The sequence below is a fragment of the Pseudomonas protegens genome (assembly GCF_003363755.1).
Classification (GTDB): domain Bacteria; phylum Pseudomonadota; class Gammaproteobacteria; order Pseudomonadales; family Pseudomonadaceae; genus Aquipseudomonas; species Aquipseudomonas danubii.
In genome coordinates this window covers 5,686,326-5,743,996 of the sequence record NZ_CP031396.1, presented here as the reverse complement: position 1 = coordinate 5,743,996, position 57,671 = coordinate 5,686,326, and the positions used below count along the sequence as shown (strand labels likewise).

52 protein-coding genes (2 of these 52 cut by a window edge) are annotated in these 57,671 nt (G+C 60.4%); 25 read left to right on the top strand and 27 right to left on the bottom strand.

Translation table 11 applies throughout. The features are described from left to right. Positions 1-613: the 3' portion of an MFS transporter gene (locus DWF74_RS26055; RefSeq protein ID WP_115582489.1), read on the top strand. It extends 545 nt beyond the left edge of the window; 613 of the gene's 1,158 nt are visible here — the last part of the coding sequence; the start codon falls outside the window, past its left edge; its stop codon occupies positions 611-613. Positions 614-707: 94 nt separating this feature from the next. Continuing rightward, positions 708-1,289, top strand: coding sequence for an SH3 domain-containing protein (locus tag DWF74_RS26050; protein ID WP_115581978.1), 582 nt, complete (start codon positions 708-710; stop codon positions 1,287-1,289). Positions 1,290-1,351: 62 nt separating this feature from the next. On the opposite strand, the gene DWF74_RS26045 is transcribed toward DWF74_RS26050, so the two are convergent. From DWF74_RS26045 to DWF74_RS26025, 5 genes are all read right to left on the bottom strand, one after another. Beyond that, the gene (locus DWF74_RS26045; RefSeq protein ID WP_102863693.1) at positions 1,352-2,893 is read right to left on the bottom strand and encodes a nucleobase:cation symporter-2 family protein; all 1,542 of its coding nucleotides are present in this window, start codon (positions 2,891-2,893) and stop codon (positions 1,352-1,354) included. A gap of 319 nt (positions 2,894-3,212) precedes the next feature. Beyond that, positions 3,213-4,034, bottom strand: coding sequence for a hypothetical protein (locus DWF74_RS26040; RefSeq protein ID WP_102863695.1), 822 nt, complete (start codon positions 4,032-4,034; stop codon positions 3,213-3,215). A 117-nt stretch (positions 4,035-4,151) separates the two neighbouring features. Continuing rightward, positions 4,152-4,976, bottom strand: a complete 825-nt coding sequence (locus DWF74_RS26035) for an arylamine N-acetyltransferase family protein (RefSeq protein ID WP_115581977.1) — start codon at positions 4,974-4,976, stop codon at positions 4,152-4,154. A 372-nt stretch (positions 4,977-5,348) separates the two neighbouring features. Then, a complete protein-coding gene (locus tag DWF74_RS26030; RefSeq protein WP_102863697.1) occupies positions 5,349-6,920 on the bottom strand; it encodes a sensor domain-containing diguanylate cyclase in 1,572 nt (523 codons plus the stop codon). A 184-nt stretch (positions 6,921-7,104) separates the two neighbouring features. Further along, positions 7,105-7,965 (bottom strand): LysR family transcriptional regulator, encoded by an 861-nt coding sequence (locus DWF74_RS26025; RefSeq protein WP_115581976.1) that lies wholly within the window; start codon positions 7,963-7,965, stop codon positions 7,105-7,107. A gap of 99 nt (positions 7,966-8,064) precedes the next feature. Between DWF74_RS26025 and DWF74_RS26020 the strand changes: the two genes are divergently transcribed. From DWF74_RS26020 to tal, 10 genes are all read left to right on the top strand, one after another. Then, positions 8,065-8,715 (top strand): FMN-dependent NADH-azoreductase, encoded by a 651-nt coding sequence (locus DWF74_RS26020; RefSeq protein WP_115581975.1) that lies wholly within the window; start codon positions 8,065-8,067, stop codon positions 8,713-8,715. Between the two features lie 278 nt (positions 8,716-8,993). Next, a complete protein-coding gene (locus DWF74_RS26015; RefSeq protein ID WP_102864095.1) occupies positions 8,994-9,809 on the top strand; it encodes an ABC transporter permease in 816 nt (271 codons plus the stop codon). Beyond that, on the top strand, positions 9,799-11,073 hold the full coding sequence (locus tag DWF74_RS26010) for an ABC transporter ATP-binding protein (RefSeq protein WP_102863700.1): 1,275 nt from the start codon (positions 9,799-9,801) through the stop codon (positions 11,071-11,073). Before DWF74_RS26015 ends, DWF74_RS26010 begins: the two co-directional genes overlap by 11 nt. Continuing rightward, entirely contained in the window at positions 11,070-12,446 is a 1,377-nt protein-coding gene (locus DWF74_RS26005; RefSeq protein ID WP_115581974.1) for a polysaccharide pyruvyl transferase family protein, read from the top strand. Before DWF74_RS26010 ends, DWF74_RS26005 begins: the two co-directional genes overlap by 4 nt. Positions 12,447-12,451: 5 nt before the next feature. Beyond that, positions 12,452-13,144, top strand: a complete 693-nt coding sequence (locus tag DWF74_RS26000) for a 2OG-Fe(II) oxygenase family protein (RefSeq protein ID WP_102863702.1) — start codon at positions 12,452-12,454, stop codon at positions 13,142-13,144. A gap of 158 nt (positions 13,145-13,302) precedes the next feature. Next, entirely contained in the window at positions 13,303-15,276 is a 1,974-nt protein-coding gene (locus DWF74_RS25995; protein ID WP_240321963.1) for a glycosyltransferase, read from the top strand. Beyond that, positions 15,273-16,373: a hypothetical protein gene (locus DWF74_RS25990; protein ID WP_115581972.1), complete on the top strand. Its 1,101-nt coding sequence runs from the start codon at positions 15,273-15,275 to the stop codon at positions 16,371-16,373. Before DWF74_RS25995 ends, DWF74_RS25990 begins: the two co-directional genes overlap by 4 nt. After that, complete coding sequence (locus DWF74_RS25985) at positions 16,357-17,256, top strand: glycosyltransferase family 2 protein (protein WP_102863705.1); 900 nt, start codon at positions 16,357-16,359, stop codon at positions 17,254-17,256. Before DWF74_RS25990 ends, DWF74_RS25985 begins: the two co-directional genes overlap by 17 nt. Positions 17,257-17,399: 143 nt before the next feature. Beyond that, entirely contained in the window at positions 17,400-18,401 is a 1,002-nt protein-coding gene (gene dusA, locus DWF74_RS25980; RefSeq protein ID WP_115581971.1) for a tRNA dihydrouridine(20/20a) synthase DusA, read from the top strand. A gap of 178 nt (positions 18,402-18,579) precedes the next feature. Further along, a complete protein-coding gene (gene tal, locus DWF74_RS25975) occupies positions 18,580-19,506 on the top strand; it encodes a transaldolase (RefSeq protein WP_102863751.1) in 927 nt (308 codons plus the stop codon). A 72-nt stretch (positions 19,507-19,578) separates the two neighbouring features. On the opposite strand, the gene rssC is transcribed toward tal, so the two are convergent. After that, the gene (rssC, locus tag DWF74_RS25970) at positions 19,579-20,061 is read right to left on the bottom strand and encodes an anti-sigma factor antagonist RssC (protein ID WP_102863752.1); all 483 of its coding nucleotides are present in this window, start codon (positions 20,059-20,061) and stop codon (positions 19,579-19,581) included. Beyond that, positions 20,061-21,242 carry a two-component system response regulator RssB gene (gene rssB, locus DWF74_RS25965; protein WP_102864100.1) on the bottom strand — a complete coding sequence of 394 codons (1,182 nt, stop codon included), beginning with the start codon at positions 21,240-21,242 and terminating at the stop codon, positions 20,061-20,063. Before rssB ends, rssC begins: the two co-directional genes overlap by 1 nt. Before the next feature lie 275 nt (positions 21,243-21,517). On the opposite strand from rssB, the gene DWF74_RS25960 reads away from it, so the two are divergent. Further along, positions 21,518-21,817 (top strand): PilZ domain-containing protein, encoded by a 300-nt coding sequence (locus tag DWF74_RS25960; RefSeq protein ID WP_115581970.1) that lies wholly within the window; start codon positions 21,518-21,520, stop codon positions 21,815-21,817. A 66-nt stretch (positions 21,818-21,883) separates the two neighbouring features. Here DWF74_RS25960 and DWF74_RS25955 read toward each other — a convergent pair whose 3' ends face one another. Continuing rightward, positions 21,884-22,570, bottom strand: coding sequence for an MlaA family lipoprotein (locus DWF74_RS25955; protein WP_102863754.1), 687 nt, complete (start codon positions 22,568-22,570; stop codon positions 21,884-21,886). Between the two features lie 204 nt (positions 22,571-22,774). Here DWF74_RS25955 and DWF74_RS25950 point away from each other — a divergent pair, with 204 nt between their 5' ends. Both DWF74_RS25950 and DWF74_RS25945 read left to right on the top strand, forming a co-directional pair. Then, positions 22,775-23,395, top strand: a complete 621-nt coding sequence (locus DWF74_RS25950; protein ID WP_102863755.1) for a phosphatase — start codon at positions 22,775-22,777, stop codon at positions 23,393-23,395. Between the two features lie 122 nt (positions 23,396-23,517). Further along, positions 23,518-23,781 carry a DUF4404 family protein gene (locus tag DWF74_RS25945; protein ID WP_102863756.1) on the top strand — a complete coding sequence of 88 codons (264 nt, stop codon included), beginning with the start codon at positions 23,518-23,520 and terminating at the stop codon, positions 23,779-23,781. A 60-nt stretch (positions 23,782-23,841) separates the two neighbouring features. On the opposite strand, the gene queF is transcribed toward DWF74_RS25945, so the two are convergent. Together queF and DWF74_RS25935 are read right to left on the bottom strand one after the other, a co-directional pair. Continuing rightward, complete coding sequence (queF, locus tag DWF74_RS25940) at positions 23,842-24,672, bottom strand: NADPH-dependent 7-cyano-7-deazaguanine reductase QueF (RefSeq protein WP_102863757.1); 831 nt, start codon at positions 24,670-24,672, stop codon at positions 23,842-23,844. 68 nt (positions 24,673-24,740) lie between these two features. Next, the gene (locus DWF74_RS25935) at positions 24,741-25,292 is read right to left on the bottom strand and encodes a cupredoxin domain-containing protein (protein ID WP_115581969.1); all 552 of its coding nucleotides are present in this window, start codon (positions 25,290-25,292) and stop codon (positions 24,741-24,743) included. A 157-nt stretch (positions 25,293-25,449) separates the two neighbouring features. Between DWF74_RS25935 and DWF74_RS25930 the strand changes: the two genes are divergently transcribed. Then, a complete protein-coding gene (locus DWF74_RS25930) occupies positions 25,450-26,130 on the top strand; it encodes a heavy metal response regulator transcription factor (RefSeq protein WP_102863759.1) in 681 nt (226 codons plus the stop codon). After that, on the top strand, positions 26,130-27,491 hold the full coding sequence (locus DWF74_RS25925; protein WP_115581968.1) for a heavy metal sensor histidine kinase: 1,362 nt from the start codon (positions 26,130-26,132) through the stop codon (positions 27,489-27,491). Before DWF74_RS25930 ends, DWF74_RS25925 begins: the two co-directional genes overlap by 1 nt. A gap of 70 nt (positions 27,492-27,561) precedes the next feature. On the opposite strand, the gene DWF74_RS25920 is transcribed toward DWF74_RS25925, so the two are convergent. From DWF74_RS25920 to DWF74_RS25910, 3 genes are all read right to left on the bottom strand, one after another. Continuing rightward, entirely contained in the window at positions 27,562-28,806 is a 1,245-nt protein-coding gene (locus DWF74_RS25920) for a lipoprotein-releasing ABC transporter permease subunit (protein ID WP_115581967.1), read from the bottom strand. 71 nt (positions 28,807-28,877) lie between these two features. Beyond that, positions 28,878-29,561, bottom strand: coding sequence for a lipoprotein-releasing ABC transporter ATP-binding protein LolD (gene lolD, locus DWF74_RS25915; RefSeq protein ID WP_162884123.1), 684 nt, complete (start codon positions 29,559-29,561; stop codon positions 28,878-28,880). A gap of 7 nt (positions 29,562-29,568) precedes the next feature. Next, a complete protein-coding gene (locus tag DWF74_RS25910; RefSeq protein WP_102863763.1) occupies positions 29,569-30,819 on the bottom strand; it encodes a lipoprotein-releasing ABC transporter permease subunit in 1,251 nt (416 codons plus the stop codon). 94 nt (positions 30,820-30,913) lie between these two features. On the opposite strand from DWF74_RS25910, the gene DWF74_RS25905 reads away from it, so the two are divergent. Together DWF74_RS25905 and DWF74_RS25900 are read left to right on the top strand one after the other, a co-directional pair. Then, a complete protein-coding gene (locus DWF74_RS25905) occupies positions 30,914-31,501 on the top strand; it encodes a PilZ domain-containing protein (protein WP_102863764.1) in 588 nt (195 codons plus the stop codon). A gap of 50 nt (positions 31,502-31,551) precedes the next feature. Further along, a complete protein-coding gene (locus DWF74_RS25900) occupies positions 31,552-32,274 on the top strand; it encodes a glycerophosphodiester phosphodiesterase (protein WP_016967735.1) in 723 nt (240 codons plus the stop codon). 42 nt (positions 32,275-32,316) lie between these two features. On the opposite strand, the gene sthA is transcribed toward DWF74_RS25900, so the two are convergent. Together sthA and DWF74_RS25890 are read right to left on the bottom strand one after the other, a co-directional pair. Next, positions 32,317-33,711 carry a Si-specific NAD(P)(+) transhydrogenase gene (gene sthA / locus DWF74_RS25895; protein ID WP_016967736.1) on the bottom strand — a complete coding sequence of 465 codons (1,395 nt, stop codon included), beginning with the start codon at positions 33,709-33,711 and terminating at the stop codon, positions 32,317-32,319. 201 nt (positions 33,712-33,912) lie between these two features. Further along, positions 33,913-34,890: an FAD:protein FMN transferase gene (locus DWF74_RS25890; RefSeq protein ID WP_115581966.1), complete on the bottom strand. Its 978-nt coding sequence runs from the start codon at positions 34,888-34,890 to the stop codon at positions 33,913-33,915. A gap of 322 nt (positions 34,891-35,212) precedes the next feature. Here DWF74_RS25890 and DWF74_RS25885 point away from each other — a divergent pair, with 322 nt between their 5' ends. Further along, positions 35,213-36,505, top strand: coding sequence for an MFS transporter (locus tag DWF74_RS25885; protein WP_115581965.1), 1,293 nt, complete (start codon positions 35,213-35,215; stop codon positions 36,503-36,505). 110 nt (positions 36,506-36,615) lie between these two features. On the opposite strand, the gene DWF74_RS25880 is transcribed toward DWF74_RS25885, so the two are convergent. After that, complete coding sequence (locus DWF74_RS25880; RefSeq protein ID WP_102863767.1) at positions 36,616-38,079, bottom strand: glyceraldehyde-3-phosphate dehydrogenase; 1,464 nt, start codon at positions 38,077-38,079, stop codon at positions 36,616-36,618. Between the two features lie 354 nt (positions 38,080-38,433). Here DWF74_RS25880 and mfd point away from each other — a divergent pair, with 354 nt between their 5' ends. From mfd to DWF74_RS25865, 3 genes are read left to right on the top strand one after another with little or no spacing between them, the layout of a single operon-like run. After that, positions 38,434-41,883, top strand: a complete 3,450-nt coding sequence (mfd, locus tag DWF74_RS25875) for a transcription-repair coupling factor (RefSeq protein ID WP_115581964.1) — start codon at positions 38,434-38,436, stop codon at positions 41,881-41,883. Between the two features lie 10 nt (positions 41,884-41,893). Next, complete coding sequence (locus tag DWF74_RS25870; RefSeq protein ID WP_115581963.1) at positions 41,894-42,460, top strand: CsiV family protein; 567 nt, start codon at positions 41,894-41,896, stop codon at positions 42,458-42,460. Positions 42,461-42,471: 11 nt separating this feature from the next. Continuing rightward, on the top strand, positions 42,472-45,162 hold the full coding sequence (locus DWF74_RS25865) for a DEAD/DEAH box helicase (RefSeq protein WP_115581962.1): 2,691 nt from the start codon (positions 42,472-42,474) through the stop codon (positions 45,160-45,162). Between the two features lie 50 nt (positions 45,163-45,212). On the opposite strand, the gene nagZ is transcribed toward DWF74_RS25865, so the two are convergent. After that, positions 45,213-46,223 carry a beta-N-acetylhexosaminidase gene (nagZ, locus tag DWF74_RS25860; RefSeq protein WP_115581961.1) on the bottom strand — a complete coding sequence of 337 codons (1,011 nt, stop codon included), beginning with the start codon at positions 46,221-46,223 and terminating at the stop codon, positions 45,213-45,215. A 187-nt stretch (positions 46,224-46,410) separates the two neighbouring features. Continuing rightward, the gene (locus tag DWF74_RS25855; RefSeq protein WP_016967101.1) at positions 46,411-47,118 is read right to left on the bottom strand and encodes a TetR/AcrR family transcriptional regulator; all 708 of its coding nucleotides are present in this window, start codon (positions 47,116-47,118) and stop codon (positions 46,411-46,413) included. Between the two features lie 251 nt (positions 47,119-47,369). Between DWF74_RS25855 and lexA the strand changes: the two genes are divergently transcribed. Further along, complete coding sequence (gene lexA, locus DWF74_RS25850; RefSeq protein WP_102863772.1) at positions 47,370-47,975, top strand: transcriptional repressor LexA; 606 nt, start codon at positions 47,370-47,372, stop codon at positions 47,973-47,975. A 10-nt stretch (positions 47,976-47,985) separates the two neighbouring features. Further along, positions 47,986-48,459 carry an SOS-induced cell division inhibitor SulA gene (gene sulA, locus DWF74_RS25845; RefSeq protein WP_102863773.1) on the top strand — a complete coding sequence of 158 codons (474 nt, stop codon included), beginning with the start codon at positions 47,986-47,988 and terminating at the stop codon, positions 48,457-48,459. Positions 48,460-48,565: 106 nt separating this feature from the next. On the opposite strand, the gene DWF74_RS25840 is transcribed toward sulA, so the two are convergent. From DWF74_RS25840 to fadB, 9 genes are all read right to left on the bottom strand, one after another. Then, positions 48,566-48,799: a hypothetical protein gene (locus DWF74_RS25840; RefSeq protein ID WP_102864101.1), complete on the bottom strand. Its 234-nt coding sequence runs from the start codon at positions 48,797-48,799 to the stop codon at positions 48,566-48,568. A 158-nt stretch (positions 48,800-48,957) separates the two neighbouring features. Beyond that, positions 48,958-49,515 carry a LemA family protein gene (locus DWF74_RS25835; protein WP_115581960.1) on the bottom strand — a complete coding sequence of 186 codons (558 nt, stop codon included), beginning with the start codon at positions 49,513-49,515 and terminating at the stop codon, positions 48,958-48,960. Between the two features lie 3 nt (positions 49,516-49,518). Then, complete coding sequence (locus tag DWF74_RS25830; RefSeq protein WP_115581959.1) at positions 49,519-50,535, bottom strand: hypothetical protein; 1,017 nt, start codon at positions 50,533-50,535, stop codon at positions 49,519-49,521. Beyond that, positions 50,535-51,578 (bottom strand): hypothetical protein, encoded by a 1,044-nt coding sequence (locus DWF74_RS25825; RefSeq protein ID WP_115581958.1) that lies wholly within the window; start codon positions 51,576-51,578, stop codon positions 50,535-50,537. Before DWF74_RS25825 ends, DWF74_RS25830 begins: the two co-directional genes overlap by 1 nt. A 50-nt stretch (positions 51,579-51,628) precedes the next feature. Continuing rightward, positions 51,629-52,153, bottom strand: a complete 525-nt coding sequence (locus DWF74_RS25820) for a DUF6586 family protein (RefSeq protein ID WP_102863777.1) — start codon at positions 52,151-52,153, stop codon at positions 51,629-51,631. A 165-nt stretch (positions 52,154-52,318) separates the two neighbouring features. Further along, on the bottom strand, positions 52,319-54,931 hold the full coding sequence (topA, locus tag DWF74_RS25815) for a type I DNA topoisomerase (protein ID WP_102863778.1): 2,613 nt from the start codon (positions 54,929-54,931) through the stop codon (positions 52,319-52,321). Positions 54,932-55,045: 114 nt separating this feature from the next. Continuing rightward, entirely contained in the window at positions 55,046-55,282 is a 237-nt protein-coding gene (locus DWF74_RS25810; RefSeq protein WP_019093731.1) for a DUF1653 domain-containing protein, read from the bottom strand. A gap of 99 nt (positions 55,283-55,381) precedes the next feature. Continuing rightward, a complete protein-coding gene (gene fadA / locus DWF74_RS25805; RefSeq protein ID WP_102863779.1) occupies positions 55,382-56,557 on the bottom strand; it encodes an acetyl-CoA C-acyltransferase FadA in 1,176 nt (391 codons plus the stop codon). 28 nt (positions 56,558-56,585) lie between these two features. Next, positions 56,586-57,671 carry the 3' portion of a fatty acid oxidation complex subunit alpha FadB gene (fadB, locus tag DWF74_RS25800; protein WP_102863780.1) on the bottom strand. 1,062 nt of this gene lie beyond the right edge of the window, so only the last 1,086 of its 2,148 coding nucleotides appear in the window; the start codon falls outside the window, past its right edge — the gene reads right to left on this strand; its stop codon occupies positions 56,586-56,588.

Genomic DNA, 57,671 nt, shown 5'->3' with positions numbered 1-57,671 from the left:
CTCCCCAAGTCCTCACGAGGAAAGCCGGACCTTCTCGGTGCTGGGCTTTATCCGCATCGCCCCGGCGTTGTGTGTGGGCATACTGTTCTTCGCCTTCTTCGACAGCGTCGTGCTGTCGCTGTTTCCGGTGTACGCGGCCACTCATGGCTACAGCATCAAACTGGCGGCACTGATGGTGACCATCATTCTCCTGGGAGATACGGCGTTCCAGTTCCCCCTGGGCTGGCTCTCGGACAAGCTGGGGCGCCCGGGGATCTACCTCGGCTGCGGCATCATCGCTCTGCTGATCGGCCTGTGCCTGCCACTGTTGATGCAATCCCCCGGTCTGCTCTGGCCGAGCCTGGTCATCCTCGGCGCGGCGGCGGGCGGCATCTACACCCTGGCGATCGTGCTGATCGGGCAATCCTTCAGCGGAGCGGATCTGGTGACCGCCAATGCCAGCGCCGGTCTGCTCTGGGGCATCGGCAGCCTGCTGGGACCACTGCTCAGTGGCGCCGCCATGAGCGGCGGCAGCTATGGTTTGCCCCTGACCCTGTCGGCGGCCGCCGCCGTGGTGGTGGTAATGGCTCTGTCCCTGGTGCGCCAGGGGCAGTTCAGCAAGGTCACGGAGTAAGTCACGCTGCTCAAAGGGCGGCCTGGAAACATTCACAGGCCGCCTCTTTGTCATTACCATCGCGCCATCCGAATCCCCTGATGAAAACTGTGCAATGAACCGACCTCTGTGCCTCCTGTCCCTGTGGGGGCTGTTGTCTCTGTTACCGCTACAGGCCCTGGCCGCCTCCACGGTGGATTGCGCCACCCTGAGCGACAACGCCTCTCTGGAAGCCGGCGAGTACCGCCCGCCCCTGGAAGCCAAGGTCATAGGCCAAGGACGGTTGCACTTTCACAGTGGGCCGAATGCCGCCTGCGTGAACCAGAAGCTCTATGTGATTCCGGGCGACGGCCTGACCGTGTACGCCTCCAGCGACGGCGGCTGGGCCCAAGTCATGTACATCGCCAAAAACGGTGAGGACTACAGTGGCTGGGTCGAGGAAAAACGCCTGCAACTGGGCGGTCACTACGGCGGCCCACAGCTGCCGGCCGAGGTCACGGCCTTTATCCAGCGTCACGAAGATTGCCAGCACTTTGCCGGCGAGGAGGCGTATGACGAGGAGCGTCGGGCCGAACTGGAGAAAGCCGTTAACGACGTCTGTATCGGCCATGATCGCCAGCTCGCAACCTTGCGCGGGCAGTACAAGGACAACCCCGAAGCCCTGCAAGCCCTGGAGCCCCTGGACAACCTCGAATAATGACTCACCCATAAAAAACGGCGCCTTCAGGGCGCCGTTTTTTAATGTCGCAATGATTGCACTCAGTGCGTGGTTTGCGCACTGCCTCGAGCATGGCTCGGTGCCGAGCCGTCCCCAAGCGGATTCGACGACTGTCCCGAAACCTCAGCTACCAGCGGCACTTCATTGCCTTCGGCATCGTGCAGCTTGCCACCGCTGAAGTAGTCCCCCTCACGCAGCACGGCAATGTCCTGGAAGCGCAGGCTGCGCTCGGTGCCAGCGACGAACACCGACTGCTGGTCCGAGTTGCCGGCGGTGAAATGGTTGAACGCCAGGTTCAGCAGGATCGCCATGATCGCCGACGAGCTGATGCCCGAGTGGAAGATCGTCGCAAACCAGCTGGGGAAGTGGTCGTAGAAACTCGGCGCAGCGATCGGGATCATGCCGAAGCCGATGGAGGTCGCAACGATGATCAGGTTCATGTTGTTGCGGTAGTCGACCTTGGACAGGGTACGAATGCCACTGGCCGCCACGGTGCCAAACAGCACGATACCGGCACCGCCCAATACCGAGGTGGGCACCGCCGCAATCACCCGCCCCATGAAGGGCAGCAGGCCGAGGACTACCAGAAACACGCCGCCGGTAGCCACTACAAAACGGCTCTTGATCCCGGTGACCGCCACCAGCCCGACGTTCTGGGCAAACGCACTCTGAGTGAAGGAACCGAAGATCGGCGCGATCATGCTCGACAGCATATCGGCACGCAGCCCATCCCCCAGGCGCTTGGAGTCGACCTTGGTGTGGATGATTTCACCCACCGCGAGGATGTCCGCCGAGGTTTCCACCAGGGTCACCATGACCACGATGCACATCGACAGGATCGCTGCGACATGGAAAGTCGGCATCCCGAAGTGGAACGGCGTGGGCAGGCCAAACATCGGCCCCTGAGTGACACCGGAAAAATCCGCCATGCCCAGGAACACCGCGATCACCGTACCGATGACCATGGCAAGGAGAATCGACAGCCGGGAAATCGCCGCGCTGCCGATCTTGCTCAGCAGCAGCACCAGCACCAGGGTGAGGGCCGCCAGACCGATGTTCGACATGCTGCCGAAATCCGCCGCCCGGCTATTGCCGCCCATCGCCCAGCGCGCCGCCACAGGCATCAGCGTCAAGCCGATGGTGGTGATGACAATGCCGGTGACCAGCGGGGGAAAGAACTTGGTAATGCGAGAGAACACCGGCGTAATCAGCAGACCGATCAGCGAAGCTGCAATCACCGCCCCCAGAATTGACTGGAAGCCGCCCTCGCCGCTGCTGGTGACAATCGCCACCATGGTCGATACGCCCGCAAAGGACACCCCTTGAACCAACGGCAGCTTGCAGCCGAAAAACGGCACGCCGAGCGTTTGCAGCAAGGTTGCCAGCCCCCCTGCAAACAACGAAGCGGCGATCAGCAGGCCGATCTCCGCTGGCGACAGACCGGCCGCCTGGCCGACGATCAGTGGCACCGCAACGATACCGCCATACATGGTCAGAACGTGTTGCAGGCCATAAGCCATATTCGCGGCAATACCCAAATTTTCATCTTCGGGACGTTGCTGTGAAACCTGGGGCGTATTCATGGTGTGGGGTTCCCTGTTTTTGTTATGCGCACACTGTATGCAACAACAAAGACAACTGTCCATAGGATTGTATACAGTTTATCGGTCAATCTTCGGGCACTTCCCCCTGCTGATTCACCGATAAAAAGCCCCGCTCAGGTCGTACGGATCACCCTTTTCCAGCCTGAATGGCCGCCCCAGAGCCACCGCCCCACATCGGGCCGGCAGGACCTGTGCAGCCAGCCGACATCCTCTTCCCCAACTCCACCCGCTGAAACACAACGCAAAAAAAGGCCGATCCATTGGCTGGATCGACCCTCGCCGCACACAAAAAGACCAATCAGTTGGACGGTACGCGGATCTTGTACACATTGGGTGCGACACGAATCCACTGATCGCTGACCAGCGGATAGACCCGGGTCCGCGCCGACAAACGCAACAGCTGCGAGTTGATGTTGGCCAGGGTCTTCACGTTGCCGTCACGCTGATAGCTGAGCATGTTGTCGCGCACATTGATGATGGTGTTCCAGGTGTCCTTGTTATTGATGATGTACTGGGCATTGGTTTCGAATTGCTCACCCGGATCATCATTGCGACCGTTCGGACCGAGAAACAGGTTCCAGGGCATCCAGGTGTAGAAGCCATGAAAGGTGTCCCAACCCAGGGGCCGTGGCGGCACGCCCGCATTGGCCCGCACCACGCCCCGACCGATCTCCTCGAGCAACGTCTTGGCCTGGTCATAATCCGCCGCCACCGGCGCAGTGACGTTGACTCGATTGTCCTGGCCATAGCTGAGGAAACGTGCGCCAAAGCCGTCCCAGAAACCCTTCAGCTCCTTCAAGTGCCCACGCTGCACCACGGACATGTAGAAATCCCGCAATTGGTTGTAGGCAATGATGTGGTGTCGACTCACCGGCACCGTGAACGCCGGCCCGACTCCGGACGTCTTGAGATCGGCACTGTAGTTGTCGGACGGTGGATAGGGCGACCCGGCCCGCGCGTCCATGCTCAGGTTGTAGTTGCCGTCGGGGTTGGGGACCGCGAAGCTGCTGGTGGAACACAGGCTGACCACTGCCAGCAGCGCAGCGAACAGCCCCTGCTTGAAACGCCTCAGCGGTGTTGCGGTACTGCCGGACACCGTGGATCGATGTATTTTCTGCATGATTCTCTCCATAGAAAATTGCCGGTTTGCCGGTGGATTCTATGGAGCGCCAGCTTGGGATTTTAATCGGGAAGTGCTTCCGTATTCGGCTCCCGCTCCCGGTACGACAGGTGGTGATCAGGTCTCCAGCAAGCGCTCGAGCACTCGCGACAGCTCGGGATGCTCCGGCAGACGCAAGGCAAACTCGTCCCGCAACAACTGCATCAGCTCCCCCGCATTAGTGATCTGCCGCCGCTCGCTGGGCTGCCCCACGCGATGCAAAGCGTAGCTGCCGTTGTTCAGGGTTCGGCGCACCCCCGGCCCTATCAGCGCCACCTTCAACTGACCGAGGAAAGGCGAGTCACGGTGAGTCGAGACGTACCAGTTGCCCATTTCGTAGTCCACGTCGCCCTGTATCTGCAGATCAAAGACGTACAGGGCCCGCCACTCATCCATGACCTTGGCGCGCAGGGTGTAGCTACCGTCTCGCTCGGTAATGCGATAGGGCTCGTGGGGTGTTGCCTGCTCTGCTTCGGTATCGAGCAGCAAGGGCGCAGTGGGCACCATGCCGCCGAAGCCGACATCGGCGATGTAGCGCTGCCCGTCCAGGTGCAACAGCGTCAACCTGTGACTGCGCGCGGTGAGCGCATCCTCCGGCCCGCCCATGACCACCCGCCCGGTAATGCCACGCGCCTCATAGCCCAGATGCTGCAACAGCACCAGGAACGTCTGATTGAGTTCATAGCAATAGCCACCGCGCCCCTCTTGCAGAATCTTGCGTTCCACCGTGCCCAGGTCGATGGGCACCGGCAGGCGCAACAAGGTAGAAAGGCTTTCGAAGGCAAACTCGCAGACATGTCGCCATTGCAGTTCTCGCAGGGTTTCCAGGGTCGGCGGCGGCGCGCTGTGGTAACCCAGTCGGCGCAAATAGAGGTCAATGTTCATCAGGTGCGGCTGGCTCATGCACAAATCCTTGAAATGAGTGTCGCGCAGGGCTCCGGAGATGCTTGTGCCGATCCGCTTGTCCAGCGCCGGTCCCTGCCAGGTCAACGATAGGTATAAGCCAGAAACGGGGCATTCCAACAATCGATTCGGCTGATATTTTTTATCGCATTGGCCCGGGATTGGCTCTTGCCAAGAGCTGACGGTGATTCTGTAGTAACCACCGCCCCAGTGGCCTCGCCCAGGCGCGGCGAGCGTCCTGCCTGTGGCTCAAAAATCATTCGGCACGGGCCTTCTACCGAGCCCAGGGATATGACGCCGCAGGCACCACCACCTATGAGCTTGGTGGCAATACCTGCACCAATCAGATCTTCTGCAAAGCCTGACAATGACTCAACGGTCGGAGCGCTGCAGCAGATCCTCGGCGCTCTCCACCGCCAGGGCCATCACCCGATTGCGCCCCGTGGCCTTGGCCTGATATAGCGCTGCATCCGCCCGTTCTATGAAGACTTCGATGCTGTCGCGCCCCGTAGGGACGAAGGAGTAACAGCCCAGACTGATGGTCACGCGCCCCACTGGAGAACCGGAATGGCTGATGTTGCGCTCCATGACGCTCTGGCGAATCTGCTCGGCCATGGCCAGGGCACCGTGGATATCGGTATCGGGTAGCAGCACCGCGAACTCTTCCCCGCCATAACGCACGGCCAGGTCGGTCTTGCGATGACAACACCCTTTCAGGGCCTGGGCCACCTCTGCCAGACAATGATCGCCGGCCACATGGCCGTAGGTATCGTTGTAACGCTTGAAGTAATCGATGTCGGCGATGATCAGGCTCAGCGGCGTGCTCTGCCGCGCCCCGCGACCGAACTCGATCTCCAGGGAACGTTCGAACAGCCGCCGATTGCCCAAACCGGTCAGACTGTCATGGGTGGCAATCACCTCCAAAGCCTCCTGGGCCTTGCGCAGATCGGTTTCGATCCGCTCGTTGTTGCGCACCTGGCTCACAAACACCCAGCCGAACAGCCCCACTCCCAGCAGCACCAGGGCGACGATGGCCGTGGATTGATAGGCCGAGGCGTACCAGCCCTTGAGAATCGAGTCCTTGGAGTTGGCCGCCGCCACCACCAGCGGATACGCCTGCAACTGGCGATAGCCATACAAGCGCGTCACCCCATCCACGATCGAGGTGATCATGGCGTTGCCGGAGGTGGCCTCAGGCAGGTACTTGCTGAAAATCTCGCCACGGGACAAGGAGGCCCCCACCTGCCGCTCCTCGAATGGCCGCCGCGCGATCAGGGTGCCATCGGACAGGGCGAGAAACATCACGCCCTGCTCATCGATATTGAAGCTTTTGAAGAATTGATCGAAGTAAGCCAGCTTGATGCCGGCCATCAGCACGCCCTGAAAGTTCCCGTTCTGGTCATTGATCCGCCGCGAAATGGGAATGATCCACTCGCCGTTGGCGCGACTGCGAATCGCCGGACTGATATGGGCCTGCAGCGAAGCGTTCTGCTGGTGGAACCTGAAGTAGTCACGATCTGCCACGTCCTTGCCATGAGGCGAATCGTTAAAGGAACTGACCACCCACTGGCCTTGCTTGTCATAGAGAAACACTCCGCTGAGTTGCACCAGGGCCTGTACCCGCCGAGCAAAGATCTGTTGCAGACGCAGCCGCTGCACGGGCCCCTCGCCGATGGCCTGGATCCACTCGGAAAGGCTCATCAGCACCAGGTCGGCCTCCATGAAGGTGTCCTCCGCCTGCTGGGCAATAGCCCGAGTCAGGTTAGTGGAGTTGACCTCTGCCTGCGCCAGGTCATGGCGCCAGGACTGCTCTAGCTGGAGGTAGAGCAAACCGCACAGGCACAGGAACACCGTGGCGATAAAGGCCACCGCGGCCTTGAGCAGCGGCAAGCGTTTCAAGGTGCCACCCGGGGCGTGTTGAGCGTCGTAAATGGGGACAGGCAAAAGGGGCGTCCTGACGGGAAAAGCCTGAACTACGCGGCAGATCCCTGGTTGTTTTCGAGACCGGTTCACTGACCAGTATCCTGTAAAACATCGGCTCCATGGCGTTCAAACACAGGCCAGGGGCCGCTCGCAACCGCATCCGATCTAGCCCCTTGCAGGGGTTATCGGCCGCAGAGGACGATGCCTAAAGCGCGGATCGTCGGCTGGAACAATATTCGACGATGACCTGAGTCAGTGCCGCCACAACGGCCGGGTCCGCGTCGGACGCAGTAAACAGCCGGAACTGGGCCTGAGGCAACTCCGGCAAACCGTATTCCGCCCCCAGTGCACACAGCCCTGCTCCCAACTGACTGACCGCCATGGGCGCCACGGCGAAGCCCGACAGCACTGCGGCACGCAAGGCCCCATTGCTGCTGCAGAGCATGGCCGTACGCTGGGCGATGCCGGCTTTGGCCAACCGCCCCAGGGCCACCGCCCGATAAGGACAAGGCTCAGGAAACAGCGCCAGGGGCAAAGGCTCGGGCAAGGGTGACACTGATTGTGGCAGCCCGGCCCAGACCAGAGGTTCGGACCAGAGCAACTGGCCTGGCGCTGCTGTTTCGCACAAGGACCCCACCACCAGCTGCAAACTGCCCTGAGCCAGAAGATCCAGGAGGGTACCGGGGATGCTCACCTGCACATCGAGCTGGATACCCGGGAACTGCCCGGCAAAATCCAGTAGCGCGCGCAACAGGCGGGGCTCGGCAAAATCCTCCGCCAATCCAATCCCCACACGCCCATGGAACGGCACCCGGGTCAACTCGGTCCAGGCGTCGCGATTCAACGCCAGAATGGCTCGGGCGTAGGCCATCAGCCGCTCGCCATCGGCTGTCAGTTGCTGTGAGCGGGTGGTGCGTTGCAGCAGCGGCTTGCCGACCTGCTGTTCCAGGCGCCGCAGATGGCCGCTGACCGCCGACTGGGTCAAATGCAGTTTTTGTGCTGCACGACTGAACCCCTGTTCATCGACAACAGCGACAAAGGTACGAAGCAGCAAGGCATCGAACATATTTCATATCGCCATCAATAAGCCTTAGATCGACAATTTATATTTATAAATTAGCTATGTTGCAATAGCGGTCATCCCTATCCACCAAGAGATTCGTTCATGACCCGGCTCCTGCACATCCAATGCTCGCCTCGCTTACGTCGCTCCGCCTCCCTGGAAATCGCCCGCAGTTTTATCCAGCGCTATCAACAACAGGTTCCCGACACTCAAGTCAGCACCCTGGACCTTTGGAGCCTGGAACTGCCGGAGCTCGATCAGACAGCAATGGACGCCAAGTACGCCCGACTCGGTGGCCAGCCGTTGAACGCTAGCGAACAAAGCGCGTGGGACCGACTCCAGGAACTCGCCGCGCCCCTGCATCAGGCCGACCTGTTGGTGCTCTCCGTGCCGCTGTGGAATTTCAGCATTCCCTACAAGCTCAAGCATTTCATTGACCTGGTATCACACCAGGGAATCCTCTTCAGCTTCGACCCCGAGCACGGGCTGCAGGGCCTGTTGCGCAACAAGACAGCGGTGGTGAGCTACGCCCGCGGCCTGGATTTTTCAGCCCAGTCGAACACTCCGGCCCAAGCGTTCGATTTCCAGAAACCCTACATCGAGGCTTGGCTGAACTTCATCGGCATTGCCGACCAGCATTCGCTGGTGGTGGAGAAAACCATTCTCGGGCCTGACATCGACCAGGTCTCCCGGCAAGCGACCGCGCGCCAGGCACACGGCCTGGCCGAGCAACTGGCAGCCCGCCGTCCCTAATACTCGAAAAAAACCGGTGGAGCGACTGACAGTTTCCGCCGGTCTGCAACCTTCCACAGTTCCCCAGGCGAAACTCCCACCGCCTCGCCCCCTTTTATCAACAGGCCTGCACTGATCGGCACGAATCATCAAAAAGCTCACAAAAACGCCGTCGGCCCATGCATTTTTGGTCTATACACAACTCATAAAATTCTTCGATACAAACCACCGTCCCGCTCCTCAGTACTTTCAGGTCGTGCGTATGGCGGTGTTGGAAGTTGATCACCAAGGAGTGGATGTTGATTGGGGGTAACACGCTTAACCGTTTCATGTTCAGGCCCTGGCGCCATCGGGAACTGCTATTGGCGCTAATCGAGCGTGAAATCACAGGCCGCTATCGCGGATCGATCGCCGGCCTGCTCTGGTCCTTCCTCAACCCCCTGCTCATGCTGCTGGTATACACCTTCGTTTTCAGCGTGGTGTTCAAGGTGCGCTGGGACACCGGCAGCGACTCGAAAAGCCAATTCGCCTTGCTGGTATTCACCGGCATGATGGTCTTCAACCTGTTTTCAGAATGCATCAGCCGTGCCCCGGGCCTGATCCCGAGCAACGCCAACTACGTGAAGAAAGTCGTGTTCCCCCTGGACCTCCTGCCCGGCGTGATACTCGGGGCCGTGCTGTTCCATACCCTGGTGAGTTTCATCGTCTGGCTGATCTTTCATCTACTGGTCTTCGGCCTGCCACCGTTCACCACCTTGCTGTTTCCCCTGGTACTGCTGCCGCTGGTGCTGTTCACGCTTGGGCTGTCATGGTTCCTGGCGTCCCTGGGGGTCTACCTGCGGGACATCGGCCAGGTCATTGGAGTGCTAATGTCGGCCCTGATGCTGCTGTCCGCAGTGTTCTATCCCGTGAGCGCGCTGCCGACTGCCTATCAGCACTGGCTCTATCTGAATCCCCTGACCCTGGTCATCGAGTCATCCCGCGACGTGCTGATCTGGGGCGTCGTCCCCGATATCAGCCTATGGCTGGGCCAACTGGTGGGTGCCAGCGCTGTGGCTTTTCTCGGACACGCGTGGTTCGAGAAGACCCGCCAGGGGTTTGCCGATGTGCTCTGATCCTGTGATCAAGACCCAGGGCTTGGGCAAGTGCTATCAGATCTACGACCAGCCTCGGGATCGCTTGCTGCAATTGCTGCTGCCTCGCGGTAAACCGCGCTATCGCGAGTTCTGGGCACTGAAAGAGGTCTCCCTGGAGATTCGCAAAGGCGAAGCCCTGGGCATCATCGGGCGCAACGGCAGCGGCAAATCGACCTTGCTGCAACTGATTTGCGGCACCACGGGTGCCTCTTGCGGCAGCCTGACCCGCCACGGCCGGATCGCTGCCTTGCTGGAGCTGGGTTCGGGATTCAATCCGCAGTTCACCGGCCGCGAGAACGTCTACCTGAACGGTGCGGTGCTGGGGCTCAAGCGCGCGGAAATCGAAGCGCGCTTCGACGAAATCGCCGCGTTCGCCAATATCGGTGAGTTCATCGACCAGCCCACCAGGACCTATTCCAGCGGCATGCTGGTACGCCTGGCCTTTGCCGTCTCGGTATGCGTGGAGCCGGACATCCTGATTGTCGATGAAGCCCTGGCCGTGGGCGACGCTTCCTTTCAGTTCAAGTGCCTGGAGCGACTCGATCGCCTGACACGACAAGGCATGACCCTGCTGTTCGTGTCTCACGACATGAGCCTGATCAAGCGCTTCTGCAACCGCGCCCTGTATCTGCGTAACGGCGAAATCCGCGCCAGCGGCGCGCCGGAAGCGATGGCCGAGCTCTACCTGCTGGACATGCGCGACGAACAGCGGCGCTGGGCCAGCGCCGGAGCCATCCAGGTCACGGTCAAGACAGCGCTCAACCCGGAACACGGCATGGCTTTTGGCACCGATGAAGGACGCATCACTTCGGCGGTCTTCAGCAACACCGGAGCGCTGTACTCGAGCTTTGTCCATGGTGACAGCATCGAGATCGCCATCGACACGCTCGTCAGCGACGCCGTCAGCCGCCCCAACATCAGCCTGACCATCCAGGAGGCCAGGCTGCTGGTGATCAGCGGAGTCAATGCGTCCCTGCAAAGCGGCGCATCCGAGAATGGCTGGCGCCGCGCTTCGATCCGCCTGCAGTTCGCGGCCAACCTGGCTGCCGGGCGCTACCACATCACCCTCAAGCTGATGGATGGCGAGACCGAAGAAACCTCACAACTGATTGAAAAGCAGGTCGCCCTGCTGGCCTTCGACATTCTGCCGGGCAACAAGCATTTCCTGGGAATCGTTGATTTGCACATCAAGCCCGTCACCCGTGAAGGACAAACAACCAGGGCGACCGAGGAACACTCATGAAGGACAAGGAGTGGCAGGTAGCGATCTTCGGTACCTTTGACGTGGCCAACTACGGCGATCTGCTGTTTCCCCTGATCGCCGCCGCCGAGTTGCAGGCGCGCCTGGGCACTGTGCACCTGCATGCCTTCTCCTATAACACCCGCACGACGCCACAATGGCCCTACAACGTCACCTCGGTCAGCGAACTGCCCCGGCTGATCGAGACCCTGGACGGGGTACTGATTGGAGGCGGTTTCATCATCCGCTTCGACAAACAGGTGGCCCCGGGGTATTACCCGCCAGACCCGCAGATCCACCATCCCACGGGTTATTGGCTATCCCCCGCACTGATTGCCCTGCAGCATGACGTACCGCTGATCTGGAATGCCCCGGGCATGCACTGCAACAACGTACCGACCTGGGCAGTCCCTCTGGTCAAACTGGCCCTGGAGCTGAGCCCCCACGTGCAAGTACGGGACACCTTGTCTCAAGACACACTGTCGGCGCTGAGCGATGAGGCCCGAGTCGAGGTGCTGCCGGACACCGCATTCGGCCTGCCCAACCTGATCGACCTGCAGCAGCCCTCCGTGGAATACCGCCAACTCTGTGAACAGGCCGGACTGAACAGGCCCTACCTGGTGGTGCATGCGATTGCCGGCCTGGAGGGGTTCCTACAACTGTGGAAAACCCACAACCCGCTCTTTGCAAGGTGGCAGCTGCTGTTGCTGCCCATCGGCCCGGTACTGGGAGATCACGAATCGATTCTTGGCGACGACCTGCCAAGGGCCGTACGCCTGCCTACCTGGCCAGCACCGCTGCTGCTGGCCGAGATCCTCGGCCACGCCCAAGGCGTGATCGGCCACAGTTACCACCTGGCGATTACCGCCCTGGCCTTCGGTGTCCCCCTCTTCAGCTCGGCCCGCCTGGACCTGGGCAAGTACACCGCCCTGCGGGACTACGAGGGAATCCACCCCCTGCACGCTGTGCAAGAGATAGATCCCCAGTGGTTCCTGGAGCGCCTTGTACGGCGAGCCCCCTGCGCCCGACTGGTCGATGCCCGAGAGCAATTGCAGCGCCATTGGGATCGAGTGGCCGAACTCATCAGCCAGGGCCGCCGCCCCACCCGCCAGTCAATCGACCGACTCTGGCAAGCACTGCCTGGACTACTGGAAGAAACCCGCCTGGACTGGCGTGAGGAATGCCTGGAAAAACAGGCTGAGCTGGAGGCACTGCTTAAGCAAATGGAGCAACTGAAACAACAACAGCGCCAGCAACAGGAACTCATGGGACACGCCTGCGGCGAACTCGACCGGGTGTATCGCTCCAGCTCCTTTCGCATCACTGCGCCACTGCGTTCCCTTCGACGCCGTTTCAACCATCTACTGGGAAGATGAACAGGATGCTAGATCTGACGAGGCTCACCAAACAGCCACTGCACAATCAACCTTTCCGCTGGGGCCAGATCGATGGCCTGTACACAGCGCAAGACGCCGCGGCGTTGGCAGCGACCTACCCCCATGACGCCTTCAAGCGAGTGTATGGATATGGCGGAGAAAAAGACTATGAGTACCAGGCGCGACAATTGGTGGAAATGGGGACTGGGCGCATCGTCCACCCTGAAGGCCTGAGCCCCGCATGGCTGGCACTGGCGACAGAACTGAGCTCTGCGGCCTATCGCCTGGCGATGTCGACACTGACCGACCTGGACCTGCGCACAGCCCCCATGGAAATCAATGTATTCCACTACGGGCCGCAGGCCTGCCTGGGTCCTCATCCCGACCTCAGCGACAAGCTGGTGACCCATATCCTGTATTTCAACGAATCCTGGAACATCAAAGAGGGTGGCTGCCTGAACATCCTCGGCTCTGCAGATCCAACGGATGTGGTAGCGGTGATCCCACCCCTGGTCGGTAACTCTGCCGTCCTGGTGCGTGCCGAACATTCATGGCACGCCGTATCACAGGTAGTGGACAACTGCCGGACCTCACGCCGCAGCATGACCGTAACCTTCTACCGTCCCGGCTCTCTGAGTTCGATGTGGCCAGCCGCAGACCAGACTCCTCTGCATGACTATGAAGGGCCTCATGGCTAAAGCGCACGCAAACCTGATTGGCAACGTTATCGCCCCAAAGGAAACCGGGAATGCCACGGCCTGACCCCAAAGCACTACTCAGGCAACTGCGCAACACCTATCGGAGACTGCCACTGCCCAATCCTCTGCGCGTCCTATTGGGTCGAATCTATCGCCAAATGACATCAGTACGACGAGCCCTGCACCGCGACGTAATAGCCGACAGTCTGTTTCAACCTCCACTTTGCAACTTGCAGGAGCCGCTGGCGAATGCGCCCGACTACGTATTCTGGGGCGTCATCGACTGGGATTTTCGACACCAGCGCCCGCAACAGCTGGCCGAGCAGTTGAGCCTTGGCGGACGCCGTGTGTTCTACATCTCGGCCGCTCTGGAGGATGACCCTCGCGACGGTTTTACACTGCGCCCTCTTGATGAAACGGGGCGCCTGTTCGAAGTCCGGCTCTTTGCCCACACCGCACCGATCATTTACCACGCAGTACCGGATGAAACCTTGATCTGGCAGTTACGGCGCAGCATCGGTGAACTCCTGAGTTGGGCGAATTCGCCCCAGGTGGTATCGCTGATCCAGCACCCGTTCTGGGCTCCCGTGGCGGGAGTGCTGCCCAACAGTCGTGTGGTCTATGACTGCATGGATCACCATCAGGGATTTGGCAACAACGCCGCGCAGTTGCAACAACTGGAGTGCCGCCTGATCCGCGAAGCCGATGTGGTGCTGTTTGCCTCGGCATGGCTTGAACAACATTGGCACCCGCAAAGGCCAAGGACAGCTGCACAGCAGCGAGCGATTCTGCGCAACGCCGCCGACTTCGACTACTTCTCAACACCCACGGAACGCCGCTATCAAGATCCGCAAAAACGTCCCGTGATCGGCTACTACGGGGCATTAGCCCATTGGTTCGACGTAGACCTGGTGTCTGCCATAGCCAGCGCCTTTGCCCACTGCACCGTGCTGCTGATTGGCGCAGATACCGCAGGTATCGGCGCGCGCCTGCGGGGCCACGCCAATATCAAGCTCACGGGCGAGATTCCTTATGCGCAGCTGTCCGCCTACCTGCAGGCTTTCGACGTCTGCATCCTGCCGTTTCGCATCGAACCGCTAACCCTGGCCACCAACCCAGTCAAGGTCTACGAGTACCTGAGCGCCGGTAAACCGGTGGTGGCGGTGGATCTCCCTGAATTGCACGAATTCAAGCAACAGGTCGCCATCGCCGAGGACACGCCCGCGTTTATCAATGCCATCGCCCGGGCGTTGCAGGAACCTGGATGCAGCGCTGCTTCTCGCCAACGCCAGGCCTTCGCCGCGCAGCAAACCTGGCAACACCGGGTACAGGCCCTGATTAACCTGACAGAGAATGTTGCCTCTCAACCGCTGGTGAGCGTGATAGTGGTGACCTACAACAACTTGGCGTTCACTCGGGACTGCCTGGCGAGCCTGACTGCCGACTCCCTGAGCGAGCCACTGGAAATCATCGTCGTGGACAACGCCTCCACCGATGGCAGCGTCGAATTCCTCCAGCACTGGTCAGCGAACAGCGGACACTCGCTGATTCTCAACAACAGCAACCGGGGTTTTGCCGCCGCCAACAATCAGGGCCTGGCCCTGGCCAAGGGCGAGTTCCTGGCACTGCTTAACAATGACACCCAGGTCACCAGCGGCTGGGCACAAACCCTGCGCCGCCACCTGCAGCGCGACCCGGGGCTCGGCCTGATCGGACCGGTGACCAACAACATCGGCAATGAAGCGAAGATCGACATCCGCTATCAGGACTCACGGGAGATGGCCATCCGTGCCCGCCAATACACTTGGCGCCACGCCGGCCTGAGCGTGCCTTGCGCCACCCTCGGTTTCTTCGCGGTGATGATGTCCAGGTCAACCTATCAACGCCTAGGCCCCCTCGACGAAGCCTTCGGGCTGGGTTTTTTCGAGGACGACGATTACTGCCGCCGGGTCGAGCAAGCCGGCTTGTCCTGTGCCTTCGCCGAGGACGTGTTCATTCATCACCACCTGTCCGCCTCCTTCGAACTGATGCCCGGAAGCCAGCGCCAGCAACTGTTCAACCGCAACAAGGCTTTCTACGAAGCCAAATGGAACCGCCCATGGGTCCCGCACACCTCCAGGGAGGAGCCATGAAACTGGTCTATCTGTCGCCTGTCAGTTGGCACAGTTTCGCCCAACGGCCCCAGGAACTGGTTCGACAGTTCCACGCCAGCACCCGGGCTCCGGTGCTGTGGATCGAACCCTACCCCACTCGCCTCCCGGTGCCCCGCGACCTGCTGCAGCACTCCCCAGCCCCTCCCAGCGAACCGGTGCCCGACTGGTTGACCCTGATCCGTCCCCGAGCCCTGCCGATAGAGCCCTTGCCCGGTTCGGGGTGGTTGAATCGACTGTTCTGGGGGCGCCTGATGCAGCAGGTCAGGCACTTCGCTCAGGGACCGACCCAGCTAGGCATCGGCAAGCCCTCGCGACTGGCCCTGCAATTGCTGCGCGAGCCGCTCTTCGTCAGCAGTTTCTACGACGTGATGGACAACGTACCGGCTTTCTATAGCGGCTGGTCCCGGCGCGCCATGCAGCAACGCCAGCGCGAAACGGCCAGAGCCGTGACCACCGCCCTGACCTCCTGCTCGAACCTGCAGCACTATTGGTTGCAGCAGCAGGTCAATGCACGCCTGCTACTCAATGGCTGTGCCAGCGAACGGTTGCCCTCCCTGCCACTGTGCCGATCCACAGCACATGCCACGCGCCCCGTATTCGGCTACATCGGCACCCTCGCCAAGTGGTTCGACTGGGACTTCATCCTCGCCCTGGCCCAGGCCTTCCCGGAAGCCGAGGTGCGCTTGATAGGCCCGCAACACGGCACCTCACCTCCGGCCCTAGCCGCCAACATCCGCTGCTTACCGGCACTGTCGCACCCAGCCGCACTGGCGGCGATGAGCAAATTCGATGTCGGGCTGATTCCGTTCAAGAGAAACGACATCACCCGTTTTGTCGATCCGATCAAGTACTACGAATACCGGGCCCTGGGCCTGCCGGTGGTCAGCACCGACTTTGGCGAAATGAGTGTTCGCCGTCATACACCGGGAGTTTTTCTCAGCGATACCGCCACGGACATTCCCCAAGTGATGCGCCAAGCCCTGGCGTTCAGCGAGCCGCTGGCGAATACCCTGCAGTTCCGCGAGGCCAACTCTTGGACGAAACGTTTCGAGGTGGCCCATGCCGCAATCCTGTGACGTGGTGGTGGTCAACTACAACGCTGGCCTTCTGCTGGAAGAGTGTGTCGCCTCAGTGCTGGCACAGGGTGTCGGCAGACTGGTATTGGTGGACAACGCCTCCCACGACGACAGCCTGCAACGGGTGCTGACCCGCTACGGTGCCGACAAACGCCTGAGTATCCTGCGCAACCCGAGCAACACTGGCTTTGCCGCTGCCTGCAACCTCGGCGCCACACAGTGCACGCAGCCCCATATCCTGTTCCTGAACCCCGACACCGTGCTGCAACCCGGGGCGCTCCAAGGACTGATCGGCGCCTTGTGCCACTCCAAAGACCTGGGCATGGCAGGTGGCTTGCTGTGCAATTTCGACGGTAGCGAGCAGCCCGGTGGTCGCCGAGTCTTTCCGACCCCACGCCGAGCGGTGGTTCGCGCCCTCAACCTCTCGGGTCTGGCCTGGCTGTCACCCCGCTTGTTTTCCGACTTTCTCCTGCACCGCGAGCCCCTGCCGACCCGACCAACCAACGTCGAAGCCATTTCCGGCGCCTGCATGCTGGTCAAACGCGAAGCCCTGGACAGCGTCGGCGGCTGGGACGAAGGCTATTTCCTGCACTGCGAAGACCTGGACCTGTGCATGCGTTTTCGCCATGAGGGCTGGAAAGTCTGCTTCGTGCCCCAGGCAAAGATCTTTCACGCCTGGGGCGCCTGCAGCCGCTCACGCCCGTTGTTCGTCGAATGGCATAAACATCGAGGCATGATCCGCTTCTATGGCAAGTTCTTTCGTGATGATTATCCGAAGGTTCTTTCCTGGTGCATTTGCGCGGGGGTATGGCTGAGGTTCGGCGCAATGGTGGGGTACTACTCTGCGGTGCGGTTGAGGCAGATAGTCGGCGTAACTCGATGACTCACCAATCGTCCCCCGTCCATCCCGGGGACAAACAAATTGCCCCTGCGCTTTCCTGATAAACTCCGCGCTATCAGATCTTTTGTTCACGATGCGAAGAAGCTTGCTTCATTTGCCGCCGTAACGTCTCAAAGCAGAACCTCATGTCCTTGAACAACGAAGCCTCCTTACAGCAAACCTTTTCCCGTCGTTTCTCCGTGGCGCCGATGATGGATTGGACAGACCGTCACTGCCGATTCTTCCTGCGTCTACTGTCCAAACACACCCTGCTCTACACCGAGATGGTTACCACCGGTGCGCTGCTCAACGGTGATCATGAGCGCTTCCTGCGCTATCACCAGTCCGAACATCCTTTGGCACTGCAACTGGGCGGCAGTAACCCGGCGGACCTCGCGGCCTGCGCGCGCATGGCCCAGGAGCATGGTTATGACGAGGTCAACTTGAATGTCGGTTGCCCAAGCGATCGGGTGCAGAACAATATGATCGGCGCCTGCCTGATGGGGCATCCGGCGCTGGTGGCCGATTGCGTGAAGGCCATGCGCGATGCGGTGTCGATTCCGGTGACGGTCAAGCATCGAATCGGGATCAACGGTCGTGACAGTTATGCCGAACTGTGTGATTTCGTCGGCCAGGTCCAGGATGCCGGCTGCACCAGTTTTACCGTGCATGCGCGGATCGCGATTCTCGAAGGGCTATCGCCCAAGGAGAATCGGGATATTCCACCGCTGCGCTATGACGTGGCAGCACAGTTGAAGGCGGATTTCCCGCAGCTGGAAGTCATCCTTAACGGTGGAATCAAGACCCTGGAGGCCTGCCATGAACATCTGCAGACCTTTGATGGGGTGATGTTGGGTCGTGAGGCCTATCACAATCCCTATCTGCTGGCCGAGGTGGACCAACAGCTGTTCGGCAGCACCGCACCGGTCATTTCCCGGGCCGAGGCCTTGGCACAACTGCGACCATATATTGCCGAGCATCTGGCTTGCGGTGGCGCGATGCACCACATCACTCGCCATGTGCTGGGACTGGGGACGGGCTTCCCTGGGGCTCGCAAGTTTCGCCAGTTGTTGTCGGTGGATATTCACAAGACCAAGGACCCATTGGGCCTGCTGGATCAGGCCGGGCAACTGCTTGAAGGGCGTTAACCATCAGCCGGGTTGAACCTGATGTGGCTTTTGGTATCTCAATTACCTGAATCACGCCCCAGCATTCAAACACCTGTTTTCAGGCCTCCGCCCTTGGGGCCGTTGTAAGCCTTCCGCGCCCTTGAGCGCCTGACAGCGCTCGGGTAATGTCATCAGACCCATAGGACAGAGCACGCTCATGACTTCCAAGCTGGAACAACTGAAGAAAATCACTACCGTGGTAGCCGATACCGGCGACTTCGACGCTATCGCCCGGGTCAAGCCGGTGGATGCCACCACCAACCCTTCGCTGCTGCTCAAGGCTGCAGCCATTCCTGGCTATGCCGACCTGTTGAACGCTTGCGTCAGCGACTGCAAGGGTGATGTCGGTCTGGCCAGCGATCGCTTTGGCGTGGCTGTCGGCCAGGAGATTCTCAAGGTCATTCCCGGTCGTATTTCCACTGAAGTGGACGCCCGGCTGTCGTTCGACACCGACGCGATGCTCAAACGCGCCCATCGCCTGGTCGAACTCTATGAAAAGGCTGGCGTAGGACGCGATCGAGTGCTGATCAAAATCGCTTCCACCTGGGAGGGCATTCGTGCCGCCGAGAAGCTGGAGCGTGAAGGCATCCAGACCAACCTGACCCTGCTGTTTTCCTTCGCTCAGGCCGTGGCCTGCGCCGAGGCCGGAGTCTTCCTGATCTCGCCATTTGTGGGTCGGATCTACGATTGGTACAAAAAAGCCAACGGCAGCGACTACACCGGCGCCGATGATCCGGGCGTACAGTCGGTCACACGCATCTACAACTACTACAAGGCCAACGACTACAAGACCGTAGTCATGGGGGCCAGCTTCCGCAACCTGAACCAGATCGAGCAACTGGCCGGCTGTGACCGCCTTACCATCAGCCCAGACCTGATCGAGAAGCTGGCAGCCGACACTGGCCAGCTAGAGCGCAAGCTGAGCCCGGGCAAGACCGGCGAAGCCCGTCAGAGCCTGAACGAATCGCAGTTCCGCTGGGCCTCCAATGAAGACGCCATGGCCACTGAGAAACTGGCCGAAGGCATTCGTCAGTTTGCCCGTGACCAGGAAAAACTCGAAGCCCTGCTGGCTGCCAAGCTCTGATTGCTCAGTACCAACGCAAAAAGGGCGAACCCTCACAGGTTCGCCCTTTTTTACGCATGTTGTTTCAGCGAGTCAGTGACGCTCCAGAGCGTTCACCAGATCGTGGAAGGCTTCGCGGTTGGAGTCGTTGAGCCCCATCAGGATCTTGTGAGCCTCCAGGACCTTAATCCGCACCACTTCTTCCGACTGGTCCTGGGAAGGCAAGTCGGCCAGGCATTCCGGGCAAGGAATCGGACGATCGACGATGTTGAACACCTGATCGAAGCCCATGGACTGCAACAGCCGGGTAATGTCTTCGTGGGTGGTGACGACGGTGGGCAATAGACCTACCTTCTGCCGCGATAGGATCGACAACTTGGCCAGCAGGCCCAGAGTAGTACTGTCGATGCTGCGGGTTTCAGTGAGGTCGATCACGATCGCCGAGAAATTCAGCGCAGTGAAAATCCGCTCAATAGTCGCATCCAACGCCGAACACAGGGTCAGGCGCACTTCACCGATGAACTTCAGGACAAAAGTGCCGTCCTGCTCGGCGAACTGGATTCTACCGGTACTCATTAAAGGTTCCTGCTCAACACTAACAGGGCGATATCATCCGGCATCTCCCCTAGCGTGGCCAATCCAAAAACTTGCCGCAGGCCATCCAGGCTGCCGCCCGCAGCTCTCACCCGTTCAGGCAAGGCCGCTTCTTTTTCTTTGAGTGTAGGTTCGGGCAAAAGGTCCAGAATGCCATCGGACATCAGCGTCAAGCTGAACACCGGGGGCAGTTCCAGAATGTGGTCTTCATAGGTAGCCTCGTTGAACAGCCCCACCGGCAAACCACGCCCTTCCAGATAACGCACACTGTCTGGTGTGTACAACACCGGCAACGGCAAGTGCCCGCCAATGCTATAGGTCAACAAACCAGTCTCCTCGTCGATAACTCCACCGACCATCGTGACGTGTTTGCCCAGCTTACAACTGATCAGGCCACGGTTGATATGGCCCAGCACTTCCGAAGGCTTGAATTCCGGCAAGGTACCGTTGCGCTTGGACTCGAACAGCAGGCGCGTGGTCATGAACTTCAACAGCACGGTGACGAAGGCCGATGACGCGCCATGGCCGGAAACGTCAGCCAGGTAGAAGGCAACCCGACGCTCGTCGACGCGGAAGTAGTCGACGAAATCCCCCGACAGGTAGAGCGAAGGGATGATCTGGTGCGCGAAATTAAACTCATCAATCGACCAGGGACTGGTGGGCAGCATGTTCATCTGCACCTGGCGACCGGCGTTCTGATCTTCCTGAAGCAGATTGAGGCTGGCCTCGAGTTCGCGGTTGGCGGCTTCGAGCTTTTCTCGATAACGCTGGTTTTCCAGCAACAAGCGCGCTCGATCCAGGGCTCGACGCACAGAGTGCTCGAGCACGGCCAGATCTTCCAGAGGCTTGATCAGGTAGTCCGCCGCACCCAGGCGCAGTGCTTCAACCGCGTCATTCATCACGCCCGCCCCCGAAACCACTATCACCGGGGTTTGCGGCGACAACTCGGTCACTTGACGGATAAGTTCGAGACCGCCCATCTGCGGCATGCGCAGATCGCAGATCACCAGATCGGGGTTGTCGCGCTGGAATACCTGAAGACCCTGCTGGCCGTTAGCAGCCTGCAGTACGCTGAAGCCACTGTCTTCCAAATAGGCCGCGAGACTCGCGCGTACTACTTCGTCGTCATCGATTATCAGCAGCGTGGCACTGGTTTTTTGCATGTGGGCAAACGGCGCCAGAATTAGGTTGGCGTAGGTGGCTTGGCCCAAGGCCTGGCGCACGCTACTGGATTCGCTTTCTAGCCACTCTGAAGTGGAGCCAGGACCTTCAGCCCTGCACGCCCGCTCATCAGAGGTGCCCTTCTAAGGCGCAGACGGTACTCCCATCCGCGGGGCGTTTCAAGCTCATGCCGATGGTCGCCTGACGTCTTTACACCGCAAATCACCGGGAGTTATAAAAACCGCTAAAACCGCAACTCAATCGCAGGATGGAACCCATGAATCAGAACCAGCGTGACTACAGTGAAAAGCGCGATTACATCCGTATGCGGGTGGATGCCGAGGTCACGCTGATCCACCAGGGACAGGTGATAGAAGCGGTCTGCATTGACCTTTCCAGCAGCGGCATGCAGGTCCAGGCGCCTCGCTCATTTCAGGTCGGCGACCTACTGAGTGTGCGTATCGACTCGGAACATGCAGCCCTCAGAGGCCTGGAAGCGGAGACCGAAGTGGTCTGGGTCAACTCACAGGAGGGTGGCGACCAGAAACTTGGGCTTACAATCCTTAAGATGAAGTAAAACTTCCGTCCATGAAAAAGGCGGCCTGATGGCCGCCTTTTCAGTTTCTGCAAGACAGTCGCCCGATCAGAAGTCGTCTTCGACCTGACCATCCTTGACCTTGAATTCACGATTCTGCAGATAGGCATTGCGCACAAAGGTGTAGCGATCACCGCGAATCAGCTTGTCCGCAGCCAGCAGGCTGGCACGAGTATCAACCACATTCACGCCCATGGTGATGTTGCGCGCAGGGATGTCGTTCATGTAGCGATAAGGCAAGGTGTAGCTGTCCACATACTTGGCCGGCGCGTCACGCAGGGTGCTAGGGCCCAGCAACGGCAGCATCACGTAAGGACCGCTGCCCACGCCCCAATAGCCGAGGGTCTGGCCAAAGTCTTCGTCATTGCGCTGCAGGCCCATCTGGGTACCGACGTCAAAGAAGCCCGCCAGCCCCAACGTGGTGTTCATCAGCAGGCGCGCAGTATCCACACCGGCGGCACGAGGCTTGGCCTGGAGGATGTCGTTGGCCAGGTTGCCGACGTCACCGAGGTTGCGGAACATGTTGTGGATACCGTCTTCCAGAAACTGCGGCGTCACCGCCTGGTAGCCTTGGGCCAACGGCTTCAGGGCATAGGTATCAAGGGTGTCGTTGAACGTGAAGATGGGACGGTTGATGCTTTCCCACGGGTCCTCTTCGGCCGCCTGGGCGGCCAGGGGAGCCAGCGTCACACCGGCACTCATACATAGCGGAACTAGATAACGGCTCCAGCGCATAGCAGGAAACTCCTTGGATTGTTCTCTCGTGGGGCTATGCCCTGAGGTTAGGTCGAGGAGTATAAAGCGGATAGGCCTGTTTAGGCAGCATCACTGCAAGCAGCCTGGAGGCATCAGTCAATCAATCCTGTTCGCATTCACCTCACTGTCACCTGCATGTCATCTTCCCCGGCTAGCCTGGAGAAGAATTTCAAGGACGTTGATATGCCCCACGCCGATGCCTTAGCCCAGACTGCAGCGCCATTGACCGCGGTGCTCTTCGGCCTCAGTGGCTGCCTGGTGGATTTCGGTGCGCGCACGCGCCTGCAAACCACCACGCACCCTGGCCCGGAACAGGTCCGGACCACGCCAGGGGCTTTGGACACCTTGCGTCATCTGCAACAACTGGGCATTCCCTGCGCCTGGCTTGAGCAACTACCCTGCGCCAGCAGCAGCCACCTGGCCGCCGCCCTGCCCGACTGGATCAAACCCACCCCAGCCGCCCCCGCTCCCTGGCCCGCTCCCGACGCCTGCTGGCAGGCGCTGATGACCCTCAAGGTGTCCCGCCTCGAGGGTTGTGTACTGGTCAGCGGCGAACCGCAACTTCTGCAGTCAGGGCTCAACGCCGGTCTCTGGACCATAGGTCTGGCCTCCTGCGGGTCCCTGTGCGGCCTGACGCCTAGTGAATGGCAGGCTCTGAGCCAGCAGGAGCGCGAACTCAAGCGCGGCAAGGCCACCCTGCAACTCTTCGGCCTGGGGGTGCACTCGGTCATCGACCACCTGGGGGACCTGAACACCTGCCTGGCGGACATCGAACTGCGCCGGCTCAAAGGTGAAAAACCCTGACATAAGCCTGTTGATCAGGATCATGCACAGTGCCCGGGAGTGGATTACTCTAAGCCGTGGGCATGGACCTTTGCCTCAAACGCGCGGTCCATCCCTGTGCCTATCAATAAAGGGAGAACGCCATGCCTGCCCGCGAACTGCAAGAACAACTCGATACCCTGCGCGAGCAATTGGAGCAGAACCCACCGCTTTCGGAAGCCGAGCGCGCCAATCTGCAGGAACTGATGCAGCAGATCGAACTGCAACTCAAGCTGGAGACCAGCACCCACGACGCCAGCCTCGCCGACGGCGTCAACCTGGCAGTGGAACGCTTCGAACTGGAACATCCGGCCATCGCCGGAACCCTGCGCAATATCGTCCAGACCCTGGGCAACATCGGTATCTGATAGCGCCCGATAACACCGCCCCATAAAAACAAAGCCCCGCATCATTTGCGGGGCTTCTGCTTACTGGCGAACCAATCGCTGATTGGCGAACTCCATGGTTTCGGTACTGCGGTACGGATTGATATCCAGCCCGCCGCGACGCACATAGCGAGCGTAGACGGTGAGTTTCTCGGGTTTGAGCAACCGCTGCAGATCAAGGAAAATCCGCTCCACGCATTGCTCATGGAAGTCCGAGTGTTGACGGAAACTCACCAGATAGGCCAGCAGGCTGGCGTGATCCAGCGCCGCGCCACGGTACTCCACCACGACACTGCCCCAGTCCGGCTGGCTGGTCACAGGGCAATTGGATTTGAGCAAGTGGCTGTGCACGCTTTCCTCCACCACTTGCGAATCATCGCAACGCAGCAGCTCAGGTCGCGGATGCTCATAGCTGTCGACACTGATATCCAGCTCGTCGATGCAAATGCCTGGCAGTGCCACCACACCTTGCGCCTCGACCTCCCCAAGGCTGCGAATACGCACCCCTACGGGCTTGCCTGCGGCGGCCGAGAGATCCTGACGCAAAGTTGCCTCAAGCGTCGCTCGATCAGCGAAGGGGGTCTGGTTCAACGAGTTGAGGTACAGCTTGAAAGACTTGGACTCGATGATGTTCGGCGAATCTGCAGGAATACTGAATTCACCAATGGCCACCACCGGCTTGCCTGAAGGCAGCAGCCAGGACAATTCGAAGCAGTTCCAGAAATCCACTCCCTTATACGGCAGGGTATCGGCACTCAAGCCCAGCTCGGCCCATTTTGCTGCCCGGGGAATCGGGAACAGCAGGGATGGCGTGTAAGTGGAAACGTATTCACTGGACTTGCCCAGCGGCGAATGTTCGGCTGCGGGATGCATGGCGGAAACCTGACTGAAGAATCAGCGGATTCTACCAGCCTTTGCTCCCGCCTTTGAGCCCCGAACGCTTAAGGGCTGACGGTGAGCTTGCCGACCATACCGGCCTGGTAGTGCCCGGGAACATTGCAGGCGAACTCCAGGCTGCCGCTTTTGCTGAAGGTCCAGGTCAGGTCGGCCTGCTTGCCAGGCTCCACCAGCACACTGTTGGGATCGTCATGCTGCATGCCGTGATCCATGCCCGCCATGGAGCCGTGGCCCATGGCTGCGTGATCCATGGTTTTCATGGCTGTAGGCGTGAGCATCCCGCTTTGCTGCATCTTGAGCATTTCCTGCTGGTGCTCGGCATGCATCGCCGCGTTACCCAGGTTGAATTCGTGGAGCAGTTGCCCCTTGTTGATCAACACAAAACGCACAGTCTCGCCGGCCTTGATCTCCAGGACCTTGGGATTGAACGACATATCGCCCATCACCACTTCGACCACCCGAGTGGCCTTGGCGGCCGCGGCCGGCTGGCCGAAGTCATAAGAGGCCGCCGGTGAAGCCCAGAGCGGTACGCTCAACAGCATCAGACAGCCTCCCAGGGCCGAGCGGCGTCGCAACCACAGGTTTTGCAGATTCATCATCAGGCTCCAACAAGATCAGGATTGAGCATGTGGCAAACTCTAACGGCCCAGCGCTGCCAGCCAGCTGACGGCTAGATTACAACTTTGTCAGCTTGATCTGCCCTGCCCCCCAGCAAGGTATAAAGCCCGGGTTACACAAGCCACGAGTACCACCATGAAACTGTTGATCGTCGAAGACCAGCCGAAAACCGGCCAGTACCTGCGCCAAGGCTTGAGCGAAGCCGGCTTCAATGCCGAGCTGGTAGCGGATGGCAATACCGGCCAGCACCTGGCGCTGACCGGTGACTACGCCCTGTTGATTCTCGACGTGATGCTCCCGGGGCGCGACGGTTGGCAGATCCTCCAGGCCGTACGCAGCGCCGGCCTGGACATCCCAGTGTTGTTCCTCACCGCCAGGGACGCCGTGGAGGACCGAGTCCACGGCCTGGAACTGGGAGCCGACGACTATCTGGTCAAGCCCTTTGCCTTCTCCGAACTGCTGGCACGGGTTCGCAGCCTGCTGCGCCGGGGTAGCGTGATGACCCAGGAAACCAGCCTGCAACTGGCTGACCTGCGACTGGACCTGATCCGCCGCCGGGTAGAACGCAGCGGCCAGCGCATTGATCTGACCGCCAAGGAGTTCGCCTTGCTGGAAATGCTCCTGCGACGCCAGGGAGAAGTCCTGCCCAAGTCGCTGATCGCCTCCCAGGTCTGGGACATGAACTTCGACAGCGACACCAACGTCATCGAAGTAGCAATCCGCCGTCTGCGCCTGAAAATCGATGACGATTACCCGAACAAGCTGATCCATACCGTACGCGGCATGGGGTATGTGCTCGAAGAGCGTCCGGCCTGATGCGCCGCCTGTCACTCAGCGCACGCCTGGCGCTGCTGTTCGCCGCCTGCACCGCCGTGGTCTCGCTATTTGCAGGGGTGCTGTTCAGTCGCGCCAGCGAAGCCCACTTCATCGAACTGGACCAGCAACTGCTGGACGGCAAGCTGATCGCCCTGCGCAGCGTCTTGCAGGATGTGACCGAGGCCCGAGATTTTGCCCGACATCAGGCACGGCTGCAGGACGAGCTGAGCCATCAACCGGACCTGGCCCTGCGGATTATCGGCAGTGACGGCCGACTCTGGTTCGACAGTGCCCCTGCCCTACCCGCCTCCTTGCCCAGCGAAGCCGGCCTGCACAGCCTGAATCTGAACAGTGCTGCCTACCGGATCTACTCCGCGCCGCTCAAGCCAGGTCAACCCGACTCGCCACAGCTGGCCCTGCTGCTGAATATCACCCATCACCAGCACTTTCTGCAGCGCATGCAGCACCTGATCTGGTTCACAGTAGGGCTCTCGGCCCTGGCCACTGCCCTGCTCGGTGCCTGGGCCGCCCGCAGCGGCCTGCGACCCTTGCGACGCATGAGCGCAGTGGCCGCAGGAGTCTCCGCCAGTTCCCTGACCCAGCGCCTGCCCCAGGAACAGATGCCCGTCGAACTGGCCGACCTGGCCAGCAGCTTCAACGCCATGCTCGGCCGCCTTGAGGAATCCTTCCAACGCCTTTCGGCCTTTTCCGCTGATATTGCCCACGAGTTGCGCACGCCCCTGTCGAACCTGCTGACCCACACCCAAGTCACCCTGACCCGCCCGAGAGCGATCGAGGACTACCGCGAAGCCCTGCACAGCAACCTCGAGGAACTGCAATGGATGGCGCAACTGGTCAACGACATGCTGTACCTGGCCAAGGCCGACCATGGACTGCTGACCCCGAAATGCGAAGCACTGGAGCTGGCCGAGGAAACCGACATGCTGTTGGAGTTCTATGGCCCCCTGGCGGAAGACGCAAACGTCAGCCTGAGCCGTGAAGGCCATGCCGGCTTTATCGGTGATCGCAGCATGCTGCGCAGGGCATTGTCCAACCTGCTGGACAATGCCCTGCGCTTCACACCTCCTGGAGGATCGGTCCAGGTACGGATCAGCGACAGCCTACAGGGCTTGAACCTGAGCATCGAAAACAGCGGAGAGGGTATCGCCAGGGAGGTACTGCCGCGGTTGTTCGACCGTTTCTACCGGGTAGATCCGGCGCGACGCGAGGGCAGCAGTGAACATGCAGGATTGGGACTGGCGATCACGCAGTCGATCATTCGCGCCCATGGCGGACGGATACGTTGCGAATCGGAAGCGGGCTGGACACGCTTCGTGATCGAGTTGCCGAGCAAGCGTTGAGAGCCTGTTCACCGGCAAGCCGGCTCCTTCACCAATCAGGCAGGAGCCGGCTTGCCGGCGAGAGCGGACCTCAGGAATACCGCAAAGCGTGAGCCGGCTCGACCTTGGATGCGCGCCAGGCCGGATACACAGTGGCCAGGAAGCTGAGGATGAACCCAGCGCTACAAATCAGCGCCACATCCCCACCCTGCAGTTCGGAAGGCAGGTTGCTGACAAAGTACACATCCGAACTGAAAATCTGCTGACCGCTGATCCGCTCCAGCCAGCCCACCAGCTCGCTCACGTTCAACGCCGCAATGACCCCTAGCACCCCGCCGATCAGGGTGCCGACAATCCCGATCACCGTGCCCTGGACCATGAAGATCGCCATGATCTGCCGCGGCGTGGCGCCGATAGTGCGCAGGATTGCGATGTCCGCGCCCTTGTCGTTCACCACCATGATCAGGGTGGCGATGATGTTGAACGCCGCCACCGCGACGATCATCAGCAGCAACAGGCCGATCATGGTCTTTTCCATCTTCATTGCGCTGAACAGGCTGCCCTGGGTGTGGGTCCAGTCATCGGCGCGGAAGTCCGCACCCAGCCCCTTGGCGATATCCACCGCCACCTGTGGCGCGGCATACAGATCCTTGACCGCCAGGCGCACGCTCTGCACCTGATTGGGCTGCCAGCGCTGCATCTCTGCGGCGTCGGCCATATGGATCAGGCCCATGGAGCCATCCAGCTCGGCGCCCACCTTGAACACCCCCACCACGTTCAGGCGCTGCATACGCGGGGTGATACCCCCTGGGGCCGTGCTCACTTCAGGCACGATCAGGGTCAGCTTGTCGCCTACATTCAAGCGGAAACGCCGAGCGGTGATCTCACCGATCACCACACCGAACTCGCCGGGTTTCAGGTCTTGCAGGCTGCCCTGGACAATATGCTGGGCGACGATGGACACCTTGCCCTCCTGGGCCGGGTCGATACCGCTGATCTGGATCGGTTGCATCGCCCCCTTGTAGGAGAGCATGCCCTCCATCTCGGTGAAGGGCACCGCCGCAGTGACTTCCGGGTTCTTCAGGGCCGCTGCGGCCACTGGCTGCCAGTCATCAATGGGCTTGACCCCGACGATGGTGGCGTGGGGCACCATACCAAGGATGCGCGAGCTCATTTCCCGCTGGAAGCCGTTCATCACCGACAGCACCACGATCATCGCCAATACGCCCAGGGCGAGGCCGATCATCGAGGTCATGGAAATGAACGAGACAAAACGATTGCGCCGCTTGGCGCGGGTGTAGCGCGCGCCGATAAAGATCGATAAGGGTCTGAACATGGGCAAGGCACCCTGGAAAAATTAATGACCCGGTGTCAACGGGCCAGCCGCCGACACCGCGTGCGGCCGCATCAGATGGCGACCAGGTGACCTTCTTGCAGGTGCAGTACGCGATCCATCTGCCGGGCCAGGTTCATATCGTGCGTCACCACCAGGAAGGCGGTACGCATCGAAGTGCTGAGTTCCAGCATCAGGTCCTGAATGCCCTGGGCCGTGTGCGAGTCGAGGTTGCCGGTGGGCTCGTCGAGCATCACCAGCCCCGGCTGGTTCACCAGGGCCCGGGCGATGGCTACCCGCTGACGCTCACCGCCGGACAGTTCGGCCGGCTTGTGCTCCAGGCGATGACCCAGGCCGACCCGCTCCAGCAGCGCAGTAGCACGCTGACGGGCTTCAGGAATCGGCGTACGGCCGATCAGCAGCGGCATGCAGACGTTCTCCAGTGCGGTGAACTCCGGCAGCAGGTGGTGGAACTGGTAGACGAAGCCCAGGGCGCGATTGCGCAGTTGACCGCGAGCCTTCTCACCCAGTGCCGAGAGTTCTTCGCCGGCCAGCCAGACGCTGCCCTTGGAGGGCGTATCCAGGCCGCCCAGCAAGTTGAGCAAGGTACTCTTGCCGGAGCCCGACGTACCGACGATGGCCACTCGCTCCCCCGGATGCAGCTCCAGTTGCAGGCCGGACAGGACCACCACCGATTCCGGACCTTCCTCGTAGGACTTGCCCAGGTCACGGCAGCTCAGGATTGCTTTTTCACTCATGCCCAACTCACTCATAACGTAGCGCCTCCGCAGGCTGGGTGCGCGCCGCACGCCAGGCTGGATACAGGGTGGCGAGGAAACTCAGGACCAATGCCGCGCCGCAGACCATCAACACGTCCTCGGCCATCAGTTGCGACGGCAGGTAGTCGATGAAATACACGTCGGCATTCAGGAATTTATGGCCGATCAGACCTTCAAGGGCGGAGATCGCAGCACTGACATTCAAGGCTGCGAGCATCCCCAGCACCGCACCGATCAAGGTGCCGACCACACCGATCACCGTGCCCTGGACCATGAAGATCGCCATGATGGTGCCCGGCGTAGCGCCCAGGGTGCGCAGAATAGCGATGTCGCCCTTTTTGTCGTTCACCACCATCACCAGGGTCGAGATGATGTTGAATGCAGCGACCGCGACGATCAGCAGCAAGAGCAGGCCGATCATGGCTTTTTCCATGCGGATGGCCTGGTACAGGTTGCCGTGAGTACGGGTCCAGTCACGGGCGTAGAAGTGGTTCTCGCCCAACTGCTGAGCGATTTCCCAAGCGGTGCGCGGGGCCTGGAACAGGTCGTCGAACTTCAGCCGCAGGCCCTGGACCTGATCCGGCTTCCAGCGGTGCAAGCGGCCCAGGTCTTCCAGGTTGGTCAGGCCCAGGTAGCCGTCGATCTCGCCGGCGCCGACATGAAAGATGCCCACCACGGTAAAGCGCTTCATCCGCGGGAACATGCCGGCCGGGGTCACCGTGACTTCCGGGGCAACGAAGGTCAGCTTGTCCCCCAGGCCAACCCCCAGCTTGGCGGCCGCCTTATCGCCGATGACGATACCGAAGCTACCGGGCGCCAGCGCGTCCAGCTGCCCCTGCTGCATGAAATGGTCGATGATCGACACCTGCCGCTCTTTGCCAGGATCTATGGCGTTGAGCAGCACCTTCTGCACCTGGCCGTTGTTGGTCAGCAGGCCCTGCATCTGGGTGAATGGCGCCACCGCCAGGACTTTCGGGTTCTGCTTGACCTTGTCGGCCAGGCTTTGCCAGTCACTGATGGGTTCACCGGATTCGATGGTGGCGTGGGGCACCATGCCCAGCACGCGGGTGCGCATTTCATGATCGAAGCCATTCATCACCGACAGCACCACGATCATCACGATCACGCCAAGGGCGAGTCCGATCATCGAGGTCAGGGAAATGAATGACACAAAATGATTGCGACGCTTTGCACGGGTGTAACGCGTGCCGATAAAAGCAAACAGAGGTCTGAACATGTCGGGGCTTGTGCAGAGGAAAAGAAGACGTCCTTGTGGCGGGGCCTGGTAAGCAGCTTTACACTCAGACCACTGCCTCTACCATGGGTTCGCCATGTCGACATTAGATGAAGAAGATCGCCGCGAATACTACCGTATCGAGGACACGATCGCACTGGAAATTAGCCCCTTGTCCGCCCACGACGCGGCGAGCAAGGAAGTGTTGCAGGATGAGTCTCCGCTGTTCAATCTACTCAGCGAACTGCACCTGAGCGAATTCGAATCACAGCACCTGCTGCGCCAGGTCAGCGAGCGCGATCGCACCCTGGCCAGCTACCTCAAGGCCATGAACAAACGCATCGACCTGCTCAGCCAAGTGGTGGCGCAGACCGTGTTCGGCAAGTTCGGCGAGCCGCAGCGGGTCACCCTTTCCGAAGGCGGCATCGAGTTCAACCACCATCTGAGCTATCCCAGCGGCAGCCACTTGGCGGTGAAACTGCTGTTGATGCCGCAAGCCCTGGGCCTGCTGCTGCGAGCCAGGGTCATCCACTGTGAGCCACAGAGCTTCGGCACCTTCGAGATCGGCACCGAATTCGAAGCATTGACCGATGCCCAGCGCCAACTGCTGGCGCGCTACATCCTGCAAAAACAGGCTCAGCAACGCCGCATGGCCCGGGACCAGACAGACCCCGCCGCTGGTTGAGCCGCAAGCCTGCCCCCCTCTTAAGGAACAACATCCGTGAAGGAGCAATTGTGACCCTGATCTATGGCCATCGCGGCGCTAAAGGCGAAGCACCGGAAAACACCCTGACCAGCTTTCAGGAATGTCTCAAGCACGGCGTGCGCCGCTGCGAGCTCGACCTGCACCTGTCCATGGACGGCGAGCTGATGGTGATTCACGACCCGACCCTCAAGCGCACCACTGACCGGCGCGGCAAGGTGGTGGAGCATTCCGCCGCCGAACTGGTGACCTACGACGCACGCAAAGGCGGCCCGGGCTGGGTCAGCCCCTGCCCTATTCCGCGCCTGGAAGAGCTGTTCGAGAAATGCGACTTCGAGCACTGGCAGCTGGAAGTCAAGAGCGCCTCACGCACCCGCGCCGCTACGACAGTGCTGGCGATTCGGGAAATGGCCCAACGCTTCGGCCTGCTGGACAAGGTCACCGTGACCTCAAGCTCGCGGGAAGTGCTGAAAGCGGCGGTCGAACTGACCCCGGACCTGTCTCGCGGACTGGTAGCCGAATACGCCTGGCTCGACCCCTTGAAGGTCGCCCAGAGCTATGGCTGCGAGATTCTTGCGCTGAACTGGACCCTGTGCACCCCGGAGCGACTGCAAAGGGCGCAGCGTCAGGGCTTGCATGTGTCAGTGTGGACGGTCAACGAGCCCGCGCTGATGCGCAGGCTCGCCGACTTCGGCGTAGATAGCCTGATTACAGACTTTCCCGGTTTGGCCAGCGCCACCCTCGAGAATTACTGAAATCGGTCTCCCCGGCCGGCTCAGGCCACCGGCCGGAGCCGCTCAAAAAAGCCGGTTGAGGCCGTCGTACGCTGCTACCCGATAGGCTTCGGCCATGGTCGGGTAGTTGAAGGTGGTGTTGACGAAGTACTTCAGGGTGTTGTGCTCACCCGGCTGGCTCATGATCGCCTGACCAATGTGGACGATTTCCGAAGCCTGGTAACCGAAGCAATGCACGCCGAGGACCTCCAGGGTTTCCCGATGGAACAGGATCTTCAGCATGCCTTGCGGCTCGCCGGCGATCTGCGCACGGGCCATGCCCTTGAAGAACGCCTTGCCCACTTCGTAAGGCACCTTGGCCTGGGTCAGCTCCTGCTCGTTCTTGCCGATCGAGCTGATCTCCGGAATGGTGTAGATCCCGGTCGGTACATCGTTGACGAAGCGCCAGCTGCCATTGTCGACGATGCTGCCGGCGGCCGAGCGTCCCTGGTCATGGGCGGCACTGGCCAGGCTTGGCCAGCCGATCACGTCACCGGCACCGTAGATGTTCGGCACACAGGTGCGGTAGTTCTCGTCGACTTCGATCTGGCCGCGGCTGTTGACCTTGACCCCGATATTCTCCATGCCCAGCTTGTCGGTGTTGCCGGTCCGGCCGTTGCACCAGAGCAAGGCGTCGGCCTTGATCTTCTTGCCGGATTTCAAGTGCAGGATCACCCCGTTGTCCACACCTTCAACGCGGTCGTATTCCTCGTTGTGGCGCACGGTGATGTTGTTGTTGCTGAAGTGGTAGCTCAGGGCCTGGGAAATCTCCGAGTCCAGGAAGCTGAGCAACTGGCCGCGGTTGTCCACCAGTTCCACCAACACCCCAAGACCACTGAAGATCGAGGCGTATTCGCAACCAATGACCCCGGCGCCGTAAACGATGAGTTTGCGCGGGGTGTGGCCAAGGCTGAGGATGGTGTCGCTATCGTAGATACGCGGGTGACTGAAATCGATGTCCGCCGGGCGATAAGGACGCGAACCGGTAGCGATGATGATGTGCTTGGCTACCAGTTTTTCCACCACGCCATTGGCGCAAACCACTTCCACGGTCTGCTCGTCGGCGAAGCTGCCAGTGCCGAAGAACACGTCGACCCGATTGCGGGCATAGTAGCCGGTGCGCGAAGCCACTTGCTTGGAGATGACCTTCTCGGCGCTCTTGAGCACGTCCGGGAAGGAGAACCAGCGCGGCTCGCCAATGGCCCGGAACATCGGATTGGTGTTGAACTGCATGATCTGCCGGACCGAGTGACGCAGGGCCTTGGACGGAATGGTACCCAGGTGGGTGCAGTTGCCGCCGACCTGGCGACGGCTATCGACCATCGCCACTTTGCGTCCTGCTTTCGCGGCGTTCATTGCCGCACCTTCTCCAGCGGGGCCCGAGCCCAGCACCACTACGTCGTAGTTGTAGACAGCCATGCGTACTCCTCAGAACAGGCCGAGATGCCCTTCTGGCATCTCCGGCTAAATCATGCCGCGGCCAGCGGCATGAAGGATCAATTTGGCTCGGTTACGAACCCGGGCACAGTCTATAGAAGCGTCAACGCCGCGCACATTAACCCTTGGTCGCGTCGTAGGCTACTTTTGCCTGCACTACAGCATTCACAACAGCGTGCCTGGTTATTGTTTTGGTCCGGCCAACAACGCATCGAACGCCGGGTTGCTACGTGTGACGAAGCCTTTATCGGCACGCATCACAAAAAATGCGCCGATACGGTGTTTTTGTGCGTAGTCCCAGCCTGCTTCGGGACCAAGAATCAGTAACAGCGTAGAGAGGCCATCGGCCATGAGTGCCGAAGGATGAATCACGGTCACCGACGCCAGCCTGTGAGTGATGGGCTTGCCAAGCCTGGCATCGAAGGTATGGGAATAGCGCTGGCCGTCCTGCTCGAAGTAATTACGGTAGTCGCCAGACGTGGATACACCATAACCGTCCAGTGCGATCACCCGCTGGGCCACCTGCTGGTCGTCCCGCGGCTCCTCCAGGGCGATACGCCAGGGCGCGCCGTCCGGTTTGCGGCCCACGGACTTGAGCTCGCCAGTGACTTCGGCGAGAAAACTGTCGATCCCCAACTGCGCAAGCCGCACGGCGATGCGATCCACTGCGTAACCGGCGGCAAGGCTGTTGAAGTCCACCTCCACCGGCGCATCCTTGCACAGCTCCAGGCCTTCGATATGCAAGTGCCCATGTCCGACCCGCTGCCGAGCCTCGGCCAGGGCTGACGCACTGGGAATTTTTTCCTCTCGCCCCTGAGGCCCAAAGCCCCAGAGGTCGAGCAGCGGCTCCACCGTCAGATCAAAGGCGCCGCCACTGTCCCGGGACAGCTGCTCGCCAACTCGCACCAAGTGCAACACCGACTCAGGCATCGGTTGGCAGCTGTTGCTGGGCAAGGCGTTGAAACGCTCGATATCCGAGTCACTGCGGTAGGTGGACATCTGCCGATCAACCTCGGCCAGGATTTGCCCGACCTCGGCCTTGACCCGCGACTCATCCGGCACGCCGGGGCGCTGCACGTACTGAACGGAGTAGGTGCTGCCCATGGTCGGCCCGGAGACGCTGTGCAAGCGATCGCCACCGCAGCCCGCCAACAGCGCCATCGCCCCCCACAATGCGTTCCACCACCATCGCCCTCCCGACACGATTCCCCTCCAGATCAATTGCCCCAGAGGGCGAGCTGACAACACAAATGGCCATTATGCGACAGGCGGATGCGGCATGCGCGCCAGACCTGCCAGCCTGGACGGCACCAGAAGCTCGACCCAGAGCCATCGCGCAGCACCCAAGAGTTTTTGTTGCCTGACGCCACCAGCACACATATTGTTACAAAACTGTTCAGCGTGCTGCCTCGCGCCCCACCTTTGCAGTGAGGACGAGTACTGACCAGGGATTGCTAACAAAACAGCCAAAGTGAGTGAAAAAATGTCCACGACCACGGGCAACGGCAAGGCGATCTTTCGCGTTGTCAGCGGCAACTTTCTCGAGATGTTCGACTTCATGGTCTATGGCTTCTACGCCACGGCAATCGCCAAGACCTTCTTTCCGGCCGACAGCGCTTTCGCTTCATTGATGCTGTCCCTGGCCACTTTCGGCGCCGGCTTCCTGATGCGTCCACTGGGAGCAATCTTCCTCGGCGCCTACATCGACCGTCACGGCCGCCGCCAGGGCCTGATCATTACCCTGGTACTGATGGCCGCGGGCACTGTGCTGATTGCCTGCGTGCCGGGCTACGCCACTCTCGGCGTCGCCGCTCCACTGCTGGTGCTGCTGGGTCGCTTGCTGCAGGGCTTTTCCGCTGGCGTGGAACTGGGTGGCGTGTCGGTGTACCTGGCCGAGATCTCGACACCGGGTCGCAAGGGCTTCTTCGTCAGCTGGCAATCGGCAAGCCAACAGGCGGCCGTGGTGTTTGCCGGCTTGCTGGGGGTGGGTCTGAACCACTGGCTGAGCCCCCAACAAATGGGTGACTGGGGCTGGCGCGTGCCGTTCCTGGTGGGCTGCATGATTGTTCCGGCAATCTTCATGATCCGCCGCTCTCTCGAGGAAACACCCGAGTTCCAGGCCCGCAAACATCGCCCCACCCTGCAGGAAGTCATCCGCTCCATCAGTCAGAACTTCGGAGTCGTCATTGCCGGCATGGCCTTGGTGGTGATGACCACCGTGTCCTTCTACCTGATCACCGCCTACACCCCGACCTTTGGCAAGGCCGAGCTGCACCTGTCGGACTTCGACGCCCTGCTGGTGACTGTGTGCATCGGCCTGTCGAACTTCTTCTGGCTGCCGGTCATGGGCTCGCTGTCGGACCGCATCGGTCGTAAACCGCTGCTGCTGGGCGCCACCATCCTGGCCATCTTCACCGCTTACCCGGCGCTGTCCTGGCTGGTGGCCAACCCCAGCTTCAGCCACCTGCTGATCGTCGAGCTGTGGCTGTCCTTCCTCTATGGCTCGTACAACGGCGCGATGGTGGTGGCCCTGACTGAAATCATGCCGGTGGAAGTGCGCACCACCGGCTTCTCGCTGGCCTACAGCCTGGCAACCGCAACCTTCGGCGGCTTTACCCCGGCGGCCTGCACCTACCTGATCCACGTTCTGGGCAACCAGGCGGCACCGGGCATCTGGCTCAGCGGCGCGGCGGTGCTGGGGCTGATTGCGACACTGGTGCTGTTCCGTGGCAACCGCCACGAACTGCGTACAGCGCAGGCGGCTGGCAGCGCCTGACAGCCAACAGCGCGGACAAGTTGGCACCTACAAATGACGCCGGCCTCGCAGGCGAAAGCCACAAACAAAAACGCCCCGACAAGTCGGGGCGTTTTCATTTCAGCAGTCGCTTAGCGTGGGAATGCTGGCGGGTTGACCCCTGCCATGTCTTCCATCACGCGCACAACCTGGCAGCTGTAACCGAACTCGTTGTCGTACCAGACGTACAGAACAACGCGGTTGTCCTGAACGATGGTCGCTTCAGCGTCGACAACACCGGCGTGACGCGAACCCACGAAGTCGGTGGACACCACTTCCTGCGAATTGACGAAGTCGATTTGCTTATGCAGATCGGAGTGCAGCGCCATGTAGCGCAGGTACTCGTTCATCTCTTCACGGGTGGCGGCTTTCTCAAGGTTCAGGTTGAGAATGGCCATCGACACGTTTGGCGTTGGAACGCGGATCGCGTTACCGGTCAGCTTGCCGGCCAGCTCAGGCAGGGCCTTGGCAGCAGCGGTAGCAGCACCCGTCTCGGTGATCACCATGTTCAGCGCGGCGCTACGGCCACGGCGATCGCCCTTGTGGAAGTTGTCGATCAAGTTCTGGTCGTTGGTGTACGAGTGAACGGTTTCAACGTGACCGTTGATGATGCCGAACTTGTCATTCACCGCCTTGAGCACCGGCACGATGGCGTTGGTGGTGCAGGAAGCGGCGGACACGATCTTGTCGTCAGCAGTGATTTCGTTGTGGTTGATACCGTGAACGATGTTCTTCAGCTTGCCTTTGCCAGGTGCGGTCAGAACCACGCGGTCGATACCCGGGCAGGTCAGGTGCTGGCCCAGGCCGTCGGCATCACGCCATACACCGGTGTTGTCCACCAGCAGCGCATTCTTGATCCCGTACTGGGTGTAGTCCACCTCGGTCGGGTTCTTCGCGTAGATCACCTGGATCAGGTTGCCGTTGGCGGTGATGGTGTTGTTTTCTTCGTCGATGGTGATGGTGCCGTTGAACGAACCGTGTACCGAATCGCGACGCAGCAGGCTGGCGCGCTTGGTCAGGTCGTTTTCAGCGCCTTTGCGCACCACGATGGCGCGCAGACGCAGGCCGTCGCCACCACCGGTTTTCTCGATCAGGATGCGCGCCAGCAGACGGCCGATACGACCGAAGCCGTACAGGACAACGTCAGTGCCTTTGCGGGCCGAAGCGTTTTGCTGGCCAACCACGTCAGCCATTTCTTCGCGAACGAACTGCTCGGCGCTGCGGCCATTGCCTTCGTTACGGAATTTGAACGCCAACTTGCCCAGGTCTACCGAAGCTGCGCCGAGCTTGAGCTCGCTCATTGCTTTAAGCAGAGGGAATGTTTCGTGGACGGAGAGTTCGCTGTCGTCGGAGGAGCGATGGCGAGCAAAGCGATGAGCCTTGAGAATCGCGATGACAGACTGGTTGATCAGGCTGCGGCCATAGATCGAGCTCACCACATTGTTATTGCGGTAGAGCTGACCGATAAGCGGAATCATCGCTTCTGCGAGTGCTTCACGGTCGATCCATTCACCAAGACACTGGTCGGGCTTCTGAGTCACGGGAACCTTCCACATGTAGGGGCAGAAAAAAGGGGCTACATTATGACGCCGAGTCCCTCTCGTAGCAATGCGCGCCTGTCGTGCGGAACGTAACAAAAAGCCCTTGCAAAAAAACACCACTATGCTGGAGGCCAGTAAAACCGCGGCTTCCAGCCGCGTCAATTTTTTGGACAGCCAAGCAACCTGTATGTAACCCTCCGTAACACCGAGCAAATTCGGCACTACATTTCCGCCAAAAAAGCACATTTTGTTGTCATAGCCACTACATTTGCCCTGACCGGCGTAATAGACGCATCAGCCACTGACAGTGGCCACCCGGGGCCGTTACAATTACCGACTTTCGTCGCAACGCTTGGAGCTTGACCGTCCGTGCCCGTCCTGCGTCTACCGCTACTCCCTGCCGCCGCCGGTAAACAGCATTGGGGCAACCTGCCCGGTGCCGCCCTGAGCCTGGCCATCGCCGAAGCCGCCAGCGCCGCCAAGCGCTTTACCCTCCTGCTGACCGCCGACAGCCAAAGCGCTGACCGGCTGGAACAGGAACTGGGCTTCTTCGCCCCGGATCTGCCGGTGCTGCATTTCCCCGATTGGGAAACCCTGCCCTACGACCTGTTCTCGCCGCACCAGGACATCATTTCCCAGCGCATCGCCAGCCTCTACCGGCTGCCGGAGCTGGAGCACGGCGTACTGGTGGTGCCCATCACCACCGCCCTGCACCGCCTGGCGCCAACCCAGTTCCTGCTGGGCAGCAGCCTGGTACTGGACGTTGGCCAGAAGCTCGATGTGGAACAGATGCGCACGCGCCTGGAGGCCAGCGGCTACCGCTACGTCGATACAGTTTATGAGCACGGCGAATTCACCGTGCGCGGCGCCTTGATCGACCTGTTCCCCATGGGCAGCAAGTTGCCTTACCGCATCGACCTGTTCGACGACGAAATCGAGACCCTGCGCACCTTCGATCCGGAGAACCAGCGCTCCATCGACAAGGTCGACTCGGTGCGCCTGCTGCCGGCCAAGGAATTCCCTCTGCAGAAAGAAGCAGTGACTCGCTTCAAGGCGCGCTTTCGCGAACGCTTCGACGTGGACTTCCGCCGCTGCCCGATCTTCCAGGACCTGAGCAGCGGGATTACCCCGGCCGGTATCGAGTACTACCTGCCGCTGTTCTTCGAAGAGACTTCGACCCTGTTCGACTACCTGCCCCAGGACACCCAAGTGTTCTCCCTGCCGGGCATCGAACAGGCCGCGGAAAACTTCTGGAACGATGTACGCAACCGCTATGAAGAGCGCCGCGTCGATCCATCGCGCCCGCTCCTGCCTCCGGCGGAACTGTTCCTGCCGGTGGAAGACTGCTTCGCCCGCCTGAGAAACTGGCCACGGGTGGTGGCGAGCCAGCAGGACATCGAAACCGGCGTCGGCCGCGAGCGTTTCCCGGCCCACGAATTGCCCAACCTGGCCATCGAAGCCAAGGCCAACCAGCCGCTGGCGGCGCTCTCGGGCTTCCTCGACGAGTTCCCCGGCCGAGTGTTGTTCACCGCCGAATCCGCCGGCCGCCGGGAAGTGCTGCTGGAGCTGCTGGAACGCCTCAAGCTGCGACCGAAGACCGTCGACAGCTGGCCGGATTTCGTCGCCAGCAAGGAGCGCCTGGCGATCACCATTGCCCCTCTGGACGAGGGACTGGTATTAGACGATCCGGCCCTGGCCCTGGTGGCGGAAAGCCCACTGTTCGGCCAGCGGGTGATGCAGCGTCGGCGCCGGGAAAAACGCGCCGACGCCAATAATGATGCAGTGATCAAGAACCTCACCGAGCTGCGCGAAGGCGCGCCGGTGGTGCACATCGACCACGGTGTCGGCCGCTACCTGGGTCTGGCGACCCTGGAGATCGACAACCAGGCGGCCGAGTTCCTGACCCTGGAATACGCAGAGGGCGCCAAGCTCTATGTGCCCGTGGCCAACCTGCACCTGATCGCCCGCTACACCGGCAGCGACGACGCCCTGGCGCCGTTGCACCGCCTCGGTTCCGAAGCCTGGCAGAAAGCCAAGCGCAAGGCCGCCGAGCAAGTGCGCGATGTGGCCGCCGAGCTGCTGGACATCTATGCCCGGCGCGCCGCCCGGGAAGGTTACGCCTTCGCCGATCCGAAGGCCGACTACGCCACCTTCAGCGCCGGCTTCCCCTTCGAGGAAACCCCGGACCAGCAGAGCACCATCGAAGCGGTGCGCGAGGACATGCTCTCGGGCAAACCGATGGACCGCCTGGTGTGCGGCGACGTCGGCTTCGGCAAGACCGAAGTGGCCATGCGCGCCGCTTTCATTGCGGTCCACGGCGGCAAGCAAGTGGCCATCCTGGTGCCCACCACCCTGCTCGCCCAACAGCACTACAACAGCTTCCGCGACCGCTTCGCCGACTGGCCGGTGACCGTGGAGGTGATGAGCCGCTTCAAGTCGGCCAAGGAAGTGAACGCCGCGGTGGCGGACCTGGCCGAAGGCAAGATCGACATCGTCATCGGCACCCACAAGCTGCTGCAGGACGATGTGAAGATCAAGAACCTGGGGCTGGTGATCATCGACGAAGAACACCGTTTCGGGGTGCGCCAGAAGGAACAGCTCAAGGCCCTGCGCAGCGAAGTCGACATCCTCACCCTGACCGCCACGCCGATCCCCCGAACCCTGAACATGGCCGTCTCGGGCATGCGCGACTTGTCTATCATCGCCACGCCGCCGGCGCGACGCCTGTCGGTGCGCACCTTTGTCATGGAGCAGAACAAGAGCACGGTCAAAGAGGCCCTGCTGCGTGAGCTGCTGCGTGGCGGCCAGGTGTACTACCTGCACAACGACGTGAAAACCATCGAGAAATGCGCCGCCGACCTGGCCGAACTGGTGCCCGAAGCACGGATCGGCATCGGCCATGGGCAGATGCGCGAACGCGAACTCGAACAGGTGATGAGCGACTTCTACCACAAGCGCTTCAACGTGCTGATCGCCTCGACCATCATCGAGACCGGGATCGACGTGCCGAGCGCCAACACCATCATCATCGAGCGCGCCGACAAGTTCGGCCTGGCCCAGTTGCACCAGTTGCGCGGTCGGGTCGGCCGTAGTCACCACCAGGCCTATGCCTACCTGCTGACACCCCCGCGCCAGCAAATCACCCCGGACGCTGAAAAGCGCCTGGAAGCCATCGCCAATACCCAGGACCTGGGGGCCGGTTTCGTGCTGGCCACCAACGACCTGGAGATTCGCGGCGCTGGCGAGCTGCTGGGCGACGGCCAGAGCGGGCAGATCCAGGCTGTGGGCTTCACCCTTTATATGGAGATGCTCGAGCGCGCGGTGAAGGCCATCCGCAAGGGCGAACAGCCAAACCTCGACCAGCCCCTGGGCGGCGGCCCGGAAATCAACCTGCGCCTGCCGGCACTGATTCCCGAGGACTACCTGCCGGATGTCCACGCCCGCCTGATCCTCTACAAGCGCATTGCCTCGGCGACCGACGAGGACGGCTTGAAGGACCTGCAAGTGGAGATGATCGACCGCTTCGGCCTGCTGCCGGAGCCGACCAAGAACCTGGTCCGCCTGACCCTGCTCAAACTCCAGGCCGAAACCCTGGGGATCAAGAAGGTCGATGGCGGCCCGCAAGGCGGGCGCATCGAGTTTGCCGCAGATACGCCGGTGGACCCATTGGCACTGATCAAACTGATTCAGAGCCAGCCCAAACGCTACAAATTCGAAGGCGCAACCCTGTTCAAGTTCATGGTGCCGATGGAGCGCCCGGAAGAGCGCTTTAATACACTGGAGGCGCTGTTTGAACGCCTCACCCCGAAAACTGCTTGAAGGACGCCCCATGCGCCTGTTCCGCTCCCTGTCCCTGCTCTTGACTCTGATCGCGCCGATGGCGTTTGCCGACGACCTGTACCAGGTGGAAATGATCCTTGTACGGCAGAATGCCGAGCCGCAGATCCTCAGCCGTGCTGCCCCGGAAGACTGGGCCGCCGGCGCTCAACGCCTGAGCCCGGACAGCCAGCGCACCCCGTCCCTGGGCGGGATCGTCGAGAAGCTCAACGCCAGCGGCAACTACAGCGTGCTGCTGCACAAGGCCTGGCAGCAGACCCTGGGGGAAACCCCGGTCAAGGTGGCCCTCAGCGACGGGCCGGAGCAATTCGGCCAGTTCCCCATCGAGGGCACCCTGAACCTCAAGCTCGGGCGCTTCACCGATGTGGACGCAGACTTCTGGATCAACCAGATCGACAGCAATGGCCTGGTCACCCGCAGCGAACGCCTGAAGCAGCAAAGCCACACCAAGAACGGTCAGCTCAACTACCTGGACAACGGCCACCTGGCGCTGCTGATTAAGATCACCTCGCTCACCGCACCGGCGCCGCGCCCTGCTCCAACTGAAATACCGGACTGATCGAAGTCCCTATGACCCCGCCCCTGACCAAACCCCTGGCCCCGTCCTGGGTCAATCGCTTCAAGGAACAAACCTTGGAGCGTGGCCGGCGTTACGCCCTGGAAAGACGCGTGCGCATCGTGACTGCCGCAGACAGCGCTATCACTGCCAGTTGCGAAGGCTCCGGTGGCAATGTCTATCGGCAGAACATCAGCCTGCGAGAATCGAGCAAGGGCAACCTGCTGCTGATCGACGCTCATTGCACCTGCCCGGTCCGCAGCAACTGCAAACACATCGCCGCCGTGCTGTTGCAAGTGGAAGAAACCCTGGCCTTCCCCACCGCCGCCAAGGATGCCGAGCTGCTGGAGAAACTCTCCGCTGTCCTCGACAGCCGCCGCCCCGCCGCGCCGCCACAGCACTTGCTGGAGGATGTGCAACCCGTGCCGCGCCTGTGGCTGGCAAGCATCGAATTCAGCGCTTTCGAACCACGCAACGGCAAGATGCAGCGCTATATCCAGCACCGCGCCGCACTGTCATTCAACTACATGGGCGAACACGTCAGCGGCCAGAAGTATGCCGATGTGATCATCCGCCAGGAGCATCAGACCCTGCGTATAAAGCGCCACCCCGAGCGTGAGCAAGGCTGGCGCGAGCAACTGCGAAACCTGGGTTTCAAGATCGCCACCCGGCAGAGCAAGGCGTTACCGGAAAGCGCCGGCGAGCTGTTCGAGATGGTCAACGACAGCGCCTGGCTGACCTTCACCCTCAATGAGCTGCCCAAGCTGCGCAACCAGGGCTGGGAGCTGCAGATCGACGAAGGCTTCGGCTTCGACCTGACAGCCGTGGACGACTGGTACGCCAGCGTCGACGAAGCGCCAGGGCGCGACTGGTTCGACCTGGAACTGGGGATCATCGTCAATGGCGAGCGCCTGAGCCTGCTGCCGATCCTACTTAACCTGATGCGCTCCCACACCGAACTCCTCAACCCGGAACGCCTGGCCAGGCGCCGTGACGATGAGTTGATCCTGGTGAACATCCCCAACCGACCCAATTCCTTGCACGGCCCGCTGCAAGTGGCACTGCCCTACGGCCGCCTGAAACCGGTGCTGGCAACCCTGGGTGAGTTCTATCTGCATGAGCCCGGGGAAACCGCCCTGCGCCTGAGCAGTGCCGATGCCACACGCCTGAACCCACTGCAGGACCTGCCACTGCTCTGGGAGGGTGGCGAGCATATCCGCACCTTTGCCCAGCGCCTGCGCGACATCAAGGACTACTCGGCGCCGGTGCCAGAAGGGTTGAATGCCACCCTGCGCCCCTATCAACAGGAAGGCTTGAGCTGGATGCAGTCCCTGCGCCAGCTGGAAGTGGGCGGCATCCTCGCCGATGACATGGGCCTGGGCAAAACCCTGCAGACCCTGGCCCATATCCTCAGCGAGAAAAACGCCGGCCGCCTGGACCGCCCTTGCATGGTGGTCATGCCCACCAGCCTGATTCCCAACTGGCTGGACGAAGCGGCGCACTTCACCCCGCAACTCAAGGTTCTGGCGCTGTATGGCGCGGGACGCAAGAAACACTTCGCGCAACTGGCCGACTACGACCTGCTGCTGACCACCTATGCACTGCTGCCCAAGGATGTTGAACTGCTGGCCGCGCAGCCCTTGCACGTACTGATCCTAGACGAGGCGCAGTACATCAAGAACCCGTCGAGCAAGGCCGCCCAAGCCGCACGCGAACTCAACGCCCGGCAGCGCCTGTGCCTGTCTGGCACGCCCCTGGAAAACCATCTTGGAGAACTCTGGTCGCTGTTCCACTTCCTGTTGCCGGGCTGGCTTGGCGATGCCAGGAGCTTCAACCGCGACTACCGGGTGCCGATCGAAAAGCACGCCAGCGAAGTGCGCCTGCAGCACCTCAACGGCCGGATCAAACCCTTCCTGCTGCGCCGCACCAAGGAGCAGGTGGCCACCGAGCTGCCGCCCAAGACCGAGATCATCCATTGGGTCGAGCTCAACGAGGCGCAACGTGATGTCTACGAAACCATGCGCCTGGCCATGGACAAGAAAGTCCGCGACGAGATCACCCGCAAGGGCGTGGCGCGCAGCCAGATCATCATCCTCGAAGCGCTGCTCAAGCTGCGCCAGGTGTGCTGCGACCTGCGCCTGGTCAACGACTCGCCCCCGGCACGGGGCAGCTCGTCGGGCAAACTCGACAGCCTGATGGAGATGCTTGAGGAGTTGTTCGAAGAAGGCCGGCGCATTCTGCTGTTTTCGCAGTTCACCTCGATGCTGAGCCTGATCGAAGCCGAGCTCAAACGACGCAAAATCGCCTACGCCCTGCTCACCGGCCAGACCCGGGATCGGCGCACGCCGGTGCGGGATTTCCAGAGCGGCAAGCTGCAGATCTTTTTGATCAGCCTCAAAGCGGGCGGCGTGGGCCTGAATCTGACCGAGGCCGACACCGTGATCCACTACGATCCGTGGTGGAACCCGGCGACCGAGAGCCAGGCTACCGACCGCGCCTACCGCATCGGCCAGGAAAAGCCGGTGTTCGTCTACAAGCTCATTGCCCGGGGCACCGTGGAGGAGAAGATCCAGCTCCTGCAACAGGAGAAGTCGGACCTGGCGGCAGGCGTACTGGACGGGCGCAAGGCCGGCGACTGGAAGCTGCAGAGTGAAGACATCGAAGCCCTGTTCGCCCCGCTGCCGGACAACAAAGCCGGCCGCTGACCCGATATGGGCACCCGGGAGTTGCTCCTGGTGCCCATTAGTCGGCGTCCTCAGTCAATCAGCTGGGCAGCCCTCAACGCCTCCAGGGCCTTGAGCCAGCGAGGGTCCTGCTTGTACTCGATATTGGCAAACGCCTGACCACGCATCCGTGCAATGCGCGGCGACGGCTGCACTTTCAGGCGCTGCGCCGCGCTCAATGCCAGCTCGGCCGCAGCACGGTCATTGCACACCAGGCCCATGTCACAACCGGCACCAAGAGCGGCTTCGATCCGGCTCGCGGCATCCCCCACCACGTGAGCGCCGGCCATGGACAAGTCATCACTGAAGATCACCCCGTCAAATTGCAGCTCGCCGCGCAGGATGTCCTGCAACCAGCGCCGAGAGAAACCGGCCGGCTGGGGGTCGACTTGCGGGTAGATCACATGAGCCGGCATCACTGCCGCCAGTTGCTTGCTCAGGCGCGCAAATGGCAGCAGGTCCTTGGCACGAATCTCATCCAGGCTGCGCTCGTCGTTGGGAATCGCCACATGGGAATCGGCCTCGGCCCAGCCATGCCCGGGGAAATGCTTGCCCGTGGCCGCCATCCCGGCGCTGTTCATGCCGCGGATAAAGGCACCGGCCAACAACGCCGCGCGCTCCGCATCCCCCTCGAAAGCCCGACTGCCCACTACCGCACTGCGCTGATGATCAAGGTCCAGGACCGGAGCAAAACTCAGATCAAGGCCCACAGCCAGCACTTCGGTGGCCATTATCCAGCCACACTGTTCAGCCAGGTATTCGGCATTCGGGTTATCCGCGAGGGCGCGCATGGCCGGCAGACGAACAAAGCCCTGGCGTAGCCGCTGTACCCGGCCACCTTCCTGATCCACCGCCAATAGCAGATCAGGACGGATGGCGCGGATCGCCGCACAGAGCTCACGCACCTGGCGCGGATGCTCGATATTGCGAGCAAAGATGATCAATCCACCCACTTGCGGCTGGCGCAGGAGTTGGCGATCTTCAGCCGTCAGCCAAGTACCGGCGACGTCCACCATCAAGGAGCCTTGCAGGCCAACGGTCATAAAATTTCCTTAATCACAAATACGCGCGCCATCAGCGATGGCTTCCTGGCGACGCAGACAAGGCCGTATCCGCGAGGGACACAGCCGAGCCGATCGACATCGACGAGAGGAAAGCACAGGGGTAAAAACGGGAATCGGCATGGGCGGCTAGCTTAGCGGATGTAAGCTGTCGCGCCCACCCGTGAGGTCAAGCCTTGGCGACTGCCGGGGCCGACTTGCTACGCGGCTTGAGCTGAGCGCTAGCCATGGCTTCGTCTGTGACCCCGGTTTCGGCACGCATGCCGGCGGCGAGGAACGGCACCATCAGCCGCATCACCTGCTCGATGGAGGTATTGACCCCGAAATCGGTCTCGGCAATGGCACGCAGCGCCTTGATACCAGACATGCTGAAGGCCGCAGCACCCAGCATGAAGTGCACACGCCAAAACAACTCGATGGGGGGAATACGCGGCGCCGCTTCGTTAACCAGCAACATATAACGGCGGAATACCTTGCCGTACATGTCTTCCAGATAACGCCGCAAATGGCCCTGGCTCTGACTAAAGGCCAGTCCCAGCAGACGCATGAAGATCGACAGGTCGTTACCACTACGAGGCTGCACCACCAGCGCCTGTTCGACGAGGATTTCCAACAACTCCTCAAGACTCGGCTTGCTGTCCGGTTTTGACTGCCGCCGCTCCAGCTCGCGATCAAGACTGATGCAGAAAGGTCCAAGGAAGCGCGAGAACACTGCCTGGATCAACGCCTTCTTGGAACCGAAATGATAGTTGACAGCCGCCAGGTTGACCCCGGCCTTGCTGGTGATCAGCCGCAACGAGGTTTCGGCAAAACCTTTTTCCGCGAACAACTGCTCGGCAGCATCGAGAATGCGTTCAACGGTTTCCGACTGGGCCATGGCTACTCCGCCTGACAAACACTTGTTTGAAACATACGTTTCAGGCTCTGCAATGTCAAGCCTGCCGGCCTCTGCAGAGGCCATACGGCGCGCTATTTAATCATACCTACCGACCTCTGTAGCCAGCCTTCGGCAACGGATTCCAGCATCAGGATGACGACCGCCCGGTAGCCCCCAGAAAAAGGAGGATTGCCAAGTGACACTCACTGTATATAATCCCAGTCACTGTATAAAAAGACAGAGCGATCGACATGCTAAAACTGACGCCACGCCAAGCTGAGATTCTGGCTTTTATCAAACGCTGCCTCGAAGACAACGGGTATCCCCCCACCCGTGCCGAAATTGCCCAGGAGCTGGGCTTCAAGTCACCCAATGCCGCCGAAGAACACCTCAAGGCTCTGGCCCGCAAAGGCGCTATCGAGATGACTCCAGGAGCCTCTCGCGGCATTCGCATCCCCGGTTTTGAAGCCAAAACCGACGACTCGCTACCCATCATTGGTCGTGTCGCCGCCGGCGCCCCCATTCTCGCCCAACAGCACATCGAAGAGTCCTGCAACATTAACCCGACCTTCTTTAATCCTCGCGCCGACTACTTGCTTCGGGTCCAAGGCATGAGCATGAAAGACATCGGCATCTTCGACGGCGACCTGCTCGCGGTGCATACCACCCGCGAAGCTCGTAATGGCCAGATTGTAGTCGCGCGCATCGGCGATGAAGTCACGGTCAAGCGCTTCAAGCGCGAAGGCAGCAAGGTCTGGCTGATCGCCGAGAATCCGGAATTTGCCCCTATCGAAGTCAACCTGAAAGATCAGGAACTGGTGATCGAAGGCTTGAGTGTCGGCGTCATTCGCCGCTAAAGGAGGCTCCATGCAGTTCCCCCAGACACCACAGCAAGCACAACTACCACTGTTCGAAGCGTTCCTGGCCCAGCCACTGGCGCCCGTACTCAAGGAAGCGGTCGAATCGCCCTGGAACAACGATCCAGAAGCCTTCAGTGAACTGTCGCTGCGCGGCGCCACCGGGAACTGCCTGAACCTTCTGGCCCCCATCCTCAGGGAGCTGAGTCAGGATCAGGACGCCCGCTGGCTGACCCTGATCGCCCCTCCATCCAGCCTGACCCAAAGCTGGTTGCGGGAGGCTGGACTGAATCGCGAGCGCATCCTGCTGCTGCATCCACGGGGTAATCAAAGCCCGCAGCAGCTCGCTTGTGAAGCCTTAAGACTGGGCCGCAGCCATACCGTGGTCAGTTGGCTGAACCCGCTAAGCGGCAGTGCTCGGCAACAATTGATCAGTGCCGCACGCACGGGTGATGCGCAAAGCCTGAATATTCGCCTGGGATAAATACCGGGAAGTCACAGTAAATGCGCTTGAATGACGCGAGGCTTCTCCAGGATTGAGAAGCCGAAACAAATATGACGAATAACCGGAAGAAAACCGATAAACGGGTTTAGTGGAGAACCCGCGGACCGTCTTCCTTGTCGATTTCACCTTCAACCAAGCGTCCGGCCATCTGCACGCCGACGCTCAACATGGCCTTGGCCACTTCCACATGCTGACCTTGCAAAAAGACTTTGGCATCCTCGGAAAAATCCAAAGTAACCAGAGAACCCTCGTCCTCAGCTCTGCGCAGCTCAATACGACCGTCTGGCAATTCGACAATTTCTAGAAAGGACGTTGGCATAAAAGTCTGGTCTCCACGAAAGGCGGGGATTATATCAGTCATAACCCCCACCTCGCTCAGGATCTTGCATGGCAGCAGCCACTGCTCGACGCACCACCTTCCCTTCTCCACCCGATGCCCCCTAAGCCGAACCCGCCAAAGAGGCGCAGCAGAGCCCCTCAGAAATTCGGCTTGTATTCAAAACCCGCCGACGCCTGGCTGTCGGAAAACGGCGTGACCAGTGACTTTTTCAGGGTCAACCGATTAACCAGCGAGCCGGGAAACAACTGAATGCTGTTATTGAAATGCTCCACATTCAGATTGAACAGGGTAATGGCGCCGCTGACATTGCCCTCCTGCTCGGCTACCTCACGCATCAGGTTGTTCATCAGCTCCGCAGACTTGAGCTCGGGATAGGCTTCAAACGCCAGGTTCAACCCTCCCAGCAACGCCTTGGTCTCCCGATCCACCGACTTCAACGCCTCGCCATCCGCCACAGATGGCAAGCTGGTGATCGCGCTACGGAGCCCGACTATTTTCTCCAGCAACTGGCTTTCGTAATCCTGAAAACCGGCCACTTGCGGCTCAAGCACATCCAGCACCTTGATCTTCTGCCTCTGGTAGGCGAGCACATCTGACCAGGCCCGTTGCACGCGGTTATAAGCGCTGACGATCTTGTTGTAATGCACATAGGCAAGAACACCCAAGACAATCGCAATCAATAACAACAATTCCATACCCTACTGCTCCATATCATCGGTGACTGTCAGCGGAAGCTCGAAATTGTTGTCCTGCAACTCCGCCAACTCATGCACGAGGGCCAGAACCGGAAAAAGGTTCGGCAATTTAAGCCCCTGCTTGATCTTTGCGTAGAAGCCCGGAAGGTCCTCAAGGGTTCCCGGGTCCTGATAGGCCATGACTTCGGCATCATCGAAGCTCAGACACAAGCGCCCCTGACTGGAAAACTCCAGATTCACATTCTTCAGCTGCCGACAAAGACCCAGCAAGAAAACCAGGGTGGTGGGCGTTGCGAACCTTGCGCAAGCCAGCTCACTCTCACCACAAAACATGAAAGTCCTGTTGAAGTCATCGAAGGTAGTCTCGAAGACCTTGCGCCTGGTAATTTTTTTATCCGGGAGATTGCTGCGCACTGCCACGCCCCTCACCCAGGGGAACTCCACCACCAGACTGAAGCGATCGAAGCTCTCATACACCCGCTCGGACTCGCCATCGGATTTTTTCTTGATATGAGAGTTCACATAACGCAGGTGGTGAAAGACAAAAGACAGCTCGTGCCGAGCTCCCTGATAGACCCCCTTGGCCGAAGCCTCGATACGACGACTGTCATTGCCACGGTCATAGTCATCAAACTCACTGCTCAATTGCCTGAAACGCTCATCAGCTGATCCACCCGGGTCCCACAGACCATTACTGAGGAACGAACATTTACGGGCTATCTTCTTCGGTAGCTCGTCAAAGACCGCCTTACGGCTCATCCAGATGTACAGACTGGCAAAACCCAGGCACGCCGCAACAAACACCATCGGGATCACACCAGCCATGGCAGGCACGGCCGCAGCAATAGCCAGCATCAACAGCACCAGGGGCTGGGCATGATCGAATTTCAACCCACCTTTGAAAGTGCGGAGCTTGTCGATAACCTTCAGCAAATCCTCGTTTGACCTGGCGCGCGCAACTTCCGCGTCGCAGTTGGCCAACAAGCGGACCAGCTCGGCATCATGCTTGAGAAACTGCATCATTCTTCCTTGCTCAATTCGCCGGATTCAGAAGTCTGTGGAACGACAGCAGTAACAACATGACCGTCGTGCTGCTGGGCCAACCGCTCTATCTGCGCCAACAACGGATACAACTTCGGCAACTCGATGCCAGCCTCGATCCGCTCACGAAAGACCGCCAGATCACTCAGCAACCCCGGATCGGCATAAGCCATGATGTCTTCATTGTTGAAGCTCAGGCAGAGCCGTCCCTGGCTGGAGAACTCCAGATTGACCCCATGGAGCTGGCGCGAAAGCGCCATCAACAGATCCAGCGTCGCAAGCGTGGCGAAGCGCTCGCAACGGGCGGGGTCAATGCCGCGCAGCACAAAGGTCTGATTGAAATCGTCGCGGTCGGTCTTGAAGGGCTGTCCAGACAGCGGTATTTCCAAGGGGCTGGACCGAACCGCAATCTCTCTCACCCAAGGGAAATCCACCACCAGACTGTAGCGGTGGTAGTTCGTGTAAACCGTCCTGAAGCCTCCGCTGGCCTCACGTTCGCGACTGGAGATCACATATCGTAGATGGTGATACTCGAATGCCAGCGAATGCCGCTCTCCTCGATACATCCCCTGGAGCGAGTCCAGGATACGGCGCTGCTCAATCTCGCTGCCCCGCTGGTAATCGGTGAACTCGTTGTCCAGTCTCTTCAGGCGCCAGTCGGCACTGCTGTCGAATTCGCTCAAGTCGTTGCCCAACATCATGCACTTGCGGGTAATGCTCGCCGCCAGATCCGTCAACGCCCCAGAGACGCCCTTGCTGACCCGGTAGCTGAAGAAACAAAGAGCCATAAACACCCAGAACATTCCGCCCATGCCATCCATCAACAACCCAGCCGCTAGCGCGGCAAACGCCAGCACCAGGAGCGTTATTGACTGCACATGATCGAACTCCAGGCCACCGGGGAATATCTCCAGCCGGTCGAGCACCTCCAGCAGATCCGCCTTGGACTGAGCGTTGATGACTCGCATCTGGCAATCGCTCAGCAGGCGAACTAGCGCTTGGTCACGCAAGAAGAACAACATAAATCTTCCTTGATCAATTAAACGCGTCGCGCATCAAGCGACGCTCAGGCTCAACACTCGTTCAAGCCATCTCGAAAACGAATGGCCAGGGCCTTGAGATTCTGCCGCCAACTTTCCAACTCTTCCCGGCTCAGTTCCTGCTCCGACTCTTCCTCGTCCAGATTGACCGCCACGATCAGCGGCTGGGTCACATCACCCTTGGGCTTGTGTGGTGCTCGCGGCGGTTGAAAGAGTTCGCTGTAAGCGGATAGCAGTTGCGCCAGCCAGGTCTGCGGGCTCTGCGCCAATTCCACCAGCTCCGCCAGCTCGGGAATCGCAATGCTATCCAGCACTTCACGGCTAAGGATCTGCTCGACCCGTGCAGTATTGGCCTGCGGTAGCCGGTAGAACCCTGCAATTTCGTGGCATAGCCCCAGCAAGGCACCGTACAGGTGGAACAGCACCGATTCGCGCCCGGCCTGAACCTGTGCCTGGGCATTCATCGCCCGCCCCTCTTCAGCCCGGGCCAGGGACTCGAGGGCCAGGCCGGCAAAGTAGATTTTCTGATTGGTACGGGTATAGAGCTCGTGGGCCATGTAGGCAGCCTCCACCACAAGAAGAGAACCGAATGCGGACGGCACAGTTTCAAGGATCACTCCCGCGCACCGCAAGGCAAAAGAAAGGCCGCATGACTCCCAACGGAATCATGCGGCCCTGTACAGCGCTACATCGAGGAGCAAGCCCCTCGAAACAAACAGTGCTTAGCGCTTGTCTTCGACCTTCCAGGTACCACCGTCGTAGAACGCACGCCAGCCGGTCGGCTTGCCATCAACCTCGGTCTGCACGTACTGCTCCTTGGTCTTGCGGCTATAGCGCACCACCGCCGGACGACCGTCCGGGTCCTTTTTCGGCGCTTCGCAAAGGAAGTGATACTTCGGATCAATTTCGTCCTTGTGCGGGATCAGCTCCAGCACCAGCGGCGCGCGGGTTTCACGGTTTTTCGGGAACTGACTGGCGGCCAGGAACAGACCCGAAGCACCATCGCGCAGTATGTAAGTGTCGTTGACCTTCTCGCACTTGAGCTCAGGCATCTTCACCGGGTCCATCTTCGGTGGCGCCGCGTCGCCGCTTTTCAGCAGCTTGCGAGTGTTCTTGCAGGTCGGATTGGTGCAACCGAAGAACTTGCCGAAACGGCCTGTCTTGAGCTGCATCTCGCTCCCGCACTTGTCGCATTCCAGGCTCGGGCCTTCATAGCCCTTGATCCGGTAGCTGCCCTCTTCGATCTCGTAACCGGCGCAATCCGGGTTGTTACCGCAGATGTGCAGCTTGCGCTTTTCATCCAGCAGGTAAGCGTCCATCGCCGTGCTGCAGATCGGGCAACGGTGCTTGCCGCGCAGTACCAGGGATTCAGATTCGCCCTCGTCGTCCGCAGCGATCTCATCGCCCGGCACCAGGTTGACGGTGGCCTTGCATCGCTCCTTCGGAGGCAGGCTGTAGCCCGAGCAACCCAGGAACACGCCGGTGGAAGCGGTACGAATCTGCATCGGCCGACCGCAGGTCTGGCACGGAATATCGGTCATCACCGGCTGGTTGGCGCGCATGCCGGTGTCAGCGCCCTCAGCCACTTCGAGTTTCTTCTTGAAGTCGCCGTAGAACTCGTCAAGGACGTTCTTCCAGTCGCGCTCGCCCTGGGCCACGTCATCGAGGTTCTCTTCCATGCCGGCGGTGAAGCCGTAGTCCATGAGGTTGGAGAAGCTTTCGGAGAGACGCTCGGTGACGATGTCACCCATCTTTTCCGAATAGAACCGACGGTTGTGCAGGGTTACGTAGCCGCGATCCTGAATGGTCGAAATGATCGCCGCATAGGTCGAAGGACGACCGATGCCGCGTTTTTCCATTTCCTTCACCAGGCTGGCTTCGGAATAGCGCGCCGGCGGCTTGGTGAAATGCTGGCTTGGATCGAGCTTGATCAACTTCAGCACTTCGCCCTGCGCCATGTCCGGCAGCACATCGTCATCACCTGGCTTACTGATCTGCGGCATGACCCGGGTGTAGCCGTCGAACTTGAGGATACGGCCCTTGGCGCGCAGCTCGAAGTCGCCAGCGGCCACGCTGACGGTAGTGGACAGGTATTGCGCCGGCAGCATCTGGCAAGCAACGAACTGGCGCCAGATCAGCTCGTAGAGCCGCTCAGCGTCACGTTCCATGCCCGACAGTTTGCTTGGATGGGTGTTCACGTCGGACGGACGAATCGCTTCGTGCGCCTCTTGGGCCCCTTCCTTGCTGCTGTAGACGTTGGGCGAGGCCGGCAGGTACTTGTTGCCGAACTCGTCTTCGATATAGGTCCGCGCCATCGCCACGGCATCTGCCGAGAGGTTGGTGGAATCGGTACGCATATAGGTGATGTAGCCAGCCTCATACAGACGCTGGGCCATCATCATGGTCTTCTTCACCCCGAAGCCCAGGCGGTTGCTCGCGGCCTGCTGCAGGGTGGAGGTAATAAATGGCGCCGACGGCTTGCTGCTGGTGGGTTTGTCTTCGCGCTTGGCGACGCTGTAGGCCGAAGCCTTGAGCTTCTCCAGGGCAGCCATGGCCTGTGTTTCATTGAGCGGTTTGAAGGCCTCGCCGTTTTCACGAGCCACTTCAAAACGCACATTCGAGCCCTTGGCGGTGCCCAGATCAGCGTGTACTTCCCAGTATTCTTCCGGGATAAAGGCACGAATTTCGCGCTCGCGCTCCACCACCAGCTTCACGGCTACCGACTGCACACGACCGGCGGACAGGCCACGGGCAATCTTCGCCCACAGCAGCGGCGAAACCATGTAGCCCACCACGCGATCAAGAAAGCGACGGGCCTGCTGAGCGTTGACCCGATGAATGTCCAGCTCGCCGGGCTGGGAGAAGGCTTCTTGGATCGCCTTCTTGGTGATTTCGTTGAACACCACGCGCTTGTAGCGGCTGTCGTCACCGCCGATGGCTTCCCGCAGGTGCCAGGCGATGGCTTCCCCTTCGCGGTCCAAGTCCGTTGCGAGATAGATGGTGTCGGCATCCTTGGCAAGGCGGCGCAGCTCTTCAATGACCTTTTCCTTGCCGGGAAGGATTTCGTACTTGGCCTTCCAGCCATGCTCGGGGTCGACGCCCATGCGTGAAACCAGCTGCTTGCGCGCTTTTTCCTTCGGCGACAAGGCCGGGGCTTCGCCCGCAGCGGCCTTGCCACGCTTGGCGGCTGGCTCTTTGGCGGCGCTCGCCGAACCGCTGGTGGGCAGGTCTCGGATATGGCCGATACTCGACTTCACCACGTATTGGTTGCCCAAGTACTTGTTGATGGTCTTGGCCTTAGCCGGGGATTCCACAATGACCAGCGATTTGCCCATGGATCAGAAAATTCCTGAATTCGAGAAGTGAAAGGCGGTTGGCGCCTGACGCGGCCCCGCTATATATAGTGGCAACAAGGTGAGGTCAAGCGCAGGGTACTGCGCGACCTGCACTTACGCCGGTGAAAAAAGACTGGGTTCGGCCTGCACCAAAGCAAAGCGTGGGACCTGCTCGCCGTCAACTTCGACCGACTCCAGGAACATGCTCAAGGGTCGCACCCAAAAACCGTAATCCCCATACAGGGCTTGGTAAAACACTACTTCTTCTTCCGTTTCCGAGTGCCGCGCCACGCTGAAAACGCGGTACTGCGGCCCCTTGTAATGCTGATAGAGCCCGGGTTGTAACTGCATGCTCTGGCCCTCGTGCAATTTTTTTCAAAATAAAAACAAATAAATCTTCAGAAAAACAAAAACCGGGGCACAGGGCCCCGGCTTCCATCAACCCAACGCTTAAACGCGTTCGAAGACGGTCGAGATGCCCTGGCCAAGGCCGATGCACATGGTGGACACACCGAAGGTGCCGCCATTCTGCTTCATGACGTTGAGCAGGGTCCCGGAGATACGCGCACCGGAGCAACCGAACGGGTGACCCAAGGCGATCGCGCCGCCGTGCAGGTTAACCTTCTCATTCATCTTGTCGAGCACTTTCAGATCTTTCAGCACTGGCAGAGCCTGTGCAGCAAAAGCTTCGTTGAGCTCGAAGAAGTCGATGTCGTTGATGCTCAGGCCTGCGCGCTTCAAGGCTTTCTGCGTGGCCGGTACTGGACCATAGCCCATGATCGCCGGGTCCACACCCGCCACCGCCATGGAACGGATCACTGCCAACGGCTGGATGCCCAGATCCTGGGCACGCTGGGCCGACATCACGATCATGCACGAAGCGCCGTCGGTGATCTGCGACGAAGTACCGGCAGTCACGGTGCCACCCTTGGGGTTGAACGCCGGCTTCAAGGCCGCCAGGCTTTCCAGGGTGGTTTCGGGACGAATGGTTTCATCGTAGTCGAACAGTTTCAGGAAACCGTTCTCGTCATAGCCCTGCATCGGGATGATTTCGTCCTTGAACTTGCCTTCCACGGTCGCCTTGTGGGCGAGCTGGTGGGAGCGCACGCCAAAGGCATCCTGCTGCTCACGGGTGATGCCATGCATCTTGCCCAGCATCTCGGCGGTCAGGCCCATCATGCCCGAGGCTTTCGCCGCGTACAGGGACATGTGCGGGTTCGGATCGACACCGTGCATCATGCTCACGTGCCCCATGTGCTCGACGCCGCCCACGACGAATACGTCACCGTTGCCGGTCATGATCGCCTGCGCTGCAGTGTGCAGCGCACTCATGGACGAACCGCACAGACGGCTAACGGTCTGGCCAGCCGAAGTATGGGGGATCTGGGTCATCAGCGACGCCATGCGCGCGATGTTCCAGCCCTGTTCCAGGGTCTGGTTGACGCAGCCCCAGATCACGTCCTCGACTTCCGCCGGGTCGACCTTGGTGTTGCGTTCCAGCAGTTTGCTGATCAGGTGCGCCGACATGTCTTCGGCGCGGGTGTTGCGGTGCATGCCGCCCTTGGAGCGGCCCATCGGAGTACGACCGAAGTCGACAATCACGACGTCTCTAGGATTCAAGCTCATATTTTCACTCTCGCTCTAGTGTGGGCGCTTAACCGAAGAAGCTCTGGCCGTTCTTGGCCATTTCACGCAGCTTCGCGGTCGGGTGGTACAGCGCGCCCAGATCGGCGTACTGGTCGGCCAGGGCAACGAACTGGGCAACACCGATGGAATCGATGTAGCGCAGCGCACCACCACGGAATGGAGGGAAACCAATACCGTAGACCAGGCCCATGTCAGCTTCGGCAGCAGTTTCGACGATGCCGTCTTCCAGGCAACGAACGGTTTCCAGGCACAGCGGGATCATCATCCAGTTAATGATGTCTTCGTCAGTGACTTCACGCTGCTCGTAGACGATTGGCTTGAGCACTTCCAGCACCGACGGATCAGCGACCTTCTTCTGCTTGCCCTTCTTGTCGGTTTCGTAGGCATAGAAACCCTTGCCGTTCTTCTGGCCCAGGCGCTTGGCTTCGTAGAGTACGTCCACGGCCGAACGACGATCGTCCTTCATGCGATCCGGGAAGCCTTCAGCCATCACGTCACGACCGTGGTGACCGGTGTCGATGCCGACCACGTCCATCAGGTACGCCGGGCCCATTGGCCAGCCGAATTTTTCCATGATCTTGTCAATGCGCACAAAATCCACACCGGCGCTGACCAGCTTGGCGAAACCGCCGAAGTACGGGAACAGAACGCGGTTGACCAAAAAGCCCGGGCAGTCGTTGACCACGATCGGGTTCTTGCCCATTTTCTTGGCGTAGGCAACGGTGGTGGCAACGGCCAGCTCGCTGGACTTCTCGCCGCGGATCACTTCCACCAGAGGCATCATGTGCACCGGGTTGAAGAAGTGCATGCCGACGAAGTTTTCCGGACGCTTGAGGGCCTTGGCCAACAGGCTGATGGAGATGGTCGAAGTGTTGGACGCCAGAATGGTGTCTTCTTTGACCTGACCTTCGACTTCAGCCAATACCGCTTGCTTGACCTTAGGGTTCTCGACCACCGCCTCGACCACCAGATCGACGTGACCGAAGTCCCCGTAAGACAGGGTTGGACGAATGCCGTTGAGCACTTCAGCCATTTTCGCGGCAGTCATGCGGCCTTTATCAACGCGACCGACCAGCAGTTTCGCAGCTTCCGC

Bases quoted from the DNA above. Each gene is read 5' to 3' on its own strand.
- DWF74_RS25865 (WP_115581962.1), top strand. From the start codon at position 42,472: ATGACCCCGCCCCTGACCAAACCCCTGGCCCCGTCCTGGGTCAATCGC.
- nagZ (WP_115581961.1), bottom strand. From the start codon at position 46,223: ATGACCGTTGGCCTGCAAGGCTCCTTGATGGTGGACGTCGCCGGTACT.
- DWF74_RS26050 (WP_115581978.1), top strand. From the start codon at position 708: ATGAACCGACCTCTGTGCCTCCTGTCCCTGTGGGGGCTGTTGTCTCTG.
- DWF74_RS26000 (WP_102863702.1), top strand. From the start codon at position 12,452: ATGCTAGATCTGACGAGGCTCACCAAACAGCCACTGCACAATCAACCT.
- DWF74_RS25830 (WP_115581959.1), bottom strand. From the start codon at position 50,535: ATGCAGTTTCTCAAGCATGATGCCGAGCTGGTCCGCTTGTTGGCCAAC.
- sulA (WP_102863773.1), top strand. From the start codon at position 47,986: ATGCAGTTCCCCCAGACACCACAGCAAGCACAACTACCACTGTTCGAA.
- DWF74_RS26045 (WP_102863693.1), bottom strand. From the start codon at position 2,893: ATGAATACGCCCCAGGTTTCACAGCAACGTCCCGAAGATGAAAATTTG.
- DWF74_RS25825 (WP_115581958.1), bottom strand. From the start codon at position 51,578: ATGTTGTTCTTCTTGCGTGACCAAGCGCTAGTTCGCCTGCTGAGCGAT.
- sthA (WP_016967736.1), bottom strand. From the start codon at position 33,711: ATGGCTGTCTACAACTACGACGTAGTGGTGCTGGGCTCGGGCCCCGCT.
- DWF74_RS25855 (WP_016967101.1), bottom strand. From the start codon at position 47,118: ATGGCCCAGTCGGAAACCGTTGAACGCATTCTCGATGCTGCCGAGCAG.
- lolD (WP_162884123.1), bottom strand. From the start codon at position 29,561: ATGAGTGAAAAAGCAATCCTGAGCTGCCGTGACCTGGGCAAGTCCTAC.
- DWF74_RS25890 (WP_115581966.1), bottom strand. From the start codon at position 34,890: ATGGCGCTGTTGGCGGGCTGCGGTGGCGATCGCTTGCACAGCGTCTCC.
- DWF74_RS25925 (WP_115581968.1), top strand. From the start codon at position 26,130: ATGCGCCGCCTGTCACTCAGCGCACGCCTGGCGCTGCTGTTCGCCGCC.
- DWF74_RS25935 (WP_115581969.1), bottom strand. From the start codon at position 25,292: ATGAATCTGCAAAACCTGTGGTTGCGACGCCGCTCGGCCCTGGGAGGC.
- DWF74_RS25995 (WP_240321963.1), top strand. From the start codon at position 13,303: ATGACATCAGTACGACGAGCCCTGCACCGCGACGTAATAGCCGACAGT.
- queF (WP_102863757.1), bottom strand. From the start codon at position 24,672: ATGCATCCCGCAGCCGAACATTCGCCGCTGGGCAAGTCCAGTGAATAC.
- DWF74_RS25910 (WP_102863763.1), bottom strand. From the start codon at position 30,819: ATGTTCAGACCTCTGTTTGCTTTTATCGGCACGCGTTACACCCGTGCA.
- DWF74_RS26005 (WP_115581974.1), top strand. From the start codon at position 11,070: ATGAAGGACAAGGAGTGGCAGGTAGCGATCTTCGGTACCTTTGACGTG.
- DWF74_RS25880 (WP_102863767.1), bottom strand. From the start codon at position 38,079: ATGTGGAAGGTTCCCGTGACTCAGAAGCCCGACCAGTGTCTTGGTGAA.
- DWF74_RS25810 (WP_019093731.1), bottom strand. From the start codon at position 55,282: ATGCAGTTACAACCCGGGCTCTATCAGCATTACAAGGGGCCGCAGTAC.
- DWF74_RS25985 (WP_102863705.1), top strand. From the start codon at position 16,357: ATGCCGCAATCCTGTGACGTGGTGGTGGTCAACTACAACGCTGGCCTT.
- lexA (WP_102863772.1), top strand. From the start codon at position 47,370: ATGCTAAAACTGACGCCACGCCAAGCTGAGATTCTGGCTTTTATCAAA.
- DWF74_RS26035 (WP_115581977.1), bottom strand. From the start codon at position 4,976: ATGAGCCAGCCGCACCTGATGAACATTGACCTCTATTTGCGCCGACTG.
- fadA (WP_102863779.1), bottom strand. From the start codon at position 56,557: ATGAGCTTGAATCCTAGAGACGTCGTGATTGTCGACTTCGGTCGTACT.
- DWF74_RS26020 (WP_115581975.1), top strand. From the start codon at position 8,065: ATGACCCGGCTCCTGCACATCCAATGCTCGCCTCGCTTACGTCGCTCC.
- DWF74_RS25920 (WP_115581967.1), bottom strand. From the start codon at position 28,806: ATGTTCAGACCCTTATCGATCTTTATCGGCGCGCGCTACACCCGCGCC.
- DWF74_RS25930 (WP_102863759.1), top strand. From the start codon at position 25,450: ATGAAACTGTTGATCGTCGAAGACCAGCCGAAAACCGGCCAGTACCTG.
- DWF74_RS25990 (WP_115581972.1), top strand. From the start codon at position 15,273: ATGAAACTGGTCTATCTGTCGCCTGTCAGTTGGCACAGTTTCGCCCAA.
- DWF74_RS25840 (WP_102864101.1), bottom strand. From the start codon at position 48,799: ATGCCAACGTCCTTTCTAGAAATTGTCGAATTGCCAGACGGTCGTATT.
- DWF74_RS25955 (WP_102863754.1), bottom strand. From the start codon at position 22,570: ATGCGCTGGAGCCGTTATCTAGTTCCGCTATGTATGAGTGCCGGTGTG.
- DWF74_RS26040 (WP_102863695.1), bottom strand. From the start codon at position 4,034: ATGCAGAAAATACATCGATCCACGGTGTCCGGCAGTACCGCAACACCG.
- DWF74_RS25905 (WP_102863764.1), top strand. From the start codon at position 30,914: ATGTCGACATTAGATGAAGAAGATCGCCGCGAATACTACCGTATCGAG.
- DWF74_RS25820 (WP_102863777.1), bottom strand. From the start codon at position 52,153: ATGGCCCACGAGCTCTATACCCGTACCAATCAGAAAATCTACTTTGCC.
- topA (WP_102863778.1), bottom strand. From the start codon at position 54,931: ATGGGCAAATCGCTGGTCATTGTGGAATCCCCGGCTAAGGCCAAGACC.
- DWF74_RS25870 (WP_115581963.1), top strand. From the start codon at position 41,894: ATGCGCCTGTTCCGCTCCCTGTCCCTGCTCTTGACTCTGATCGCGCCG.
- DWF74_RS25960 (WP_115581970.1), top strand. From the start codon at position 21,518: ATGAATCAGAACCAGCGTGACTACAGTGAAAAGCGCGATTACATCCGT.
- DWF74_RS25885 (WP_115581965.1), top strand. From the start codon at position 35,213: ATGTCCACGACCACGGGCAACGGCAAGGCGATCTTTCGCGTTGTCAGC.
- rssC (WP_102863752.1), bottom strand. From the start codon at position 20,061: ATGAGTACCGGTAGAATCCAGTTCGCCGAGCAGGACGGCACTTTTGTC.
- DWF74_RS26010 (WP_102863700.1), top strand. From the start codon at position 9,799: ATGTGCTCTGATCCTGTGATCAAGACCCAGGGCTTGGGCAAGTGCTAT.
- DWF74_RS26025 (WP_115581976.1), bottom strand. From the start codon at position 7,965: ATGTTCGATGCCTTGCTGCTTCGTACCTTTGTCGCTGTTGTCGATGAA.
- rssB (WP_102864100.1), bottom strand. From the start codon at position 21,242: ATGCAAAAAACCAGTGCCACGCTGCTGATAATCGATGACGACGAAGTA.
- DWF74_RS25835 (WP_115581960.1), bottom strand. From the start codon at position 49,515: ATGGAATTGTTGTTATTGATTGCGATTGTCTTGGGTGTTCTTGCCTAT.
- DWF74_RS25950 (WP_102863755.1), top strand. From the start codon at position 22,775: ATGCCCCACGCCGATGCCTTAGCCCAGACTGCAGCGCCATTGACCGCG.
- dusA (WP_115581971.1), top strand. From the start codon at position 17,400: ATGTCCTTGAACAACGAAGCCTCCTTACAGCAAACCTTTTCCCGTCGT.
- tal (WP_102863751.1), top strand. From the start codon at position 18,580: ATGACTTCCAAGCTGGAACAACTGAAGAAAATCACTACCGTGGTAGCC.
- DWF74_RS25945 (WP_102863756.1), top strand. From the start codon at position 23,518: ATGCCTGCCCGCGAACTGCAAGAACAACTCGATACCCTGCGCGAGCAA.